We start from the raw sequence: 47,243 nt of genomic DNA on the forward strand, positions 1-47,243 counted from the left end.
CGCCTCGGGGGAGACCCGGGGCGGCGGCGCGGCCGGCTGCGGGCGGGACGGATCCGGCGCGGCGGGAATCGGCGTCGCGTCCGCGCGAAAGCCCATCTGACGCGCCACCGTGGCGTAGCGCGAACCGCGCATCGACATCGCGCCGGCGCCGTCGTCGGCCCCGGCGGTGCGCAGGTCGCCGAGCCGGTACAACTCGTGGCCGACCACCGCCTCGGGGCTGCCGAGCCGATCGAGGACGACCTGCACGGTGCCGGGGGTGTGCGCGTTCAGCCGCTCGCGCTCGCTGTTGATCTGGCTGCGCAACCGCTCCACCAGCCGGGCCCGGTCGGCGGGACGCAGTCTGCGCTGGGCGGCGTCGCCGACCTCGCCCAGGTACTGCAGAACCAGGTGATCGCTCTCGAAGTTCACGCCCCCACCCCACCCCCGCCGAAGGATCGTCGCATCGGCACGACGTCTGCATCGGTAAAGCGACAACTCAGCGTAGGGGCGCGGGCGAAGCGGAGCGAGGGGTTGACCGAAATGATGATCGCGGGGACGGCCCGAGCCGGTGTCGACGGCCGATATTCGGCCCTCGAAGGGCATCGGGATCGCGGGAGCGGTGATCGTCGGCGGCCGGACCGTCTAACGTTGATGGGATGACCACAGCTGCGTCGCCCACCCGTGCCGAGGCGGATCGGCCCGCCGGGTCCGGCCCCCGGACGCTCGCCGAGGATCTGCGCGGGCGCACCGACGCGGCCCTCGCCGCGTTGCTGCGGGCCCGGCCGGATCTGACCACGCCGGTCCCGGTGGACCTGACCCAGCTCGCCACCCGGGCCACCACGCGGGCCTCGATCGCGCGCGCCCTGGAACGGCTGGACCGCTTCACCCTCCAGGTGGTGGACGCCGCAGTGGTGCTGCCCGACGGATTCGCCGCGGCCCGCCTGCACGCACTGGTCGGTGCGGTCCCCGAGGCGTTCGCACGGGCGGTGGCCAACCTGCGCGAGCAGGCTCTGCTGTGGGGCCCCGACGACGCGCTGCGGGTGGTGCGCACGGTGCGCGACCTGATCGGCGCGAGTCCGGCCGGGCTGGGCCCGACGCCGACCGGCGCGCTGGCCGCCACCGCGCCGTCCCGGCTCCAGGAGGTGCTCGTCGATCTCGGCCTGGGCTCCACCCACGACGCGGTCTCCGCGATCGCGGCGATCACCGAACTGTTCACCGACCCGGCCCGGCTGGACGCACTGCTCGCACAGGCGCCCGAGGCGGCGCGCGAGGTGCTGGACAAGCTGGTCTGGGGCCCGCCCACGGGCAGCGTGCGCGGCGCGGACCGGCCGGTGCGCGCCGACGCGGCGCGGACCCCGGTGGAGTGGCTGCTGGCCCGGGCGCTGCTGGTGCCGGCCGGACCGGACGCGGTGGTGCTGCCGCGTGAGGTCGCGCTGCACCTGCGCGGCGGCCGAGTGCACCGGACGCTGGAGCCCGCACCTCCCGAGTTGCCCACGCGCGGATACGATCCACAGGCTGTGGACCGCCTGGCGGCCGGCTCCGCGTTCACCGCCGTCCGCCGGGTCGAGGACCTGCTGGAGGCGTGGAGCTCCGGCGGCCCGGCCGTGCTGCGGGCCGGCGGTCTGGGCATGCGCGAGTTCAAGCGCGCCGCGGTGCAGTTGGACGCGCCCGAGGCCGAGGTCGCGCTGTGGCTGGAACTGGCCTACGCGATGGGCCTGGTCGCGGGCGACGGCGAACCGGACGAGCAGTGGCTGCCCACTCCCGCCTACGACACCTGGCGGCGCACCCCGGTGGGCACCCGCTGGGCCGCGCTCGCCGGCACCTGGCTGGAGACCACCCGGGTGCCCGCACTGGTCGGCTCGCGCGACGACAAGGACCGGCCGATCGGCGCGCTGGGCATGCAGGTGGACCGCACCGCCGCGCCCGAGGTGCGCCGCCGGATCCTGGCCACGCTTGCCGCGCTGCCGCCGGGCTCGGCCACCGACGCCGACTCGCTGCTCGCGCACCTGACCTGGCATCAGCCGATCCGGGCCGCGCGGCTGCCCGAGGGGTTGTTCCGGGCGATGCTGGTCGAGGCCGAACTCCTCGGCATCACCGGGCGGGGCGCGCTCGCCGAGTACGCCCGCACGCTGGCCGAGGGCCGGGTCTACGAGGCGGGTGACGCGCTGACCCCGCTGCTCCCGGAGCCGGTGGACCACGTGTTCCTCCAGGCCGACCTCACCGCGGTGGCTCCGGGCCCGCTGGTCATGGACCTCGCGCACGAACTGCACCTGGCCGCCGACGTGGAGTCCACCGGCGGCGCCACGGTGTACCGCTTCACCGAGGCGTCGGTGCGTCGCGCGCTGGACGCCGGTCGCACCGCGGCCGACCTGCACCACCTGCTCGCCACCCACTCGCGCACGCCGGTGCCGCAACCGCTCGGCTACCTCGTGGACGACGTCGCCCGCCGACACGGCCGGATCCGGGTCGGGACCGCGGCGGCCTTCCTGCGCTGCGACGACGACGCGCTGCTGGGCGAACTACTCGCCGACCGCCGCGCCGCCGGACTGCGGCTGCGCCGACTGGCCCCGACGGTGCTGGCCGCCGAATCCGCGCCGGACTCGGTGCTGGAGAAGCTGCGCGCGATGGGCTTCGCGCCGGTCGCCGAGTCCGCCACCGGCGATCTGGTGCTGACCCGCCCGGACACCAGACGCACCCCGCCGCGCTCGGCGCCGCCTCGGGTCGCGGGCGAGCCGCCGGCACCGAGCGAGGCCCTGCTCGGCGCGGCCGTCACCGCGATCCGGGCGGGCGACGCGGCCGCCACCGGCCGGGTCGACGACGGTGCGGAGCGCGACGGCGAACCGGTCGAACTGCCGCGCACCTCGGCCGCCGAGACGCTGCTCGCGCTCCAAGCGGCGCACGCCGAGCGGCGGGCGGTGTGGATCGGGCACGTCACCCGCGAGGGTCGGGCCACCCAGCACATCGTGGTCCCGCTGCGCCTGGAGGGCGGCTACGTCACCGCCCACGAGCAGGGCACCGGCGAGATCCACACCTACCCGCTACACCGGATCACCGGCGTCGCCGACGCGGGCTGAGACCACCCCGAAGCCCGCGACTGCGCCCACCCGCTCGCCGCGCCCGCGACCCTTACCAACCAACCCCCCGCGCGCGTCAGCGCCCCCTCACATCTCGCGGCGGCCGATCCGCCACACCGCGAGCCACACGCACAGTGCGGACAGGACCAGGGACAGCGCGAGGTTGTCGCCGTATTCGCCGGGGGTGTGCCCGCGCAGCAGGTCGACCTGGGAGTTGAACAGCTGGGACGGCAACCAGCCCTGCATCGGGCGCCACAGCGCCGCGAGCGGCATCACCACGAAGCTGACCAGGGCCGAGCCGAAGATCGCCACGGGCCGGCGCAGGAACGCGGCCATCGCGGCCACCACGCTCAGTTCGAGCACCACACCCACGATCCCGTAGAACGACCCGTAGAAGACGGCTCTCGCCGGCAGCGGGCCGAACATCCAGTGCACCTGAGCCCACGCGATCAGGCTGCCCAGCAGATAGGCCAGCGAGACCGCCGCCGTGGTCACCGTGTACCGGGGCAGCACCAGATCGCGCGGGCGGCGCATCCGGGTGCGATGGAACGCGGCCAGGCCGGGGCGATGGTCGACCGCCAGTGCGCTCGCCATCAGCGCGAGCCCGACCAGGATGCCGACCTGGCCGACGGTGTACGTGTACACCGCCATCCCGCTGTCCGCCCGCATCCCGCCCGCCGGTGCCACCGCGTCGATGTGCAGCGCCTCGACGATCCGGTCCCGGTGCTTGGCGAACACCGGTCCGATCAGGCCCACGCCCGGATAGGCCATCAGGAGCAGCAGCCACCGCCGGGTACGCACCAGCCGCAGCCACTCCAGGCGCCACAGTCCCAGTCGGCGCGGCCCCCGCGGCCCCCGCGGCACCCGCTCGACGCCGGCCACCACCGCGGGCGCGGTCGGCTGGGTCGACGCGGGCGCCTGCACGGCGCCGGACCGGGTCATCGCGGACCACCGGTGATGGACAGGAACGCCGCCTCCAGGTCCGACTCCTCCGGCGCGACCGAGACCACCCGGGCCGAGCTACGGCTGAGCACCTCGGCGAGGTGCCGCTCACCGGCCTCCAGCGACCGGGCCTCGACCCGGAACAGCCCGGGCCGCAGCGACGACACGCGCGCGACCCAGTTCTCCGCCGCGAACGCGCGCAACAGATCGGTACCGCCACCGCGCACTCGGACCAGCCAGCTCGGCCGCATGTGCGTGTCCACCAGCTCGGCGGTCGACCCCTGGTAGAGCAGCCGGCCCGCGCGCATCACGCCCACCTGATCGCAGACCCGCTGTACGTCGGCCAGGATGTGGCTGGAGAAGACCACCGTGGTGTGTTCGCGCAGGCTCGCCACCAGGTCGAGCACGTCGGCCCGACCGCGCGGGTCGAGCGCGGAGGTGGGCTCGTCCAGGATGAGCAGTTCGGGGTCGGCCACCAAGGCGGCGGCCAGGCCCAGACGCAGCGTCATGCCGCGGGAGAGCGAGCCGGCCTTGCGATCGGCGCAGCCGGACAGGCCGGTACGATGCAGCGCGACCTTGATCTTCTCCCGGGGCAGCCGTCGATCGACGAGGTTTCCGGCCAGTTCGACCACCTCGGACGTGGTCAGCCACGGTTCGAATTCGGGCACGTCCGTGGATACCGCCACGCGCCGCCGGTCGACGCCGAAGAGCACCTCGCCGACATCCGCTCGCCGCGTGCCGCCCATGATCGACAACAGCGTGGTCTTGCCCGCGCCATTGGGCCCCACCAGGCCGTATACGCAGCCGCGCGGCACCGTCAGGTCGATGCCGAAGATTCCCGTGCCACCGCCGTAGTCCCGGGTCAGGGCACGCGTGGACACGGCGGGACCAGTCGGTTCGCCGGCATGCTCGGGGGTTTCGGCGGCGGTGCGATCGGGACGGGGGACCCGATCGTCGAAGGCCGACGACGTTTGTTGCGCCATCAAGTATCCAGGGTAGGTAGACGGGCCGGTTTGTGTGTTCCTCCGTAAGGATGGGTCTGGCGCTCCTCCCTGGGCAGTAGTGCCCCTGAGGCCTGCTCCTGCCGATGACAAATGGTTTTCGGAACACGGCCGCCGCACGGATGGTTGAGACTTGTTGGTCCCGTCCCCTCCACCATGCGGAAAGGTTGGCCCGTGCCCGATGGCCCGCTGATCGTCCAGTCCGACAAAACCCTGCTCCTCGAGGTGGGGCACGAGGCTTCCGCCGACTGCCGTCGGGCGATCGCTCCGTTCGCCGAACTCGAGCGCGCCCCGGAGCATGTGCACACCTACCGGCTGACCCCGCTGGGCCTGTGGAACGCGCGCGCCGCGGGCCACGACGCCGAGCAGGTCGTGGACGTGCTGCTGCGCTACTCGCGGTACCCGGTGCCCAACGCGTTGCTCGTGGACGTCGCCGAGACGATGGGCCGCTACGGCCGGCTCCAGCTCTCCAAGCACCCCACGCACGGCCTGGTGCTGGGCAGCACCGACCGTGCGGTGTTGGAGGAGGTGCTGCGCAGCAAGAAAATGATTCCGCTGGTGGGTGCCCGGGTGGACCCGGACACCGTGGTGGTGCACCCCTCCGAGCGCGGCCAGATCAAGCAGGTGCTGCTCAAGCTCGGCTGGCCCGCGGAGGACTTCGCGGGCTACGTGGACGGCGAGGCGCATGCGATCGAACTGGCCGAGGACGGCTGGCGGCTGCGCCCGTACCAGCAGGAGGCGGTCGAGGGCTTCTGGCACGGCGGCTCGGGCGTGGTCGTGCTGCCGTGTGGCGCGGGCAAGACGCTGGTCGGCGCGGCGGCGATGGCGACCGCGAAGGCGACCACGCTGATCCTGGTCACCAACACGGTCTCGGCCCGGCAGTGGAAGTCCGAGCTGGTCAAGCGCACCTCGCTGACCGAGGACGAGATCGGCGAGTACAGCGGTACCCGCAAGGAGATCCGGCCGGTCACCATCGCCACCTACCAGGTGGTGACCACGCGCCGAAAGGGCGTCTACCCGCACCTGGAGCTGTTCGACTCCCGGGACTGGGGCCTGATCGTGTACGACGAGGTCCATCTGCTGCCCGCCCCCATCTTCCGGTTCACCGCCGACCTGCAGGCCAGGCGCCGGCTCGGCCTGACCGCGACGCTTGTGCGCGAGGACGGCCGCGAAGGCGACGTGTTCTCGTTGATCGGTCCCAAGCGCTACGACGCGCCGTGGAAGGAGATCGAGAACCAGGGATACATCGCGCCGGCCGACTGCGTCGAGGTTCGGGTGACACTGACCGACACCGAGCGGCTGGCCTACGCGACCGCCGAACCCGAGGAGCGGTACCGCTTCTGCGCGACCACCGCGACCAAGACCCGAGTGGTCAAGGAACTGGTCGAGCAGCACCGCGGCGAACAGACCCTGGTCATCGGGCAGTACATCGACCAACTCGACGAGTTGGGCGAGGTGTTGAACGCGCCGGTGATCAAGGGCGAGACCACCAACAAGGAACGCGAGCGGCTGTTCGACGCGTTCCGCACCGGCGCGGTACAGGCGCTCGTGGTGAGCAAGGTGGCGAACTTCTCGATCGACCTGCCGGACGCGACGGTGGCCATCCAGGTGTCCGGCTCGTTCGGCTCGCGACAGGAGGAGGCCCAGCGGCTCGGTCGGGTGCTTCGGCCCAAGGCCGACGGCCGGGGCGCACGCTTCTACTCGGTCGTCGCGCGCGACACCATCGACCAGGACTTCGCCGCGCATCGGCAACGGTTCCTCGCCGAACAGGGCTACGCGTACCGGATCGTCGACTCCGACGACCTGGACAAGCAGAAGTAGCCGGGAGTCGGGGCGTCCGGTCACTCCGTCGGGCGCTCCTCGAGTGCCTTCGCGGTTTGCTCCCGCCGCCACCAGGGAGTGCGGCGGGGGTGGACCCGGGCGGCCAGGTGCCGGCCGAGGAAGACGTACGCGAGGAACGCGCCGGTCGCGTTCAGGATCACGTCGTCGATGTCGAACGCGCGGCCGACGATGAACCAGCCCTGTACCGCTTCGACCACGAGCATCAGCACACCGACGGCGAGCAGGATCCGGAGCGGGCCGCGCAGCCGGGCGGAGACCACCGGGAGCAACACGCCCAGCGGTGTGCACAGCACCAGGTTGCCGCCGATCTGCCGGATCGCGTCCCGGACTTCGGGGCGGTCCAGGTAGGACCGGATCGAACTGCCCGGGTCGGTGTTCCCGGTGACCAGGTCCTGTGACTCGGGCTGTGGGGTGAACGTCACCCGGGCCAGTACCAGTGCGAATGCGACCAGGGCCAGTACGCCGAGCCCGATCGCGACGGCGCGCAACGCGCGGGCGCCGCGCGAACGGGTGGGCCCGGGCTGCGCTGCGGGGTCGGCGGCGGTCGTGCGCCGCGCGTCCCCGGTGCCGAGCGGGTCCAAAGTGTCCACCCCCGACTGTCGGTTCGGCTGCCTGAGCGGGCGTCTGCCCGCGCGCAGTCGGACCATGCCGGGTCACGGCACGGCGTGCCGACCGAGCAGTGTGACCCGAACGGCCGTACTGGTGAACACCCATGTGCCGCGCGCGACCGTCGCGGTGATGTGGGCGGGCCGGCGCAGCCGGGCGCGGACCAGGTCGGCGAAGGGGATCTCGGTAGGGGAAGAGCCGCGCAGCGCCGGCATCCGCAACGATCGGGGGGCGGGGAGATGCGTCATCGTGCTCATGCCCTCGACGCTATGTGGACCGACATAACGGGCGCGTCAGCACCAGGGCGCCCGCCGCGGTACCTCTTGCGGATGACCAACCCCCAAGGGGCGACCGCGCGGACGACCCGGCGGGTCGGGGGAGCGGGCCGCTCCGGATCGAGACCGTGCGCGGGTTGCGCGCCCCTCGGTGACGAAATGTGCATCGAATGCGCCCTTGACGCAAATAGACCGAAACAATCAACGAATACGCAGTTCACGGCAATGCCCGCATTCGGGCATCGGGTCGCAACGCATCGCGTCGTAGGCTGAACGGGTGAATGCCCTCATGGTTGGTTTCGACCTGGACATGACGCTCGTCGATTCCCGTCCCGGCATCGGGGCGGCGTGGTCCGTGCTCGCCGAGGAGACCGGCGTCCCGATCGACATCGCACTGGTCGTCTCCCGTCTCGGGCCGCCGCTGGAGACCGAGGTGGCGAACTGGTTTCCGGCGGCCGAGATCACCGCCGTGACCGCGCGCTATCGCGAGCTGTATCCGGACCATGCCGTGCTCGGCACGGACGTGCTGCCCGGCGCCCGTGACGCGCTCGCCGCGGTGCATCGGCACGGGGGCCGCACGATGGTGGTGACCGGCAAGCACGAGCCCAACGCGCGCCTGCATCTGGCCCATCTGGACCTGGCCGTGGACCACCTGGTCGGCGACCTGTGGGGCGAACACAAGGGCGCGGCCCTGCGTGCGGCGGGGGCGAGCGTGTATGTCGGCGACCATCTCGGCGACCTGATCGGGGCCCGCGCCGCGGGCGCGATCGCCGTCGGGGTGGCGACCGGACCGATCTCCGCCGAGGACCTGCGCGCGGCCGGCGCCGACGTCGTACTCGCCGATCTGACCGAGTTTCCCGCGTGGTTGGACGCGCACGTCGCCGATCTGCGGCTCGCGGATCTGCGAGAGCGGCTGCGCGGTCTGGGCAGCGTCGCGGTGGCCTTCTCGGGCGGCGCGGACTCGGCCTTCCTGCTGGCCGCGGCGGTACGCACGCTGGGCGCGGCCAACGTGCTCGCGCTGACCACCGACTCGCCGAGCCTGCCGGCCGCCGAACGCGACGCCGCGCGAGCCTTCGCGGCGGACCTGAGGGTGCGTCATGAACTGGTGCCCAGCGACGAGATGGCCCGTGAGGGGTATCGCGCGAACAACGGCGACCGCTGCCGGTTCTGCAAAACGGAGTTGATGGCGGTGCTCGCGCCGGTGGCGCGTGCGGCGGGGACGGCTCACCTGGCCACCGGCACCAACGCGGACGACGCGCGTGCGGGCTTTCGGCCGGGGATCGCCGCAGCGGCCGAGGCGGGGGCGGTCACCCCGCTGTTGGACGCGGGCCTGACCAAGGCTCAGGTGCGCGCGATCAGTCGGACCTGGGGGCTGCCGACCTGGGACAAGCCGGCCGCGGCGTGCCTGTCCAGCCGGGTCGCCTTCGGGGTGGCGATCACGCCGTCCCGGCTGGCCCGGGTGGAGCGGGCCGAGACCGCGTTGCGCGCGGTGCTGGCCCGGGACGGGATCCCGACCCGCAACCTGCGCGTGCGCGACCTGGGGCAGGTCGCGCGGATCGAGGTGGACGCCGCGCTCGGTGCCGCCGTGGCCGGCCACGCACCGGCCCTGGCGGCGGTCCGCGAGGCCGGCTTCACCAGCGTCGAGGTGGACCCGCTCGGCTACCGCGAGGGCGCGATGAACGAACTCCTGGCCGACCCCGAGGCGTACCGCTAGATGCGTCGCGGGGGGCGGCGTCAGAGCGTCTTCGGCACCGGGCGACGCCTGCTGCGGGCCGATTTGAACAGGCCGGCGGCGGCCACCGCGAAGCCGACCGGCATCAGCGCACTGAGCAGGTAGACCGCGGTCGGCAGCGCGTCGGCGCCGATCAACAGCGGTGTGACGGTGGCCAGCGTGGCGATCGTTCCGATGGCGAAGAGCACCGCGCCGATGCGGACGAGCCGATCGCCGGGGCCTGCGGATGCGTTGTACACACGCCCAGGGTAGATGCCCCGATCCGACCCCGATGCGCCCGGGGCGGTATCCCCATGTCCGGCCGAGAACGCGACCATTAGCCTGGACGAGTGAACGGGGTCACTACGCGTTCCTGCTCGGATTCGATGTGTGCGCCCCGCCCAGCCTGGTAAATGCTCGTAAAAGTCCCGACGAAGCCGTCCCGACACGATCGAGGTCTCCCGTGCCCACCGGCAAGGTCAAGTGGTTCGACACCGAGAAGGGCTTCGGGTTTTTGTCCCGGGACGACGGAGGCGACGTGTTCGTGCACGCCTCGGCGCTGCCGCAGGGCCTGGACACGCTCAAGCCGGGCATCCGGGTCGAGTTCGGCATCGTCGAGGGACGACGGGGCGAACAGGCCCTCTCGCTCCGTGTCCTGGACCCGCGCCCCTCCGTCGTCGCCGCGAGCCGCAAGAAGCCCGACGAGATGAGTTCGATCATCCAGGACCTGCTCAAGGTCCTCGAAGGCGTCGACAAGACGCTCGAACGCGGCCGTTACCCCGACAAGCGCGCGACCACGAAGGTCGCCGAACTCCTGCGGGCGGTCGCCGACGAGTTGGACACGTGACGCGTTTGTTCGCGTTGCGTCGGTGCGCTTGGCCTGGCGGCCTGTGCGGTGTCCTCAAACGCCGGACGGGCTGATTTGTCCTCAAGCGCCGGACGGGCTGGAGTGTCCTCAAGCGCCGGACGGGCTGGAGTGTCCTCAGGCGCCAGGCGGGCTGGAGTGTCCTCAAGCGCCGGACGGGCTGATTTGTCCTCAAGTGCCGGGCGGGCTGATTTGTCCTCAAGTGCCGGGCGGGCTGGAGTGTCCTCAGGCGCCGGGCGGGCTGGAGTGTTCTCAAGCGCCGGACGGGCTGATTTGTCCTTCAAGTGCCGGGCGGGCTGGAGTGTCCTCAGGCGCTGGGCGGGGTGGATTGTGATCGGGTGTGTGTGGCCGTTGTGTCAGGGGAGCTTGAGGGCGTCTGTGGGGACGGGTGGGACCAGGCCCTCGGCGGCGGCGCGGGCGAGCAGGTGGGTGACCGCCGCGTGGCCGGCCTCGCCCAGGTCTCGGGTGAACTCGTTGACGTACAGGGCGATGTGCCGGTCGGCGACCGCCGGGTCCATCTCCTGGGCGTGTTCGAGGACGTAGGCGCGCGACGCCGCCGGATTCGCCCACGCGTGCTCGACGGACGCGCGGGCGGCCGCGGCCAGGGCGGGCAGGTCCAGCGAGCGCTTGGCGATGATCGCGCCGAGCGGGATCGGCAGCCCGGTGTCCGACTCCCACCAGTCGCCCATGTCGGCCAGGCAGGTCAGCCCGTAGCGCGTGTAGGTGAAGCGCGCCTCGTGGATCACCAGGCCCGCGTCCACGACGCCGTCGCGCACCGCGGGCATGATCTCGTCGAAGGGCAACACCCGGATCTCGCCGACGCCGCCGGGCACGTTGCGCGCCGCCCACAGCCGGAACAGCAGGTAGGCGGTTGAGCGTTCGCTCGGCACCGCGACCACCTTGCCCGCCAGCGCGGCGGGTGTGCTCGCGCCCAGGCTCAGCACGAGCGGGCCGCAGCCGCGGCCGAGCGCGCCGCCGCAGGGCAGCAGCGCGTACTCGTCCAGGACCCACGGCAGCGCCGCGTAGGAGACCTTCAGCAGGTCCAGTTCGCCGCGCTCGGCCAAGCCGTTGGTGATGTCGATGTCGGCGTAGCGCACCTGCACGGGCGGCGCGTCCGCGAGCAGGCCGTGCGTCCACGCATGGAAGACGAACGTGTCGTTCGGGCACGGCGAGTAGGCCAGCGACAGGGTCATGGGGTCGGGCTCCCTTCGAGCGCGGCGAAAGCCGAGGCGAGTGCGCGCAGCGCGTCCGGGATGCGCCACGCCGCACGGTCGCGCGGGCCCACGGCGTTGGAGATGGTGCGCAGTTCGAGCATCGGCACGCCGAACGCGGCGGCGGCGGTGGCCACTCCGAAGCCCTCCATGCCCTCGACCGCCGCGCCCGGGTGCCGCTCGGCCAACTCGGCGGCGCGCGCGGCGCTGCCGGTCACGGTGGAGACGGTGAGCGCGGGACCGGTGGCGAGCGGGACGCCGGCCGCGCGCAAGGCGTCACCCACTCGGGCGACCAGTCGCGCGTCGGCCTCGAACGCGCTCGTCCCGAAGCCCAGTTCCTCGATCGGCACGAACCCGTCGGCGGTCTGCGCGCCCAGGTCGGCGGCCACCACGCGGGTGGCCAGCACCGTCGAGCCGACCGGCGCGCGGCCCGAAAAGCCGCCGCCGATCCCGGCGTTGATCACCAGGTCATAGGCACCCCGGGCGAGCGCCGAGGCGGTTCCGGCGGCGGCGGCGGCCGGGCCCGCCCCGACGGCGAGCACGTCCGGACCGGGGGTCCGCCACGAACGCGAACCGCCGAGCACGGCATCGCGCTCGGCGGCCACGGCGGTGATCACCAGGGTGGGCAAGAGCTACTTCTTCTTGACCTTGAACGCCCAGACGCCCCGGTAGCCCTTTTCGCCGTCCGGCTGCACGACCTGGACCAGGATCGGCTCGTCACCCTTCTCCGGCGCCCCGTACTTCAGCCGAATGTCGGAGTAGTACGTGGTCTTGATCACCGACTGGGTCTGCGGCTTGCCGTCGAACAGGAGCAGCCAACCGGCGTCGGCGATCTTCTTGTCCACGCCCACCGAGAAGCTGCCGCCCTCGTTGACCGAGATCGTCTCGAGGTTCGTCTTGTTCAGGCAGTCCGACACCTTCGCGTCGTCGATCGTGCCGTCGTCCTTGTAGCACTCGGCCTCGGAGTGGACCGACGTACTCCCGGTGACCAGGGTCACCAACGGGGTGGGCTTGTCGATGTTGCAACCCGTCAGGGCGAGCGCGCCCAGGACGGCGGCGCCGGCGAGCGCGGCAGGGCGGCGAGTCTTCATGATCGGAAGATTACCGGGCGGCCCGCAGCCGGATGCCGGGGGATCGCTTGCGACGCGCCCGGCGAGTCGTCAGCTTGCGGCCCACGATCACCAGCGCCAGCGTGAGCACGCCGGCCGCCACGCTCATGCCCAGCGTGCCGTTCAACGGCAGTGCGATGCCGATGCCGCCACCGATCACCCACGCCACCTGAAGCGCGGTCTCGGTGCGGGCGAAGGCGGAGGTGCGCACCGCCTCGGGGATGTCGCGCTGGATCATCGCGTCCAGGGAGAGCTTGCCCAATGCCTGGGCGAGACCGGCGACCGCGGCCACCGCGAGCACGGTGACCAGGCTGTACATCACCGCCGCCCAGGCCGCGCAGGCCGCGGACACCAGCAGCACGCCGACGATGATCGCCTCCGGCGCGCGGGACTTGAGCCAGGCCCCGAGCGCGGTGCCGACCGCATTGCCGACCGCGGCCGCGATCACCACCGCGATGGTGGCCTGGGTCGCGGACAGGTCGGCCACCGGGTGCTTTCGCATCAGGAAGCCGAGGAACATGATCAGGAAGCCGGAGAAGCCGCGCATCGCCGCGTTCGCCCACAACGCCTGAACCACCGACGGGCCCACGCTGCGCAGCCGCCGCGAGGTCTTGACCCGAACCGGTTTGCGGCCGGGCTCGCGCTCGCCGCGTGCGCCGGCCACGCCCTCGACCGACTCCTCGGCCCCGGGCTCGGGCGGCGTCTCGGTGGTGCTCCCGTCCCGGCCGGCTCGCAGCTTGGTCAGCGACACCTTGCGCTGGTGCTCGACGCCGGGCGCCTCGGCGGTGAACGAGGCCCGATCCTCACCCTCGGCCGAGTCGACCTTGGCGGGCAGCGTGAGCGCCAGGACCGCGCCGAAGGTGAACACGACACACGCGCCGTACAGGATTCCGGGCGTACCGAACGCGTACTTGAGGCCACCCGCGACCGGTGCCGCGCCCATCGTGCCGATCAGGCCGAACAGGGTGATCCGCGAGTTCGCCTTGACCAGCGAGACCGAGCGCGGCTGGAGCCGGGGCACCACCGCGCTGCGGCTGACCCCGTACACCTTGGACGAGACCAGGACACCGAAGGCCGCCGGATACAGCTCGAGCCCGCCGTTCTTCACCGAGCCGGCCATCAGCCAGCACAGCCCCACCCGCACCAGCATTGCCACCGCCATCGCGACGCGGCGACCGCGGCGCATCCGGTCCAGGATCGGACCCAGCACCGGAGCGAGCAGCGCGAACGGCGCGAGCGTGATCAGCAGGTACATGGCGACCCGGTCGCGCGCCTCGCCGGTGGGCACCGAGAAGAACACGGTCGTGGCCAGGGCCATGGTCACCAGCGCGTCGCCCGCGTTGTTGATCAGATGCAGCTCGATCAGCTTGGCGAGACCGCTTTCGCCGGCCCCCTTGGCCCGGGCCGCGCCGCGTAGTTTGCCGAAGCCGCCGGTGAACAGTCCGCCGAGCCGGCCCAGCGTGCGACGTGCCGGACCTCGGTTCTTGGTGAACGACCCACGGGTCGAGCGCGGCGCACGAACAGTGCGCCTTGATGCGGTGGTGGTCTTGGAGGCTGCCACGCCGGGATCCTGCCCTCGCTCCCTCGGATGATGCGGTCGCGACACGCCAGGAAGGGCTCGCTCCGCGCGCCCGTTCGGGAATCGGACGTGTTTTGAGGGTATCGGCGGTGGAGACCTTCGACGCGTGAGAGAGAATCACTCTCGTGAGTGCCGCGACCCGTAGTCGAACCCCGGACCGCCTCTGCGCCGAGGCGGTTGATCTTGCCTTCGCTGCCGCCGAGGAAGCCGCAGGTCAGGACTCCGTCGGCGAGCATCTGGGTGTTCAGGTGGATGGTGATCGCCTGGTCACCCACCTGTTCGCGTGCCGCGAGTCCGCCTACCACGGCTGGCGGTGGGCGGTGACCGTTGCCCGTGCGCCCCGCGCCAAGCTGGTGACCGTGGACGAAACCGTCCTCGTCCCGGGACCCGAGGCGCTGCTCGCGCCTGCCTGGGTGCCGTGGAACGAGCGCCTTCGTCCCGGCGACCTCGGCGTGGGCGACCTGTTGCCCACCGACGCCGACGACCCCCGTCTCGAATTCGGTTACACCGGAGCGGACGAGACAGAGGAGGAATTGACCGAACCGATCGCCTTTGGTCCCAAGGCAGTCGCGTACGAACTGGGACAGGGGCGCGCACGCGTCCTGTCGCCGGTCGGCCGCGATCTGGCCGCAGACCGCTGGGACGAGCACTTCGGCGGGGCCACACCCATGGCCCAGGCCGCCCCGGCGCACTGCACGAGTTGTGCCTTCCTGGTCAAGGTCGGCGGCCCGCTCGGGCAGGCGTTCGGAGTGTGCGCCAACGAGTACTCGCCCGCCGACGGCCGGATGGTCTCGCTTGCCTATGGCTGCGGCGGCCACTCGGAAGCGGCGGTCATGCCCGCCGCGACGCCCGCCGCCGAGCTGTCCCTGGACGAGTACCGGATCGAGACCGTGCGGATCCGCCCGGTCGAGAGCCCGGTGGACGAGGACGGCATGGAGCCCGGCGAGGATCAACTGGGCCACTCCTGATCGATCCCGTGCACGTGTGCGCCACCTCGCGCGACACGCCCGACGTCCTCGACCCGCCTACCCGACCGACATGCCGAAGCCGCCACCGATCCGGTGGCGGCTTCGGTTCGTTTCGGGCCGTCCGCGAGCCGTGCCCACTTCCCGCGTTCTCGGGTCCCACCGGAGGATCGGGGGTACTTGTCCGTAAGGGTTTCGGGTGAGTCGTCCCACTGCCGTCCACACGGTGGGATCGCCGGGAAGCCGTGTGCCCGGAAACGCAATAGGGTTCCGGCCACATCCGCGAACGAGGGACGGCGCACGGCATGGGCATCGAGGACCGCTTTGGCACCGCTTCGCTTCGGCGAGCCGTACTGGACGCGTGGGCCGCGTCGCCCGCGCGTTTCCGGGAGGACGCGAACGCCGAGGAGGAACTCGCCCTCGGCGGCTATCGCGACCGCCTGGTGGTCGAGCTCGCGCAGAACGCCGCCGACGCGGCGGCCCGGGCAGGCGTTTCGGGTCGGCTCAAACTGACCCTGCGCGACGGCGTCCTGGTCGCGGCCAACACCGGCGACCCGCTGCACGCGCAGGGTGTCGAGGCGCTGTCCACGTTGCGTGCCTCCGCCAAGCGCGACGACGGGCCCGAGGCGGTCGGCCGGTTCGGCGTCGGCTTCGCCGCAGTGCTCGCGGTCACCGACGAGCCGTGCGTGCTCTCGCGTACCGGCGGCGTGCGCTGGTCGCTTCAGGAGGCCCGCGACCTGGCCGCCGAAGTGGCCCGGGGCAACGCCCAACTGACCGACGAACTGGCCCGCCGCGACGGCGGGGTGCCGGTGCTGCGGCTGCCGATGCCGGCCGAGGGCACCCCGCCCGAGGACTACGACACCTGCGTCGTGTTGCCGCTGCGCGACGGCGCCGCGGCGGACCTGGCCGCCCGGCTGCTCGCCGAGATCGACGACGCGCTGCTGCTCACCCTGCGCCGGATCGGCGAGATCGTGATCGAGACCGCGGACGGCGTGCGTACGCTGACCTGCCGGGCCGACGGCGGTGCCCTCGTGGTGACCGACAACGGCGTGCAGACCCGCTGGCGGGTCGGCGAGGACGGCGGCGCGCTGGAGCCCGAACTGCTCGCCGACCGGCCCACCGAGGAGCGCCGCCGGGCCGCGTGGTCGGTGCTGTGGGCCGTGCCGCTGGACGCCGCCGACCAGCCGCGCCGGCCGAGCGTACGGCCCGTGGTGCACGCCCCCACGCCCACGGACGAGCCGCTCGGGCTGCCCGCGCTGCTCGTCGCGTCCTTCCCGCTCGACCCGACCCGCCGGCACACCGCGCCCGGGCCGCTGCGCGACTTCCTGATCGAGCGCGCCGCCGAGACCTACGCCACGCTGCTGGGCACCTGGCCGACCAGCACGACCGGCATCCTGAGCCTGGTGCCCGGACCGACCGCCGAGGGCGAACTGGACGGGCTGCTGCGGCACCAGGTGCTGGCCCGACTCGCCGACACCGCGTTCCTGCCCGCCGCCGCGCCCGCGTCCGAGGCCGAGCCGGACGACCCGGACGCGCTGCTGCTCGATCGTGGCACCGCCGCGCGCGACCGCGACCTGCTGCGCCCGCGCGACGCGGTGCTGATCGAGACCGCGAGCCCGGGCCTGGTCGACGCGCTCGCGCCGGTGGTGGCCGGGCTGCTGCCCGCCGGGCTGGACCGCAGTGCGGCGCTGCGGGTGCTGGGCGTGCGCCGGCTGCCGCTGGCCGAGGTGGTCGACCAGTTGGCCGGCATGGACCGGGACCCGGCCTGGTGGCGGGCCCTGTACGACGCGTTCGACCCGGCGGCCCGGGACGCGCTGGGCGCGCTGCCGGTGCCGCTCGCGGACGGCCGCATCGTGCGCGGGCCGCGCGGGATCCTGCTGCCCTGCCCGGACAGCCCCGACCTGGCCGCGCTCGATACGCTCCGACTGCGGGTCGCCCACCCGGAGGCGACCCACCCGCTTCTGGAGCGGCTGGGCGCGGTCCGGGCCACCCCGCGGGCGGTGCTCGCGGACCCGGCGGTGCGCGCGGCGGTCGCCGAGAGCGAGGACGGCGACGACATCGCCGACGCGATCCTGGAACTGGTCCGGGCCGCCCGGATCGGTCCCGGCGACGAGCCCTGGCTGTCCGCGCTGCTGCTGCCGGACGTGGACGGCGACGCGGTCCCGGCCGGCGAACTGATGCTGCCGGGCAGCCGGATCGCCGCGGTGGTCGAGCCGGACGCGCTCGGCATCGTCTACCCGGACCTGGTCGAACGCTGGGGCGAGGACGTGCTGGAGGCGGTCGGCGTGCTCGGCACGTTCGGCCTGGTCCAGGAGGACGACGTGGTGCTGGACCACGACGGCTGCGACCACGATCTGGACGCCGAGGACGACTGGCTCGACGACGTCCTCGACCACATGCCGGACCAGGGCGTACCGCCGGTGGTGGCGACCTTCGTCGCGGTGCGCGACCTGGACCTGGTCGCGGACGACGCGTGGGACGAGGCGCTCGAGGTGATCGCCACGCCGCCGCTGCGCACCGCGGTGATCGAGCCGGCGCACGTCCTGCTGCCGGACGGTGGCACGGCCCGGGTGCCCTCGTACACGGCCTGGTGGCTGCGCGGGCACCCGGTGCTGGCCGGCCGGCGGCCGGCCGGTCTGCTCGCCGCCGACGGGGACCGGCTGCTGCACGGGCTCTACGACGAGGTCCGGGCGAGCCTGGACCCGGTCTTCCTGACCGCCCTGGGCGTGCGTACGACGCTCCCGGCGCTGCTGGCCGACCCGGACGGCCCGGACGAGCTGCTGGAGCGCCTGGCGGACCCGGAGCGGCCCGTGACGCGCGACCAGCTGCGGGCGCTGTACACCGCGCTCGCCGACATCGCACCGGAGCGGTTGTCCGCGCCGACCGAACTGCGCGGCGTCTCGGGCGGGCGGATGACCGTCGCCGACGTGGCGGACGCGCTGGTGGGCGACGCGCCGGACCTGGCGGCGCTGGTCGCGGACGACGCGGCGCACGTGGTGCTGCCGGTGCGCCCGGACCGCGCGGAGGCGCTGGCCGACCTGCTCGACGTACCGCTGCTGTCCGAGACGATCCCGGGCAAGGTGCTCTCCCAGGGCACGCTGCACGAGGTGCCGGACGACGTGCTGGCCGCGATGCCGGACGCGCCGAAGGAGTACTTCGAGCACGAGGAACTGATCGTCTCCGGCCCGAACGAGACCGAACTCGACGCGGACTGGCGCTACATCGACGGCCGGGTGCACGCCACCACATTCGAGGGCGTCGCCCGCGGCCTGGCCTGGGCGGCGGGTGAGTGGCACCGCCGCTTCGAGGTCGAACAACTCCTCACCCACCCCGAGAACGCGGACCACTTCGCGACGGAACGCGACTTCGACGGGGTGTGAGCCGGGTGGGCCGCCCGGTCCGAGGCGGACTCGGGCGGCCCGGTCCTCAACCCAGGTCGGCGCCGTACACGTGGTCGACCGCCATCGTCATCAGCACCCGGCGGTCGCTCACCATCACCGCGCGATACTCGGCCCAGTTCGGGTGCTCCCCGGCCGCGTGCCGGTAGTAGTCCACCAGCGCCTCGACCTCCGGGCCGTCGGGGTCGGTGCCCGGTCCGGTCAGGGTCACGGTGCCCTCGGCGGTGGCCCAGGCACGGCCGTCGGACCTGGTGACCTCCAACGCGGCTCGGGGGTCGCGGCGCAGGTTCGCGGTTTTGGCGCGGCCTTGGGTCATCGAGACGTAGAGAATCTCGGCCTCGGGGTCGTAGTACGGCATCACGGGGGACAGCTGAGGGCGGCCGTCCGATTTGATCGTGGCCAGGACGCCGAGCCGGCTTTCCGCGAGCAGCGTGCGCGGGTCGAACGGTGTGTCGGTCATATCCGGAGCCAATCCCCGACCACCCGCCGGCTATTCCCGCCACACGCGGACGAGTGACGGCCAAGGTCGCATCCCGACGGCCTGCGGAACTGCTCGATCAGCGCCGTCCGGCCGCCGCCCTGCCCGGCGACCGCGGCCACGACCGATTCGCCCCGGGGCCCCGCTGCCGTCGTGCTCCGGCGAAGCCGTGCGCCGGGGCACGACGGGCTCACCGTCCGGGGCCGGCCTCCGACCGCAACCCGGCGGCCAGAAGTTCGGCCAGGTGCATCGGGCGGCGGTCGCTCACGTGGGTGATCTGGGTGCGGCAGCTGAACCCGTCCGCGAGGGTCACCGCATCGGGTCCGGCAGCCTCCAGCGCCGGCAGCAGCCGGTCCGCGGCGACCGCACGCGACAACTCGCCGTGCGCCGCCTCGTAGCCGAAATTGCCCGCCAACCCGCAGCAGCCGCCCGCGAGTTCCCCGGTCAACCCGGCCCGGGCGCGCAGTCGGCGGTCGGCCGCGTCGCCCAGGACCGCATGCTGGTGGCAGTGCAGTTGGCCGGTCACCTCACGATCCAGCACCGGCGGCGCCCAGTTCGGCGCGTACTCCTCCAGGGCCTGGGCAAACGTCCGGACCGCGCCCGCGAGGCCGTCCGCCGCTCGGCCGAGCAATTCGGGTACGTCGGTGCGCAGGGCCGCCGCGCAGGACGGCTCCAGGCCAACGATCGGCAGCCCGGCCTCGATCGCCGGCCGCAGGGTGCGCACGGTACGGGTCATCACCCGTCGCGCGATGCCCAGTTGCCCGGTCGAGACCCAGGTCAGGCCGCAGCACACCGACCCCGGCGGCACCACCACCTCCAGTCCGGCGGCCTCCAGTACCTCGACCGCGGCGCGCCCGACCTCGGGCCGGAACCGGTTGGTGAAGGTGTCCGGCCACAGCACCACCCGACGGCGCGAACTCCCCACCACCCGCGGCCGATCGCGCCACCAGCGGGTGAACGGCTCGGGCGCGAACGGCGGGATCGGCCGGGTGCGATCGAGCCCGGCCAGGCCGAGCGCCGCCCGCCGCAGCGCCGGCATCCCCGCCGCCGCGTTGGCCACACCCGCCAGCCCCGGCACGGCGCCCACCGCGCGGGCCCACAGCGGTAGATTGCCCAGCGCGTAGTGCGCGGCCGGCCGCAGCCGACCCCGATAGTGGTGGTGCAGGAACTCGGCCTTGTAGGTGGCCATGTCCACGTCCACCGGACAGTCGCCGCGGCAGCCCTTGCAGGACAGGCACAGGTCGAGCGCGTCGCGGACCTCGGTGGAGCGCCAGCCGTCGGTGATCACCTCGCCGATCAGCATCTCGTGCAGCAGCCGGGCGCGCCCGCGCGTCGAGTGCGCCTCCTCGCCGGTGACCCGGTACGACGGGCACATCACGCCTCCGGAGGAGGCGTCCGCCGACTCGCGGCACTTGCCCACTCCCACGCAGCGCCGCACCGCGGCCGCGAAGTCGCCGCCGTCGGCCGGGTAGCCGAACTCCACCGACACGGGCGTGCGCATCCCGATGAAACGCAGATTGCCGTCCACAGGGTGTGGACGAACCAGGATGCCCGGGTTCAGCAACCCCGCCGGATCCCAGATCGCCTTGAAGGCGCCGAACAGTTCGACGATCTTCGGCCCGTACATCCGAGGCAGGAACTCGGCCCGGGCCTGCCCGTCGCCGTGCTCCCCGGACAGCGAGCCGCCGTGCGCGACCACCAGGTCCGCCAGGTCGGACGAGAACGCCCGAAACGCCGCGACGCCGCGGGTGGTCAGCAGGTCGAAGTCGATCCGGATGTGCACACAGCCCTCGCCGAAGTGGCCGTACGGCAGCCCGCGCAGGTCGTGTCGCTTCATCAACTCGGCCAACGCGCGTAGGTACGCGCCGAGCCGCTCGGGCGGCACGGCGGTGTCCTCCCAGCCCGGCCACGCCTCCGAGCCGTCCGCCATCCGGGTCGCGGTGCCGGACGCCTCCTCGCGGATCCGCCACAGCGCTCGCTGCCCCGCCGCGTCGGTGACCACCCGAGCCGGTCCGGAGCCGGCCAGCGCGTGTGCCCGCGCCGTCGCCTCGGTGATCGAGTCCCCGCCGACCTCGACGAACAACCAGGCGGCGCCGGGCGGCAGTTCGACATCGCGCGCGGACGCGGCCAACGCGACCAGGCCGGCGCTCAGGCTCTCCACCGTCAGCGGGCCGTGCGGCAGCAGGCCGGGCGCCGCGTCCGCCGCGGCGAAGTCGTCCCCGAAGCCCAGCACGACCAGGGCGCGGGCCTTGGGCGCCTCGACCAGGCGCAGGCCGGCGCCGAGCACCACCACGCAGGTGCCCTCGGTGCCGACCAGGGCCCGGGCCACATCGCGCCCGTGCTCGGGCAGCAGCCGGTCCAGGGCGTAGCCGGAGACCCGACGCGGCAGAGCGGGGAAGCCCCGCCGGATCAGCGCCAGGTTGGCGTCCGCGAGGTTGGCGAGCGCGGCGTGGATCTCGGCGGCGCGGCCCGTGGTGGGCACCGGCTGATCGCGGCCGACCCGCATCCGGGTGCCGTCCATGGTCGCGATGTCGAGCCATTCGACGTTGGCGCTCGTCCGGCCCCAGGCCACCGAGTGCGACCCGCACGCGTCGTTGCCGATCATGCCGCCGAGCGTGCAACGGCTGTGGGTGGACGGATCCGGGCCGAAGGTGAGGCCGTGTCGGCCGGCCGCGCGGCGCAGGTCGTCGAGCACCACGCCGGGCTCGACGTGCGCGATCCGGGTCACCGGGTCCACGTCGTGGATCCGGTTCAGGTGCCGGGCCAGGTCGAGCACCACACCGTTGCCGGTGGCCTGCCCGGCGATGCTGGTGCCGCCGCCGCGCACGGTCACCGGCGCACCCAGCTCGTGGCACACCGCGAGGGCCGCGAGCACGTCCTCGGCGTCCAGCGGCGCGACCACCCCCGGCGGCACCCGGCGATGGTTGGAGGCGTCCATCGAGTGCAGCGCGCGGGCCTGCGGGTCGAACCGGACCTCGCCGCGCATCCGCGCCCGCAACGCGCCTTCGAGGTTCCCGAGCTGTGCCGTCACCACGTCATCCTCACTTGTCGCGGCCGCCGGCCGAGCCGGGAACGCCCCTCCGCAAGGTGTCGAACCCGGCCCGGAACGCCCACCCGTCGAGACGCCCCGCGCCACATGCCGGTCACGATCGTCTCATTGTGCGGAATACACATCACCCACGAAACGGACACGACTACGCTCTCCGCGTGGCCGAGATCCAGATTCCCGCAGCGCTCATGCCCGCCGACGGCCGGTTCGGTTCGGGCCCGTCCAAGGTACGTCCCGAGGCGCTCGCCGCTCTCGCGGCGACCGGTACCTCTCTCCTGGGCACCTCCCACCGGCAGGCGCCGGTGAAGAACCTGGTGCGCCGGGTTCGCGAAGGTGTCGGCAGCCTGTTCTCCCTGCCCGAGGGCTACGAGGTGGTCCTGGGCAACGGCGGTGCCACCGCCTTCTGGGACATCGCCGCGTTCGGCCTGGTCGAGCGCAAGTCCCAGCACCTGTCGTTCGGCGAGTTCTCGTCCAAGTTCGCCACGTCGGTCAAGGCCGCACCGTGGCTGGACGAGCCGACGGTGATCAAGTCGGAGCCCGGCACGCACCCGCTGCCGCAGGCCGAGGCGGGCGTGGACGTGTACGCCCTGACCCACAACGAGACCTCGACCGGCGTCGCGATGCCGATCGCGCGCCCGGCAGGCGCCGACGCGGGCTCGCTGGTGCTGGTCGACGCGACCTCCGCGGCGGGCGGGCTGCCGGTGGACGCGGCCGAGACCGACGTGTACTACTTCGCGCCGCAGAAGAACTTCGCCGCCGACGGCGGTCTGTGGCTCGCCGCGTTCTCGCCGGCCGCGTTGGAGCGGGCGCAGCGGATCGCCGCGTCGGACCGCTACATCCCGCCGTTCTTCGACCTGGCCACCGCGATCGACAACTCGGTCAAGGACCAGACGTACAACACGCCGGCGCTGAGCACGCTGTTCCTGCTCGCCGACCAGCTCGACTGGATCAACGGGCAGGGTGGCCTGGACTGGGCCGTCGCGCGCACCGCCGACTCGTCGAGCCGGCTGTACGGGTGGGCCGAGAAGTCCGCGTACGCGAGCCCGTTCGTGGCCGACCCGGCGGCCCGCTCGCAGGTGGTCGGCACGATCGACTTCGCCGATTCGGTGGACGCGTCCGCGGTGGCCAAGGTGCTGCGCGCGAACGGCATCGTGGACACCGACCCCTACCGCAAGCTGGGCCGCAACCAGCTCCGAGTGGCGATGTTCCCGGCCGTCGAGCCGGCCGACGTCGAGGCGCTGACCGCGTGCGTCGACTACGTGATCGAGCAGCTCTGATCCGCGTTCGCGGCGCCTGACGAGCCGCCGCCCCGGGACCGAACCGGTCCCGGGGCGGCGGCCCGTCGTCACTCGTGCCGGGCCGTCGACGGCCCCGCCCGTGGTCGATCAGCTCCTGTTCCGGCCGCCCAGCCGGCGATACGCGAAGAACAGCACCACCAGGCCGGCCACGGCCAGCAGCCCCGGGCCGAAGGTCTTGGCCCGGTCCGTGGCGGACTTGCCGTCGCTCTTGTCGCCGGCCGACGTGGTCGTGTTCGCGGACCCGCCGCCGCCGGGCGCGTTGCGCAGCAGGTCCGGGTTGCGCAGCAGGTCCGGACGGTTGTCGCCGTCGAGCTCGACCCGGCGGACCTGACTGCCCTTGCCCTCGCTGCCGAACAGCAACTCCTTGCCGTCCCGACTCCACGCGACCGACTCGCCCTGGCGCTGGATCGGCACGCCGACCCCGGCCAACTCCTTGCCGGGCGCGGCGAACACGGTGGCGGAGAAGTAGCCGCGCAGCACGAACCGTGAGCCGTCCGGCGCGAACGCGCCGTCGGTCACCGTCGAGCCGCCGGCGGCGATCCGCTTGAACGTGTTGATCCCGGTCGGAGAGAGCTGCTCGGGCTGCTCGTACAAGCCGCCCTCGGCCTCCTTGCTCGCGATGTAAAGCTTGTTCGTGCGCGGATCCATCAGCAGCGCCTCGGCGTCACGCGGACCGTTGTCGTACTTCACCCGGAACTTGGTCGCCTTGACCGTCGCGTCGGCGAGCGTCGCGGGTTCGGCGAAGCGGTAGATCCACACCTCGGGCCACTTGCCGTGCAGGTTGTCGCCGATGTCGCCGACGAAGACCGCCGGTTTGCCCGCGTCGTCCTTGCCGATCGTGATTGCTTCCCAGTCCCGCGCGTCCACGCCGGCCAGCGTGATGGTGGCCTTGGTGGTGCCGTCCTTGCCGATCGCGTAGATCCTGGGCGCGTCCGAACTGTCGTTGTGCGTCCAGTAGACGTCCGGGTGCAGCGCGCTGGCCACCAGGCCGCTGGACTCGGTGATCCGCTCGTCCTTGATGGTGAACAACACGTTCGCGTCGGCCACCGCCGATGCCGGTACGGCCACCACCAGGGCCACGGCCGCCGTCAGGGCGCCGAAGCCGCGGATCCGACCCCGTCCCACCCGCTTCACCCGTCCCGTCCTGTCATGGGTCCAGCCTGCCGGCCCGACCCCGATCGCTGTCGAGGCGGGGACCACTTTGCGACAGGTCTCGCGAATGCATTGCGGTTTGCCATGCGTCGGGGATGGGATGGGAGTTCGTGGGCGTCGGCATCCGGAGTCTTCCATGACACTGATCAAGGCATGTCTGAACGGCACGCGGCGCCCCGAGGAGCACCCGGCGCTTCCGCTGACACCGGCGCAGATCGCCGCGGACAGCCGAGCCGCGGTGGCCGCAGGCGCGTCCATCGTGCACGTGCACCCGCGCGGTCGCGGCGGTCGGGAGAGTCTGGCGCCGGAGGTGATCACGCCGGTGGTCCGGGCGATTCGCGGTGCGGCGCCGGGCGTGCCGATCGGGGTGAGCACGGGCGCCTGGATCGAGGCCGACGCCGCCCGGCCGGCCGCGGTGCGCGCCTGGACGGTGTTGCCCGACCTGGCGTCGGTCAACCTGTCCGAGGAGGGCTCGGTCGATCTCGCGTACGCGCTCGCGCACCTGGGTGTGGGGGTCGAGGCGGGGGTGTGGACCGAGGCCGACGCGGAGTTGCTGGTCGAGCGGGACCTGGCCGCGGTGTGCACCCGGATCCTGATCGAGGTCGAACTCGCCGACCCGGGGGACGCGCTGGACGAGGCGGGACGCATCCTGGCCGTGCTCGACCGGCACGACATCGCGGTGCCGCGCCTGTTGCACGGCGCCGACGAGTCCGCGTGGCCGGTCCTGGACGCGGCCATCGCGGCCGGTCTGGACATCCGGATCGGCCTGGAGGACACCCTGCTGGACCCGGAGGGCCGCCGGGTCGCGGGCAACGCGGCTCTGGTGCGGATCGCCTCGGACCGGGTCGTCGCGGCCCGTTCGGCGGGCAATCCGCACTGACCCGCACCGCGGCGTCCGCACGCGGCCCGCGCCCGGTCCCCGTGCCGCCTCGCATGCCGGCCCCCACGCGCCGGTCCCGGTACTAACGCATCAAGGCGCCGATGATCACGGCGATGAGCAGGAGGGCCAGAGTGGCCGTGACGACGCGGGTTCTGGTGCGGGGATTCACGCCCCAGAGCCTACGCGGCGCGGGCGCGCGGTCGAATTCCGGCCGGGCGCCCGCGCTCGCGGGTCACACCATCGAGGCCGCCAGGCGGCGGCGGAAGGCGGCGAGCACCGTGCGGTCGCCGGTTTGCGAGACGACCGTGCCGGGGCGTCGGCCCCACAGGTAGAGCAACAGTTCGGCGGGCTCGCCGCTGACGGCCGCGTCCGCGAACCCCTGGTCGCGGGACATGGTCACGCCGGAGCGCTGCATGGTCAGCCGCCAGTGGTGCCGGTTGCTGTGCACGCCGATCGTGCGCCCGCTCGCGCCGTCGCGCGTGCCGCCGTCGTAGTGCGCCGGGAGCAGTACGCCCAGCACCTCGTCGATGCCGTCCAGGGCCTGCTGGGCGTCCAGCGGTCCCGGGGTGCCGACGGCCATCTCGATGTCGGCGCGGTGCACCGCGGCCTCGCGCGCCATCCGGCGGAAGAGGAAGCCGGCGGTGCCCCGATCGGGCCCGTCGCCGTCCACGCCCTCCGCGACGCCGGGGTCGAGCTCCTTGCCATCGATCGGGTCGAGCGGGTCCCGCCGGGCCATTTCGGTCACGAGCGCCGCGTGCGCCCGGGTGTAGGTGTCGAGCAGATCCCCCTTTGTCGCGCTGCCTGCGGCCGGGCGCGCGTCACCCGCGGCCGGGTGGCGATCCGGGCGCAATTGCGCGGCGGCGCCGGTGTACATGAGCACGGAATGTCGTACGACGTCGGCGACCGTCCAACCGGGACAGGACGGTACCGGCGCGTCCATGTCCGTGACGGCCGCCTGGCCCAAGCGGAGACCCTCCGCCTGGAACAGGTGCTGGAACCGCACGTAGTCCATTCGTCAAGGATTCCAGCGTTTCGGGTGACGTGTCGATGGCCTGCGTCACCCCATGGCGTGAATGTCACGTCAAGAAAAGGTGTACCGCACACCTGTGCTGACGCTATGTCAGATCTTGACCACAGGATTACCGAACTCCGACCGTGTCGCCGAGACGACGGGCGTCGCCGGTCGCATCGCGCGCACCACCGTGCCCGGCCGCAGCCGGATCCCGGCGTGCCGGGCGAGCAGCGCGCCGACCACGAGCGCCGCGGCCAACGAGATCAGGCCGCCCACGAGCAACCCGGTACGCGGCCCGAAGCTCTCCGCCAACCACCCCGTAAGCGGGCCGCCCAGCGGGGTGCCGCCCATGAACACGAGCATGTAGATGCCCATCACCCGACCGCGCATCGCCGGGTCGCTGCCGAGCTGCACGGTCGAGTTCGCCGCCGTGTTGAAGGTCAGCCCGGCGATCCCGATCGGCACGAGCAGCAGCGCGAAGCTCCAGTAGCCGGGCATCAGCGCGGCGATCGTCTCCAGCAGCCCGAACGCGATCGCGGCGCCGACCAGCACCCGCAGCCGAGTCCGGCCACGCTTGGCCGCGAACAGGGCGCCCGCCAGCGAGCCGACCGCGAACACCGTGTTGAGCAGCCCGAACGAGCCGGGTCCGGCGTGGAAGACGTCGTTGGAGAAGGTCGCGAGGGTGACCGCGAAGTTGTAGCCGAAGGTGCCGATGAAGCCGACGAGGGCGATCGCCACGAGCAGGTCGGGACGGCCGCGTACATAGCGCAGCCCCTCGCGCAGTTGGCCCTTCTCCCGTGGCACCACCGGCATCGTGCGCAGTTCGCTCTCGCGCATGGCCAGCAGGCCGAGCAGCACCGCGATGTAGGACACCGCGTTGACCGCGAACACCCAGCCGGTGCCGATCGCGGTGATCAGCAGGCCGCCGACCGCGGGGCCGACGATCCGGGCGAGCTGGAAGTTGGCCGAATTCAGGCTGACCGCGTTGGCCAGGTCCTTGCGGCCGACCATCTCGATCACGAACGCCTGTCGCGCGGGGTTGTCCACCGCGGTGGCCATGCCGAGGCCGAACGCGAGCAGCCACACGTGCCACACCTGGACGGCATCGCTCAACACCAGGACCGCCATCACGGCGGCGAGCAGACCCATCACGGTCTGCGTACCGATCAACAACAGGCGCTTGCGGTAGCGGTCGGCGATCACACCGCCCCACAGGCCGAACAGCAGCATGGGCAGAAACTGCAGACCGGTGGTCACCCCGAGCGCGGTAGCGCTGCCGGTGAGCTTGAGTACGAGCCAGTCCTGAGCGATGCGTTGCATCCAGGTGCCCGTGTTGGACACCGTCTGCCCGGCGGCAAAAAGCCGAAAGTTGCGGTTTCGTAGTGATGAGAAGGTGCCGGCTGTCGCCGCCACGGGCTCCCCTTTCGTCGTACGGTCGGCCGAGGCCGGATGAACATCCGTCCCCGAACCGAACCGCGACGCGGGTGCGCCGGACTCCTGCGTCGGACTCCTAGGCCTGCGCCAGCTTCTCCAGCACCGGCAGGGCCGCGCGCAACGCCTCGCTCTCCTCGGGCGTGAGCCGGGACAGGTGGTCCGCCAGCCAGGCGTTGCCCAGCCTGCGGTTCTCCTCCACCACGGCGGCGGCGGGCTCGGTCGCGGAAACCACGACCTGCCTGCGGTCGTCGGGGTGCGGCTCGCGCCGCACCAGGCCACGCTCCTCCAGGCCGGCGATCACGCGCGTCATCGACGGTGGCTGCACCTTTTCCTGCCGGGCGAGTTCGCCCGGAGTCATGGCGCCGCGCACGACGAGCACGGTCAGCACCGAGAGCTGGGTGGGGCTCAGCGTCTCGTCGGCCCGCTGGTTGCGCAGGCGACGGGAGAGCTTCAGCACCGAGGCACGGAGGGCAGCCACCGTGGCACGGTCGGGTTCGGACGGGGACACATTGGTTAGCTTAACTCTTTACTCTCGCTAACTTCCAATGGTTTGCGTCCCCGGGATATTCCGGACCACCGGCGCCGAGCGACGCCGCCTCGCGCCGTCGGCGCTACTTGACGCCGAGCACCTGCTCGATCGGGTCGATCGCGAAGTGCACCACGAACAGCGCGGACACGATCCACAGCAGCACCGGGATCTCCCGGGCCTTGCCGACCGCCGTGCGGCTTGTTCGTCGGGACGCGCGCGGGAGCGGCGTGGGCGGCCAAGTAGCCTAGGTTTCGTGAGCAGGCACGGGAGCGGGAAACGACGGCGCGCCTCGCCGGATCCGGACGACACGGGCGCACCGCGCCCGGACGCGGCCGCGGACCCGACGTCGGGGCCCGTCGAGGACGCGTACGACGCGGGCTCCCCGGGCAGCGGCGAGTACGACGTGAGCTCGTACGGCAGTGGTGAGTACGCGGCGTACGGGGCGGAGACGTATGCGCAGGCGGACTACGCGCAGGCGGACTACGAGTCGACGCAATACCCGCCGACCGAATACGAACCGGCCGAGTACGAGTCCGGTGGCTACCCGGCCCGGCCGGTGCCCGGTGAGCCCGAGGCGTACCCGTCCCAGGCGCATTCCGCGGCGGGCTACGGCGCGAGCGCCTACGACCCGGCCACCGATCCGGCGCTCATGGGTGGGACCGCCGAGTTCGTCGCCGTCGACGAGCCGGTCGAAGCCACCGAGCGCCGTCCCACCGAGCGCCGACCCGACGAGGCCCGCGAAGCGGACACCGGCATGCGCCCCGCGCCGCCTCCGCACGAGGGCAACATCATCAGGCTCGTCGCCGTCGGCAGCCTGATCTGGTTCGCGCTGTTCCTGGTCGCGTGGCTCATGCGCGACACGCTCTCCGACGACCGGGACTGGTGGCCGTGGTGCGCGCTGGCCGGCTCCGGCCTGGGCCTGTTCGGGCTCTGGTACTGCCGCCGCCTGCAAAGCGCCGACGAGGACTGAGCCCGGGGTCGGGGCACTCGGTACTCGGCGTCTCGCACTGGGCATCGGCCGCCCGAGCTTCGTCGACCGCTCGCCGCGAGCAATCCTCGCGACGGATGCCGAATGGCCACAAAATCCGACATTCACTGACGTAACTTCGGGGCATGATCGGAGCCCCCGCCGCAACCACCGGGCTGACCACCGCCGAGGTCGCCGAACGCGTTGCGGACGGCCGCGTCAACGACGTGCCGACCCGGTCCAGCCGCAGTACCTCGGCGATCGTCCGGGGCAACGTCTTCACCAGGTTCAACGCGATCATCGGCACCCTGTTCGTGGTGATGCTGATCGTCGGCCCGATCCAGGACGGCCTGTTCGGCCTGGTCATCGTGGCCAACACGGCGATCGGCATCATCCAGGAGCTGCGCGCCAAGCGCACCCTGGACGCTCTCGCGGTGGTCGGCGAGGCCAAGCCGCGGGTGCGCCGGGACGGGCACACCGCCGAGTTGTCCGCGCGCGATCTGGTCCTGGACGACGTATGCGAACTCGGCGCGGGCGAGCAGGTCCTGGTGGACGGCGTGGTGGTCGAGGCGGACGCACTCGAACTCGACGAGTCGCTGCTCACCGGCGAGACCGACCCGGTCCACAAGAAGGTCGACGACCAGGTGATGTCCGGCAGCTTCGTGGCCGCCGGCAACGGCGCCTTCCGGGCGGGCAGGGTCGGCCGCGACGCATACGCCGCCCGACTCGCCGAGGAGGCCGGTCGATTCACCCTGGTCGACTCGGAACTACGCCGGGGCCTGGACCGGATCCTCACCTACGTGACGTGGTTGATGATCCCGGTGGGCATCCTTTTGATCATCAGTCAGCTCCGCACCCACGACGGCCTGCCCAACGCGCTGCGCGGCATGGTCGCGGGCCTGGTCACCATGGTGCCCGAGGGCCTGATGCTGCTCACCTCGGTCGCGTTCGCGGTCGGCGTGGTCCGGCTGGGTCGCAGGCAGTGCCTGGTTCAGGAGCTACCGGCGATCGAGGGCCTGGCCCGGGTCGACGTGGTCTGCCTGGACAAGACCGGCACGCTCACCGAGGGCGGCATGGACGTGGCCGAGGTGCGCCCGCTCGACGACACGCTGCCGATCGACGCGGCCCTGGGCGCGCTGGGCACCTCCGACGCGCGGCCGAACGCGAGCCTCCAGGCGATCGTGGACGCCTACCCCGCGCCGCCGGACTGGCCGGTCACCGACGTCGCCGCGTTCTCCTCGGCCCGCAAGTGGAGCGGCGCGAGCTTCGCCGGGCACGGGACCTGGCTGCTCGGCGCGCCCGACGTACTGCTCCCCGAGGGCCATCCGGTGCTCGCCCGGGTGGACGAACCGGGCGCGCGGGGGCTGCGGGTGCTCCTGCTGGCGACCGCCGACGGGCTGACCGACGAGGCGGGCGGCCGGGCCCACCCCGCCGCGCTGGTGGTGCTGCGACAGCGGCTGCGCCCGGACGCCGGGGCGACGCTGCGCTACTTCGCGAGTCAGGACGTGGCGACCAAGGTGATCTCCGGCGACAACGCGCTCTCGGTCGGCGCGGTGGCCGCCAAGCTCGGCCTCGCGGGCGCCGAACACGCGGTGGACGCACGCCGGTTGCCCGAGGATCGGGCCGAACTCGGGCAGGCGCTCGATGGCAACACCGTCTTCGGTCGGGTCACTCCGCAACAGAAGCGGGCGATGGTCGCGGCCCTCCAGGCGCGCGGCCACACGGTCGCGATGACCGGCGACGGCGTCAACGACGTGCTCGCGCTCAAGGACGCCGACATCGGTGTCGCGATGGGCTCGGGCAGCGGCGCGAGCCGTGCGGTCGCGCAGATCGTGCTCCTGGACAACAGTTTCGCCACGCTGCCCTCGGTGGTGGCCGAGGGCCGCCGGGTGATCGGCAACATCGAGCGGGTCGCGAACCTGTTCCTGGTCAAGACCGTGTACGCGCTGCTGCTTTCGCTGCTCACCGGCGTCGCGGGCGTGGTCTTCCCGTTTTTGCCCCGCCACCTCACCCTGATCGGCTCGCTCACCATCGGCGTACCGGCCTTCTTTCTCGCCCTCGCCCCGAACGCCGAACGGGCCCGCTCCGGCTTCGTACCGCGGGTGCTGCGCTTCGCGATCCCCGGCGGCGTGGTCGCCGCGGCGGCCACGTTCCTGTCCTACTGGCTGGCCCACCTCAACCAGGGCTCGAACCTCGACCAGGACCGCACCACCGCCGTGATCACCCTCTTCCTGGTCGCGACCTGGATCCTGGCGATCGTCGCCCGTCCCTACACGTGGTGGAAGATCGCCCTGATCGCGGCCATGGCGGCGGCCTTCCTGATCGCGCTCTACGTCCCCCTCGTGGCCGACTTCTTCGCCCTCTATCCCCAACACCAGGGCAACAACGGCACCGCCGTCGGCACCGCCGTCGGCATCGCCCTGGCAGCCGCCGCCCTCCTCGAACTCGGCTGGCGCATCTCGGGCTGGATCGAACGCAAGAACACCGAGGAGACGTGAGCCCTGACAATCGGGGATTGCCGACCGTCGTGAACGGCCGCGCCCGTCCCCGTGGTTCGCGGTCGAACCGACAGACACCACACCCTCTTCCCACCGGTGGCGACCGGCCCCCACGAAAACGAAGTCGGACGGAGACAGTCCGGCGCAAGGGGCTCAGCGTCGCCGCCTCCTACTACCCGAACCATCCCGACGACCACGACGCCGTCACCCGGCGGCGGAGTCACCGCCGCACCCGCCATCCTCACGATGGCCGATCCCGACGTGGTCGGGTCAGACGAGGTCGCCCGGATCGGTGTTGGCGCCGCACAGTATTACTGCGACCTTTTCGCCCTGGGCCGGGGTGTACGCGCCGGTGGAGAGGGCAGCCAGGGCTGTGGCGGCGGCGTGTTCGACGACGATGCGGAAGTTGTCCCACAGGGCCTGACGGGACTCGACGATGGCCTTGTCGGAGACCAGGACCGAGAACGCGCCGGTGCGCTGCGCCGTGGCCAGAGCGGTGGCGGAGACCCGGCGCGCGCCCAGGGAGTCGGCGGCGATCGAGTCGGTCGCCACGTCCACTACCTCGCCTGCCTCCAGTGCCGCGTTGAGCGCGCGGCAGTGTTCCGGCTCGACCGCGACCGTGCGGATTGCGTGTTCCTCGGCGGCGGTCGCCACGCCCGCGAACAGGCCGCCGCCACCGACCGAGACGATGACCGTGTCCAGCTTCCCGGGCACGCCCGCGAGCATCTCCGGTACCAGCGTGCCCGCGCCCGCCGCGATCAGCGGGTTGTCGTACGCGTGCGACAACAGCGCGCCGGTCTCCTCGGCGAACCGCCGGGACGCGTCCAGCGCGTCCGCGTACTCGCGGCCCACGAGCAGCACGTCCGCGCCGTACGTACGCAGCCGCTCCACCTTGACGCGCGGCGCGGTCTCCGGCAGGAACACCGTGGAGCGCACGCCCGCGCTGCGCGCCGCCCACGCGCACGCGAGGCCCGCGTTGCCGCCGGAGGCGATCACCACGCCGGCCTCGGGCATGGTGCCCGCCTCGATGTGCGCGGTGGTGAAGTTCGCGGCGCCGCGTGCCTTGAACGATCCGGTGTGCTGGATGTACTCCAACGCGAGCCACACGTGCGGTGACGGATGGATCGGCATCATGGTGACCGGCTGGGTCTGGCCCACGATGCGGTCGGCGGCGTTCCTGATGTCGCCGTAGGTCAGTTCGGGCGTGGCGGTATCCATGACGACCGACCCTATGGCTTTGTTCGCCGGCCGCGGTCCGCGAACCGGGCGCCGTACCGCGGGCGTGGGCCGGACCATCCTCGACAACCCGCGCGTCGGCTCGTCCGCGGAGCGCGCGCCCGTTGCCGCGTCGCCCACAGGGGTGGGGCTGCGGCGTGTGATCTCACTCTCCGGTGTGCCTTGTGGACACCGAGTTAGGCAAGCCTTACCTTCGGATCATGACGTTGCTTGATCTTCGGCAGCCCGTACCATGCCCCGCGTTCGCGGAGACCTTCCGTGCGCTCGGTGCCGCGTGCCCGCTGATCGCGGTCGAGCCCGGGCGCCCGAGAGCGGACCTGCTGCCCGCCTCGCGGCTGGCGAGCGACCCCGACGTGATCGCCGGCGTACTGGCCGCCGAGCGGCAGCGGATCACCGCGACGCTCGACGTCGAACCGCGCGCCGACGCGATCGCGATGTGGGCGCTGCACGGCTACGCGTGGTACGCGTGCCTGATGCACGCCGGGCCCTGGTTCCTGAACCGCCGCGTCCCCCTCGTGGGCTTGGACGACGTGTGGATCGACCTCGGATCCGAACGGTCGAGCCGGTCCTTCACGGTCGCCTCGGGCACCTTCGCGTGCCTGCCCGAAGACCCGGACGCGGGCGCGGTCGGCGCGCGGGTGGTGGCCGACGAGCCCGCCCTGCGGGCCGAGCTGCTGCGCGCGGTGTCCGAGCACCTGGAGCCGCTGCTCGGCGCGTTCCGGTCGCACCTGCGCCGGGGCGAGCGGGTGTTGTGGAACATGGTGGCGGACGAGCTGGTGAGCGCCGTCTGGTATCTGGGCCGCATGCTCGGCGAGGCCGAGGGCGACCGCGCCGTCCGCGAACTCGGCGAACTGCTCCCCGGCGACACCGGTCGCTTCAAGCGCGCCGCGGGCTTTCGCACCCTGGCCGGCACCGAGGGCCGCACCCACTGCAATCGCACCCAGAGCGTGTGCTGCCTGTGGTACACCCTCGACCCGAACGCCCTGTGCGGCACCTGCCCCCGCGCCGACGACGCGCGCCAAGCGGCCATCCTGGAGGGCCGCGCCTGAGCCTGCGGCGCGGGGTTCGTGCCCACCAGCGCACCCGTTTCGTCGCGGAGGACGGTTGCGGATTTACGGCAGTCGGATCGCCCGGTCGGGCCTCGCGGCCAGGTCGGGAACGACGGAGCCCCGCCCCCTGTGGGGAGCGGGGTTCCGGGTGAGGCGTCCGGTGTTCAGTGCTTCAGGTTGCGGACCGTGTCGTCGTAGCCCGGGACCTCGGTGATCGGGCGGGTGCCCGGGCCGATGTACAGGGCGGCCGGACGGACCAGGCGCGAGGTGCGCTTGTGCTCCAGGATGTGCGCACTCCACCCGGCGGTCCGGGCGCAGGTGAACATCGAGGTGAACATGTGGGCCGGAACCTCGGCGAAGTCCAGCATCACCGCGGCCCAGAACTCCACGTTGGTGGCCAGGATCCGGTCCGGGCGCCGAGCCTGGAGCTCCTCCAACGCCGCCTTCTCCAGTGCCGCGGCCACCTCGTAGCGAGGCGCCCCCAGCTCCTTGGCCGTGCGCCGCAGCACGCGTGCGCGGGGGTCCTCGGCACGATAGACCCGGTGGCCGAAGCCCATCAGGCGCTCGCCGCGGTCGAGGACGCCCTTGACGTACGCCGTGGCGTCGCCGGTGCGCTCGATCTCCTCGATCATGTGCAGCACGCGCGAGGGGGCACCACCGTGCAGCGGGCCGGACATCGCGCCGACCGCGCCGGACAGACACGCCGCGACGTCGGCACCGGTGCCCGCGATCACGCGCGCGGTGAACGTCGAGGCGTTCATGCCGTGCTCGGCCGCCGACGTCCAGTAGGCGTCGACCGCCTTGACGTGCTGCGGGTCCGGCTCGCCGCGCCAGCGGATCATGAAGCGCTCGACGATGGTCTGCGCCTTGTCGATCTCGCTCTGCGGCACCATCGGCTTCTCCAGGCCGCGGGCCGACTGGGCGACGTACGACAGCGCCATCACGGCGGCCCGGGCGAGGTCGTCCCGTGCCTGGGCATCGTCGATGTCGTGCAGCGGTTTCAGACCCCACACCGGGGCGAGCATGGCCAGCGCGCTCTGCACGTCCACGCGGACATCGCCGGAATGGATCGGGATCGGAAACGGTTCGGCCGGCGGCAGGCCGGGGTTGAACGCCCCATCCACCAGTAGGCCCCAGACGTTGCCGAACGAGACGTGGCCGACGAGGTCCTCGATGTCCACACCTCGGTACCGGAGCGCGCCACCCTCCTTGTCGGGTTCGGCGATCTCCGTCTCGAACGCTATGACTCCTTCGAGCCCGGGTACGAACTCGGACATCAGGCGGCTCCTCATGCGATCTCGACTGACTTGTGGCCGGGTCCTTCATACCCCGCACTACCACACCGTGTCTTCCCCCGAACAAGGCCGGGGCGCATGGTGCCGATCATGCTCCGCACCTGGGCTCCGCCGGTGATTCGGGGAGGTGTTCCGCTCGGTCCGGGCGAGGCCGGGATGGTGCCTCGCCTGAAGGTATGGGCCGATCGAAGTCCGTCGGTCAGGATATCTCTCGATATCGAGACGACCTACGCCGGAACCCGTCCGAGTGAGTGAGGTCCGGCACAAAACGGCCGGTTCGGTCGTCCCGGGAGCACCAGGTCGGGGGGGATCGTGCCGGCGGCAGGCGCCGAGTGGTACTCGTTGTCCGTGGAGTTCACCGAGCTTGCCGCCATGCGCCGGCAGTACCGAGGCGAAGGCATCGACGTCGGCGCGTTGCCGCCGACCCCCTTCCCGTTGTTCGGCGCGTGGCTGGCGGAGGTGGCCGCGGCCGAGTTGCCCGAGCCCAACGCGATGGTCGTCGCGACCGCTACTCCGGCCGGCCGGCCGAGCACGCGCACGGTGCTGCTCAAGGAGTTCGACGGGCACGGCTTCGTCTTCTATACGAACTACGACTCGCGCAAGGGCGGCGAACTGGCCGCGAACCCGGCGGTGAGCCTGCTCTTCCCCTGGCACGCGCTGGCGCGTCAGGTGATCGTGAGCGGATCCGCCGAACGGGTGTCGCGCGAGGTCACCGCCGAGTACTTCCGCTCCCGGCCGCGCGGCTCACGGATCGGGGCCTGGGCCAGCGAGCAGTCCAGCGTGGTGTCCGGGCGGGAGCAGTTGGAGAAGCGCTACGCGGAGGCCGCAGCCGGGTTCGCGGACATCGACGACATCCCGGTGCCGGAGTTCTGGGGCGGCTTTCGGGTCCGGCCGGATGCGGTGGAGTTCTGGCAGGGGCGGGAGAACCGGATGCACGACCGGCTGCGCTACCTGCGCGAGGGCGACGAGGGTGCGCCGTGGCGGGTCGAGCGATTGAGTCCGTGAGGGCGTCCGGCCGAGCCGGTGCGCCCGTGGGCGCGGCCCCACCGACGCCGGCCGGACCCCTCGCCTCTCCCCGGCGCGTCAGCGCCCCCGAGATGGGCTGCCCCAAGTGATCGACGCGCGAAGCGCGGAGAGCGGCGGAGCCGCAAGTGTGGACTTCGTGGCCCGGAGCGAAGCGGAGGGACACGAAGTCCCGAGCGAGGGGCCGCCTTTTTCTCGGAGGAGCGAAGCGGGGGAGAGAAAAAGGTGGTGCCTCGCGAGCCGGCGACAAAGTCGCCCGAATAAAGCGACCCGCAGGTCGCTTCTCCGTCCGCCTCGGTGAGGTGGAACGAAGGCCGGGGGACGATCCCGGCGACCTGCGGGTCGGGTGTCTGCCTGGTGTTGCCGGCCGCCTGCCTGCGTCCGTCGCGGTGCACTCACGACGGGGCCTGCCGAGCCGGTAAACCGGAGTGGCGGCTAGCGGGCAGCCACCTCACGCGTCCGAATGCCATGCAACTTCAGACCACCTCCTCTCCCGTGTGCCAGTGAGGTTAGATCGGCCCGTAGGCGGGTGCAACGCATTTACGAGGTGCCCGATCCCACATCGAAATCAGGAATAGATGCAGGGCACATTGGGATTGGATAGCGCGGGTGCCCCCTGCCTCGAAGCGCCTGGCCAAGGCCGTCCTCGCGGACGTGACCCCGCTGCGCGAGTTCCCCGCCTTCCGTCGTCTGTGGTTCGGCCACTCGGTCTCCTCGCTGGGTCAGCAGATGACCGCTGTCGCGGTGGCGATCCAGGTGTACGACCTGACCGAGTCCAACTTCGCGGTCGGTCTGGTGGGGTTGTGTTCGGTGGTGCCGCTGATCGTGTTCGGGCTGCTCGGCGGCGCGATCGCGGACAGCCTGGACCGCCGACTGGTCGGCCTGGTGACCGCGAGCGGGCTCTCCGCGGTGTCGATCGTGCTGGCCGTGCAGGCGTTCCTCGATCTCGGCCAGGTGTGGCTGCTGTACGCCGCGGTGGCGGTGCAGTCCGCGTTCTTCGCGGTGAACAACCCCGCGCGGACCTCGATGATCCCCAAGCTGTTGCCCGGGGAGCGACTGCCCGCCGCCAACGCGCTGAACTCGATAGCCATGGCACTCGCGATGACGGTCGGGCCGATGCTCGGCGGCCTGGTGATCGGCCTGTGGAGCTTCCAGGCCGCCTATCTGATCGACGCGATCGCCTTCTCCGCGGCGCTGTACGCGATGTGGCGGCTGCCGTCGATGCCGCCGACCCGGGCCGAGGGCGGGCCCAGGCGAGCCTCGGTGCTGGAGGGGCTGCGCTTCTTGCGGAGCAGGCCCAACATTCGGATGACGTTCCTGACCGATGTCGTCGCGATGGTGTTCGGCATGCCGCGCGCGCTGTTCCCGGCGATGGCCGCGACGCTGTACGGCGGCGGGGCCACGACGGTCGGCCTGTTGGTCGCGGCGCCGGCGGTGGGCTCGCTCGCGGGCGGGCTGTTCTCCGGCTGGCTGGGCCGAGTGCAGCGGCAGGGGCGCGCGGTCGTGCTCGCGGTGATCGCGTGGGGGACGTGCGTCGCGGTGTTCGGGCTGGGTGGCCCGCTGTGGCTCGGCCTGATCCTGCTGGCGCTCGCGGGCTGCGCGGACACCATCAGCATGGTCTTTCGCAACACGATCATGCAGGTGGCGACCCCGGACGAGATGCGGGGACGGCTGGCCGGTGTGTTCATCGTGGTGGTCGCCGGCGGGCCCCGGCTCGGCGACTTCGAGGCCGGGTCGGTGGCCGCGCTGAGCACCGAGCGGATCTCCGTGGTCAGCGGCGGACTGGCCTGCGTGATCCTGGCGATCGCGCTGTCGCTGCGTTGGCGCGGCTTCTGGCGCTACGACGCTCGCGACCCGCAGCCCTGACCGGCCCGGGAGCCCGTCCGAGCCGACCGGAACCGACCCGACCCGACCCGACCCGAGCCGCCTACGCCGAGCCGACGCGGCCGGGCCGACCGGACGGGACCGGCTCGACCCGTCCGACCGGCGCGGCGCCGGTCAAACGCGCGGCGCGATCCACACCTGTTCCGCGTGCGCGGCCACCCGGCCCTCGGCGTCGTAGAGCGTCGTCGCGGTGCGCACCTTGCGGCCCTCCCGGCCGAGTCGGCGCCCGAGTACGACGCACGGCTCGTCCGGATAGGGCAGCGCGTACACGTGAGCGGTCATCCGGCCGAGCAACAGCGCGGTGTCCCGGTCCATCCCCGTCCAGCCGCCGGGGCAGTCGAGCGCCGCCCAGACGAACTCGGAGCCGATCTGCTCGGCGTCGGGCGCGACCAGCGAGGTGTGCGGGGTCCACACGCATGCGTTGGTGTCCGGACGGTCCGCGAGCATGCCCGGGAACAACCGCAGGCCGTCGCCCTCGGCCCGCCCGGGGCCGCACACGAAACACTCGGTGTAGGGGTTCCACGCCGCGAATCCGGCGAAGGACCGACTCGCCTCGTCCGCCTCGGCGGGGGTCACCGGGTCGATCGGTGTGGGCAGCGGCAACGCGGCGTCCACCGGCACCGCCTCGGCGATCGTCCCGTCGCCCTGATGCAGCGTCAGCACACCCGTTCCGGCGTCACGGGTGAGCGCCAGCGGCCGGTCCAGCGGCACCGCGCGGCGCAGCGTCACGGTCACCCCGGAGGCCGTCCCGCCGCTTGCGCGACCGGCCAGCAATCCGGCCAGATAACCGCCGTTGCCCATGCCCGGCGGCCCGTTGAACCGGCCCGGGACCACAATCGCGGCCGTGCGCGGGTCGGGCACGCCGACCGACTCGGCCGACACCGATTCGGCCGGCCCTGGGTCGGATGCCTGTTCAAACGCCTTCTCGGCCCCGGTCGGCGTGGACGACCGATCGGCCGGCGACTGCCGGTCCGGGGCTTGCCGCTCCGCGGACTGCCGGTCCGAGGACTGGGACCGCGCGTTGGGATGCACTGCCGGGTTCACCTCAGGTAGAAGATCCGGTCCGCGTGTTCGGCCAGCAACCGCTCGTTCCACGCGGCTCCGCCCTCGACGTTCGCGGACATGAACACCGGGGGCTCGATCCCCCGGGAGACCAGGTGGCCGATCACGTTGACCATGAGTGTCTGCAGCACCGCCGAGCACACCACACCCGAGGTCGGGCCGATTCGCTGCGGCACGCCATCGGCCTCCAGCGCGGCGTCGCCCGGCGGGATGGCGGTGTCCAGCACGACATCGCAGTTGTCGAGGACTCGCGTACCCGATGGATGCCTGGGCGATTCGGCCTCGCTGGCCACGATCGATGTGACGCCGACCACGAGCGCGCCGCGCTCGCGCGCCAGACGGGCGATCTCCACGGGCAGCCCGTTGCGTCCGGACAGCGAGATCACCACGAGCACGTCACCCTTGCGCAGGCCCGCGCCGTCCAGTACCGGACCGGCCAGCTCGGCGAGTTTCTCCACCGCGGTGCTGACCGTGATCGGGCGCACGGAGAGTTCGTTGCCGGGGGCGATCAGCGGGTTGGCCAGGATCAAGCCGCCCGCACGGTAGATCACGTCCTGCGCGGCGAGCGCGGAGTGGCCGCCGCCGAACACGAACAGCCGGCCACCGGCCGCCAGCGCCTGGGCGACCCGGTCCGCGGCTCGGTCGATGGTGGGCAGTTCTTCGTCCCGCAGCCGCTCCAGCAGGCCGATCGCCGCGTCGAGGTAACGCGCACCCAGCTCGACCATGCCCGGTCCTCCCGTTCCTTCGGTGCGTTCGGCGCTTCGTAGCCGGATCCGCCGTGCGTACGCGGATTCGGCACCCTACCGCCGGATCGCCTCATAGCGGTCGAGTGCGATGCGTCTTTCCTCGGCGTGCTCGACGATCGGGTCGGGGTAGCCCGCGACGCCGATCTTCCACGGCTCGTGCACCGCCTTGCCGGCGATGCCGCGCAGTTCGGGTACATAGCGCCGAACGTAGTCCCCGTCGGGATCGAACTTGCGGCCCTGGTTGATCGGATTGAAGATTCGGAACCACGGCGAGGCGTCGGTGCCGCAGCCCGCGGTCCACTGCCAGCCGTGGCTGTTGGAGGCCGGGTCGCCGTCCACCAGGTGCCGCATGAAGTGCGCCGCGCCGCGCGTCCACTCCTGGTGCAGGTCCTTGACCAGGAAGGACGCGACCACCATTCGCACCCGGTTGTGCATCCAGCCCTCGGCGAGCAGCTGCCGCATCCCGGCGTCCACGAACGGGAAGCCGGTCCGACCCGCGCACCACGCGTCGAACAGCGCGTCGGCGGCCGGGCCGCTGTCGTAGCGCATGCCGGCCATGTCCCGGTTCAGGTACTCCCGCGCGGTCTCCGGCTGATGCCACAACACGTCGGCGTAGAACTCACGCCAGGCCAGTTCGGCGCGGAAGGTCTCGTCGACGCGGCCGGCGAGCAGCGTACGCGGGTGGATCTCGCCGAACTTCAGGTGCACCGACAACCGCGAGGTGCCGGCCAGGTCGGCCCGGTCGCGCAGCTCGCGATATCGGTCCAGGCCGTGCGTGCGGAACGTCTCCCACGTCGCGCGGGCGACCCGTTCGCCCGCCTCGGGCAGCCGTACCCCGGCGGGCGCCGGCGCGGCGGGCGGCTCGACCGAGTCGGCGTTCACCCACGCGAGGTCGTTCGGGCCCGGCAGCGGGTCACGCCGGCCGTGTTCGAGCCACGCGCGCAGAAACGGGGTGAACACCCGGTACGGCGTCCCGTCGGCCTTGAGCACACGTCCCGGTGCCACCGCGTACGGCGAGCCGGTGGCTCGGAACGGCAGGTCGAGTGCCGCCGCCACGGCCTCGTCGCGGGTGCGCCCGTAGGGTCCGAAGTCGGCGGAGACGTGCACTTCGGCGGCGTCGACCTCGCGGACCAGCGCGGGTACCTCGCGGACCGGGTCGCCCGCGCGGAGCACCAGACGCCCGCCGAGCTCGCGCAGGTCCGCGTCCAGGGCGCGCAGCGAGTCGACCAGGTGCGCCCGGCGCGCCGGACCCGATGCGTCCCACAACACCGGGTCGAACACGAACAGCGGCAGCACCCGGGCGGGCTCGCCGTTCCCGGTGCCCGGAAAGCCGGTGCCGGCCGCGGCGTGCAGCGCAGGGTGGTCGGCCAGCCGCAGATCCCGGCGGAACCAGAGCACGTGTACACGATCGAGGGATCCGGACGAGCCGGAGGACTTCCGGGATGGCAATGGCATACCGGAACGTTATGACCGTACGCACCCGACAACGCGGGCCCACACGGGCGGGACACACGTACGGATGAAGCGGCGGCGCGCGTCGGACGGCGCGAGCGGGGCACGCCGCGGGGACCCGATCGGCCGGCCGTCCGCATCGGCGGTCCAGGTGCGTCAGAATTGGGCGGCAGGACCACCCAAGAACGGAGCCGCTGGTCGTGAGTGGACTCATCGACACCACGGAGATGTACCTCCGGACGATTTTCGAGCTGGAGGAGGAGGGCGTGGTCCCGCTGCGGGCGCGGATCGCGGAACGGCTCGAGCAGAGCGGGCCGACCGTGAGCCAGACCGTGGCACGAATGGAGCGGGACGGGTTGTTGACGGTCGAGGGCGACCGTCATCTGGAACTGACGCCCGAAGGGCGGGGAATCGCGACGCGGGTCATGCGCAAGCACCGGCTCGCCGAGTGCCTGCTCGTGGACGTCATCGGCTTGCCCTGGGAACAGGTGCACGCCGAGGCGTGCCGTTGGGAGCACGTGATCAGTGAGCAGGTGGAACGCCGTCTGCTCGAATTGCTGCGCTACCCGAAGGAATCGCCGTACGGCAACCCGATCCCGGGCCTGGAGGAGCTGGACCAGGAACTGCACGCCGACTCCTTCAAGGAAGGCGGGCTGGTCACGCTGCTCGAGTCGGCGGGGCCGGAAGGCAAGAACGTCGTGGTGCGGCGGCTCGGTGAGCCGCTGCAGACCGACGCCCAACTGATGTACACGTTGCGCCGGGCCGGGATTCGTCCCGGGGCGGTCGTGAGTGTGCACGAGTCCGCGGGTGGCGTGATGGCCGGCAGCGGCGGCGAGGCCGCGGAGTTGTCGCCGGAGGTCGCGTCGCACGTGTTCGTGGCCGCGCGGTAGTCGCGGGTTGACGCGCGGGAATCCGGGCCCTCGTTGCCGGTTGCTTCGGCTTCGAGGGCCCGTTGCGTCTCGGGTGGATCGGGTTGGCTTTTCCACCCGGCCGACCCGTGCCGTGGGGTGGTCCGGCTGCGGTTTTACCGGCAACGGGTGGCCTGGTGGCGCCCGGCGGCCGAGTTCGGGACGGCTTCGGGTTTACGGCAACGGGCGGCCCGTCGGCTACTTGGCCTCGGCCACGGTTCGGCCGCAGGCGTAGGCGATCGGGCTGACCAGTTCGCGGGCCTCGGGGAGCCAGCGGTTGAGTTCGGTGGGTTCGCGGGCCCACGAGGCACTGCCGGAGCTGCCCATCCGGGACGGCGGGGCGACGACCCAGTCGCCCTCGCCCTTGGGAATCAGGTCGATCGTGCTGGTGCCCCAGCCGGTGCGGCGCAACATCTCGCCCATCTTGTCCCGGGCGCCGGGCAGTACGAAGAACTGCAGGCGTCGGGTCGGCGTCGCGATCACCGGGCCGAGCGGCAGGCCCATGCGCTCGAGTCGGGCCAGCGCGAGGCAGCCGGCCTGCTCCGGGACGTCGATCACGTCGAAGCCGCGACCGGTGGGCAGCAGGATCGCCGCGTCCGGATGCTCGCTCCACCAGCGCCGTACCAACGCCGGCGAACTGGCCGCCTGAACCGCCCAGTCGCGCAGGATCGGGTGCGCGCCCGGGGCGGTGCACCCGGAATGGCCGCAACTGCAACGACGCCCCACGCTGTTCTCGACCACCGAGGCGCCGGGAACCACGTCCCAGTGCCGGTTCTCGGCGTAGCGGACTGCGGTTTCTACGAGCGTGTCGCGGGCGAGTTGCCGGGCCCCCAGGGTGTCTTCCACGTGCTGCACAACTGCGCGGCCCCGCGATGGTTACGGCCGGGCGGCGCCCCGCTCGCGGCCATCCGTACGGCGCCCCCCGTACGGCGCCGGGTCGCGCGTTGCGCGGACGCACTCCGGGCGGGCGAAACCGGATGATCAGGGGAGATGGGATCATCGGCCGCCATCCGGCGCAAGGGGGGCGCATGGGTGCAGAGCCGGGGGCGCAATGAAGGGTGCCCTATCCGCTGCTCTATACGGGTCACTACGCTCCGTACGCGGATGACATTTCATACGACTGCCGGGCAACATCGGCAATTCAGGCCGTCCCGGACCTCGGCATGTGGATGACGCCCGCTGGACACGCATTACGGACTCATCAGGCATCAGGGCGCGGACACGACGGGAGCGCACGATCCCCCGGCGCGCCGATCCCGCATGTCGCAAGCCCGCACCAACGGTCGGGGAGGGAACGCGGATGGCCGCGCGAACACAGGCGACGAGGCAGCCCAACGAGAGGCTGACGGCACTGATCCAGGAGGCCGGCTGCTCCAATGCCGGGCTCGCCCGGCGGGTCAACATGTGCGGTGCCGAACACGGCATGGATCTGCGCTACGACAAGACCTCGGTGGCCCGTTGGCTGCGTGGCCAGCAGCCGCGCGGCGCGGTGCCGAACCTGATCGCCGAGGCGATCGGCCGCAAGCTCGGCCGGCCGGTCACCGTCGAGGAGATCGGCATGGCCGACGGTCGCTCGTTGGCGACCAACGTCGGCCTCCAGTTCGCCGCCACGCCGGCGGCCACCGTCGAGGTGGTCACCGAGTTGTGGCGCAGCGACGTCAACCGGCGCGACTTCCTGCTCAACTCCTCGGTCGCGGTGGCCGCGCTGGTCGCGCCCAGCCGGGACTGGCTGATCACCGAGCCGGATGCCCAGGTGGCCAGGATCGGCGGGCCGCGGGTGGGGGCCTCCGACATCGAGGCGGTGTGTGCGACCACGGAGATGTTGTCCGCGCTGGACCACCGCTTCGGCGCCGGGCACATCCGCCCGGTCGTGGTGCACTACCTGGGCAGTGTGGTCACCCAACTGCTCAACGGGACCTATTCCGACGAGACGGGCCGCGCGCTGTTCGCCGCCGTGGCCCGACTCACCGAACTGGCCGGTTACATGGCTGTGGACACCGGCCAGCCGGGTCTCGCCCAGCGCTACTACATCCAGGCCCTGCGGCTGGCCCAGGCCGCGGGCGACCGCGCCTACGGCGGCTACGTGCTGGCGGCCGGGATGAGCCACCTCGCGGGCAGCCTGGGCAACCCGCGCGAGATCACCCAGCTTGCCCGCGCCGCACAGGAGGGCGCCAAACAGGAGGCCACGCCGACCACCCAGGCGATGTTCCACGCCGCCGAGGCGCGCGGGCACGCGCTGCTCGGCGACGCGCGCGCATGCGAGGCATCGCTGGCGCGGGCCCAGTCCGCCATGGACATCGCGGCCCCGGACGAGGATCCGTCCTGGATAGGGCACTTCTCCCAGGCGTACCTCTCCGACGAGTTCGCGCACTGCTACCGCGACCTGGACCGGCCCCGGCAGGCCGAGGCGGCGGCCCGCGCGGCCCTGGACGGGCATGCCGACACGCGGGTGCGCCGGCGCGCGGTCGACACCCTCCTGCTCGCCACCGCACACCTGCAACAGAACCGGCTCGACGAGGCGTGCGCGGTCGGCGCCGAGGCGCTGGAGCTGGTGGGCAGGCTGCACTCGGCGCGCGGTCTCGAATACCTCAAGGATTTCCAGCGCCGGCTGGAGCCGTACCGGGACGAGCACGTGGTCCGGGAATTCGCCGAAGCCGTGCACGCCGTCCCGGTCTGAGCCCCGCCGAGGCCGCCGACCTGCGGCGCGGGGGGGCCGCGGGCCGCCGCCGGCGGGCCGCCCGGCGCCGATGCGAGGTGCGCCGCTGTTCGTCACTCGAACGTCTGAGTTACCGTCGGGCGGACGGGTACGGCCGCCGGGCGATCCCGGCGGTCGGGCGACCGCCGGGTACGACGGCCTCGGGCGACGAACGGGTGGATGGCATGGGATCGGCTGGATCGGGCGGACGGGGCCCCAATGGCGAGCAGCCGGGGCCCTCGCCCTTCGGCCCGCTCGAACTCCCGCGCGACGAGACCGAGGTGCTGCCGAGGTTCGAGGACTACGCGGACCAGGGGCCCCCACAGGGCTACGGCGCGCCGCAGCAGTACCCCGGGCAGCAGCAGTATCCCGCGCAGCAGCAGCCGTACGGCGCACCACAGCCGCCCTACGACCCCAACGCGTCGTACCGGCCTAACCCGGCCGATCCCTACCCGCCCGCCGACCCGGCCGATCGGCCCGGCGCGGCCCGGCTCGGCCCGCCACCCGCGTTCGCGCCGCCGGCCGGACCGGGACAGGTGCCGCCGCGCCCGCCGCACGCGCCGCCGGGTGCGTCCGCGGCAGCGGGTGCACCGATGGGAGCCGGAGCCCCGCCGGCCGGGCCGGACCTGTTCCGACCGAGCCCGGCGCCCGCCGCCGGACCGGCCGACGCCACCCAGGCGTTCCCGGCCGGCCTGTTCCGGGACGGGGCCGGCGGGCCGCCGGCCGGACCGGGACCGATGGGCGCAGGCGGACAGCCGATGCCCGCGGCCTACTCGGCTCAGCCCGCGCCGCCCGGCCAGTCGGCGACGCCGCCCGCCGGGTATGCCGCGCCGCAGCCCTACACCCCGCACTACGCGCCGCCGACCGGCCCGCCGCGCGAACCGGGCCCCGGCGACCATGCCGACCCGGGCCCGGCCGGCCGCTCGCGTACCCCGCTGATCGCCGCCGGGGTCGGCGTGCTCGTGGTGATCGCCGCGATCGGCGCGTTCGCCGGCGGCGCGTTCGGCGACGACGACAAGAGCGACAACGCGGGCAAGAGCGCCGCGCCCACCGCGCCCACCAAACCGGACGCCTCGGGGGCCGCCACGCCCGGGACCACCACACCGCCCGCCAAGGCCGACGACGGCGCCGCCGCGCAGGCGTCCGCCGTCGACCGACTGCTCCAGGACGGCGCCGGATCCCGGCAGGCGGTGTCCCGGGCCGTGCAGCAGATCCAAAAGTGCGAGGACCCCGCGGCCGGCGCGCAATCGCTGACCGAGGCCGCCCGGCAGCGCGACCAGCAGATCGCCGGCTTGGACAAGCTGACCACCGACAAGCTCAGCGGCGGCGCCCAACTGGTCGCGGGACTGCGCGACGCGTGGGCCGCCTCCGCCGAGTCGGACCGCGAACTCGCGGCCTGGGGAACCGAGATGGCCCACGGCGGCTGCAAGGACCACCGCGCCGAGTACACCGACCACAAGCGCGCCGCCGACCGCGCGGGCGGTCGGGCCACCACCGCGAAGAACAAGGTGGTCGGCCTCTGGAACCCGATCGCGTCCGACAACAACCTCAAGAAGCGCGCCGCCGGCGACTTCTGAGCCGGGCCGGACCGTCGACCGGTCGCCGCCGCCGAGCCGGCGGCGCTCGCGGGTCGGTCGGGGAAGACCTGTGTGCTAACTCCCGCGTGACCGTCCGGCAACAGCGCCGTAACACACGTCGGCGAGTCTCACCCCATGGAGACAGGCACGGGGGCCGAACCGCTGATCGGGTTCACCATCGGCGTCACCGCGGCTCGGCGCCGCGAGGAACTCGTCGCGCTGCTCCGGGATTTGGGCGCCAAGGCGGTCGACGCGCCCACCGTGCGGATCGTGCCGCCGGCCGACGACCCGATCCTGCGCCGGGCCACCGACCGTGCCCTGGAACGCCGACTCGACTACGTCGTGGCCACCACCGGGGTGGGTTGGCGCGGCTGGTTCGCCGCCGCCGAGGGCTGGGGGCGCGGCGCCCGGCTGACCGCGGCGTGCCGGGCCGCCGTACTGGTCTGCCGCGGCCCCAAGGCC

At 72.5% G+C, this 47,243-nt stretch carries 36 protein-coding genes and 4 pseudogenes; 18 read left to right on the top strand and 22 right to left on the bottom strand.

Annotated elements, in window-relative coordinates; genetic code table 11:
* Positions 1-408: pseudogene (locus ABZS54_RS21275) on the bottom strand (hypothetical protein); the annotation flags it as partial.
* A 227-nt stretch (positions 409-635) separates the two neighbouring features.
* Between ABZS54_RS21275 and ABZS54_RS21280 the strand changes: the two are divergent.
* Complete coding sequence (locus tag ABZS54_RS21280) at positions 636-3,053, top strand: helicase-associated domain-containing protein (protein WP_355538093.1); 2,418 nt, start codon at positions 636-638, stop codon at positions 3,051-3,053.
* A gap of 87 nt (positions 3,054-3,140) precedes the next feature.
* On the opposite strand, the gene ABZS54_RS21285 is transcribed toward ABZS54_RS21280, so the two are convergent.
* Both ABZS54_RS21285 and ABZS54_RS21290 read right to left on the bottom strand, forming a co-directional pair.
* Positions 3,141-3,995, bottom strand: coding sequence for a hypothetical protein (locus ABZS54_RS21285; protein WP_355538096.1), 855 nt, complete (start codon positions 3,993-3,995; stop codon positions 3,141-3,143).
* A complete protein-coding gene (locus tag ABZS54_RS21290) occupies positions 3,992-4,876 on the bottom strand; it encodes an ABC transporter ATP-binding protein (RefSeq protein WP_355538099.1) in 885 nt (294 codons plus the stop codon). The genes ABZS54_RS21285 and ABZS54_RS21290 overlap by 4 nt, the downstream gene beginning before the upstream one ends.
* A 276-nt stretch (positions 4,877-5,152) precedes the next feature.
* Between ABZS54_RS21290 and ABZS54_RS21295 the strand changes: the two genes are divergently transcribed.
* On the top strand, positions 5,153-6,817 hold the full coding sequence (locus ABZS54_RS21295) for a DNA repair helicase XPB (RefSeq protein ID WP_355538102.1): 1,665 nt from the start codon (positions 5,153-5,155) through the stop codon (positions 6,815-6,817).
* A gap of 20 nt (positions 6,818-6,837) precedes the next feature.
* On the opposite strand, the gene ABZS54_RS21300 is transcribed toward ABZS54_RS21295, so the two are convergent.
* Entirely contained in the window at positions 6,838-7,428 is a 591-nt protein-coding gene (locus tag ABZS54_RS21300; protein WP_355538105.1) for a VanZ family protein, read from the bottom strand.
* A gap of 63 nt (positions 7,429-7,491) precedes the next feature.
* Positions 7,492-7,701: a hypothetical protein gene (locus ABZS54_RS21305; RefSeq protein ID WP_355538108.1), complete on the bottom strand. Its 210-nt coding sequence runs from the start codon at positions 7,699-7,701 to the stop codon at positions 7,492-7,494.
* Between the two features lie 307 nt (positions 7,702-8,008).
* Between ABZS54_RS21305 and ABZS54_RS21310 the strand changes: the two are divergent.
* Together ABZS54_RS21310 and larE are read left to right on the top strand one after the other, a co-directional pair.
* Positions 8,009-8,596: pseudogene (locus tag ABZS54_RS21310) on the top strand (haloacid dehalogenase-like hydrolase); the annotation flags it as partial.
* Between the two features lie 27 nt (positions 8,597-8,623).
* A pseudogene (larE, locus tag ABZS54_RS21315) lies at positions 8,624-9,433 on the top strand (ATP-dependent sacrificial sulfur transferase LarE); the annotation flags it as partial.
* A 20-nt stretch (positions 9,434-9,453) separates the two neighbouring features.
* Here the strand turns inward: larE and ABZS54_RS21320 are convergent.
* A complete protein-coding gene (locus ABZS54_RS21320) occupies positions 9,454-9,690 on the bottom strand; it encodes a hypothetical protein (protein WP_355538111.1) in 237 nt (78 codons plus the stop codon).
* Between the two features lie 203 nt (positions 9,691-9,893).
* Here ABZS54_RS21320 and ABZS54_RS21325 point away from each other — a divergent pair.
* Positions 9,894-10,079, top strand: a pseudogene (locus tag ABZS54_RS21325) (cold-shock protein); the annotation flags it as partial.
* Positions 10,080-10,651: 572 nt separating this feature from the next.
* Here the strand turns inward: ABZS54_RS21325 and ABZS54_RS21330 are convergent.
* From ABZS54_RS21330 to ABZS54_RS21345, 4 genes are read right to left on the bottom strand one after another with little or no spacing between them, the layout of a single operon-like run.
* Positions 10,652-11,488: a 1,4-dihydroxy-6-naphthoate synthase gene (locus ABZS54_RS21330; protein ID WP_355538114.1), complete on the bottom strand. Its 837-nt coding sequence runs from the start codon at positions 11,486-11,488 to the stop codon at positions 10,652-10,654.
* The gene (locus ABZS54_RS21335) at positions 11,485-12,126 is read right to left on the bottom strand and encodes a futalosine hydrolase (RefSeq protein WP_355538186.1); all 642 of its coding nucleotides are present in this window, start codon (positions 12,124-12,126) and stop codon (positions 11,485-11,487) included. The genes ABZS54_RS21330 and ABZS54_RS21335 overlap by 4 nt, the downstream gene beginning before the upstream one ends.
* A 12-nt stretch (positions 12,127-12,138) precedes the next feature.
* Entirely contained in the window at positions 12,139-12,597 is a 459-nt protein-coding gene (locus ABZS54_RS21340) for a DUF2771 domain-containing protein (protein WP_355538117.1), read from the bottom strand.
* Positions 12,598-12,607: 10 nt separating this feature from the next.
* Positions 12,608-14,074 carry an MFS transporter gene (locus tag ABZS54_RS21345; protein ID WP_355538189.1) on the bottom strand — a complete coding sequence of 489 codons (1,467 nt, stop codon included), beginning with the start codon at positions 14,072-14,074 and terminating at the stop codon, positions 12,608-12,610.
* A 236-nt stretch (positions 14,075-14,310) separates the two neighbouring features.
* On the opposite strand from ABZS54_RS21345, the gene ABZS54_RS21350 reads away from it, so the two are divergent.
* Both ABZS54_RS21350 and ABZS54_RS21355 read left to right on the top strand, forming a co-directional pair.
* The gene (locus ABZS54_RS21350) at positions 14,311-15,162 is read left to right on the top strand and encodes a DUF3027 domain-containing protein (protein WP_355538192.1); all 852 of its coding nucleotides are present in this window, start codon (positions 14,311-14,313) and stop codon (positions 15,160-15,162) included.
* A 302-nt stretch (positions 15,163-15,464) separates the two neighbouring features.
* Positions 15,465-18,539, top strand: a complete 3,075-nt coding sequence (locus ABZS54_RS21355; RefSeq protein ID WP_355538120.1) for a molecular chaperone Hsp90 — start codon at positions 15,465-15,467, stop codon at positions 18,537-18,539.
* Between the two features lie 46 nt (positions 18,540-18,585).
* On the opposite strand, the gene ABZS54_RS21360 is transcribed toward ABZS54_RS21355, so the two are convergent.
* Together ABZS54_RS21360 and ABZS54_RS21365 are read right to left on the bottom strand one after the other, a co-directional pair.
* A complete protein-coding gene (locus tag ABZS54_RS21360) occupies positions 18,586-19,017 on the bottom strand; it encodes a PPOX class F420-dependent oxidoreductase (RefSeq protein ID WP_355538123.1) in 432 nt (143 codons plus the stop codon).
* Between the two features lie 208 nt (positions 19,018-19,225).
* Positions 19,226-22,021, bottom strand: coding sequence for an FAD-binding and (Fe-S)-binding domain-containing protein (locus ABZS54_RS21365; RefSeq protein ID WP_355538195.1), 2,796 nt, complete (start codon positions 22,019-22,021; stop codon positions 19,226-19,228).
* A gap of 221 nt (positions 22,022-22,242) precedes the next feature.
* Between ABZS54_RS21365 and serC the strand changes: the two genes are divergently transcribed.
* Entirely contained in the window at positions 22,243-23,361 is a 1,119-nt protein-coding gene (gene serC / locus ABZS54_RS21370; protein WP_355538126.1) for a phosphoserine transaminase, read from the top strand.
* Positions 23,362-23,469: 108 nt separating this feature from the next.
* Here serC and ABZS54_RS21375 read toward each other — a convergent pair whose 3' ends face one another.
* Positions 23,470-24,516 (bottom strand): hypothetical protein, encoded by a 1,047-nt coding sequence (locus ABZS54_RS21375; RefSeq protein WP_355538129.1) that lies wholly within the window; start codon positions 24,514-24,516, stop codon positions 23,470-23,472.
* Positions 24,517-24,670: 154 nt separating this feature from the next.
* Between ABZS54_RS21375 and ABZS54_RS21380 the strand changes: the two genes are divergently transcribed.
* Positions 24,671-25,414: a 3-keto-5-aminohexanoate cleavage protein gene (locus ABZS54_RS21380; protein ID WP_355538132.1), complete on the top strand. Its 744-nt coding sequence runs from the start codon at positions 24,671-24,673 to the stop codon at positions 25,412-25,414.
* A 232-nt stretch (positions 25,415-25,646) separates the two neighbouring features.
* On the opposite strand, the gene ABZS54_RS21385 is transcribed toward ABZS54_RS21380, so the two are convergent.
* The 3 genes from ABZS54_RS21385 to ABZS54_RS21395 all read right to left on the bottom strand — a co-directional run bounded on the left by ABZS54_RS21385 (position 25,647) and on the right by ABZS54_RS21395 (position 28,338).
* Positions 25,647-26,426, bottom strand: coding sequence for a maleylpyruvate isomerase family mycothiol-dependent enzyme (locus ABZS54_RS21385; RefSeq protein WP_355538135.1), 780 nt, complete (start codon positions 26,424-26,426; stop codon positions 25,647-25,649).
* Between the two features lie 108 nt (positions 26,427-26,534).
* Positions 26,535-27,839, bottom strand: a complete 1,305-nt coding sequence (locus ABZS54_RS21390; RefSeq protein WP_355538138.1) for an MFS transporter — start codon at positions 27,837-27,839, stop codon at positions 26,535-26,537.
* A 97-nt stretch (positions 27,840-27,936) separates the two neighbouring features.
* Complete coding sequence (locus ABZS54_RS21395; protein ID WP_355538141.1) at positions 27,937-28,338, bottom strand: MarR family transcriptional regulator; 402 nt, start codon at positions 28,336-28,338, stop codon at positions 27,937-27,939.
* A 304-nt stretch (positions 28,339-28,642) separates the two neighbouring features.
* On the opposite strand from ABZS54_RS21395, the gene ABZS54_RS21400 reads away from it, so the two are divergent.
* A complete protein-coding gene (locus ABZS54_RS21400) occupies positions 28,643-29,359 on the top strand; it encodes a hypothetical protein (protein WP_355538144.1) in 717 nt (238 codons plus the stop codon).
* Positions 29,360-29,502: 143 nt separating this feature from the next.
* Entirely contained in the window at positions 29,503-31,854 is a 2,352-nt protein-coding gene (locus ABZS54_RS21405) for an HAD-IC family P-type ATPase (protein WP_355538147.1), read from the top strand.
* A gap of 270 nt (positions 31,855-32,124) precedes the next feature.
* Here the strand turns inward: ABZS54_RS21405 and ABZS54_RS21410 are convergent, their stop codons facing one another.
* A complete protein-coding gene (locus tag ABZS54_RS21410; protein ID WP_355538150.1) occupies positions 32,125-33,072 on the bottom strand; it encodes a threonine/serine dehydratase in 948 nt (315 codons plus the stop codon).
* Positions 33,073-33,290: 218 nt separating this feature from the next.
* On the opposite strand from ABZS54_RS21410, the gene ABZS54_RS21415 reads away from it, so the two are divergent.
* Positions 33,291-34,139 carry a ferric iron reductase gene (locus ABZS54_RS21415; protein ID WP_355538153.1) on the top strand — a complete coding sequence of 283 codons (849 nt, stop codon included), beginning with the start codon at positions 33,291-33,293 and terminating at the stop codon, positions 34,137-34,139.
* 164 nt (positions 34,140-34,303) lie between these two features.
* Here ABZS54_RS21415 and ABZS54_RS21420 read toward each other — a convergent pair whose 3' ends face one another.
* The gene (locus ABZS54_RS21420) at positions 34,304-35,416 is read right to left on the bottom strand and encodes a citrate synthase 2 (protein WP_355538156.1); all 1,113 of its coding nucleotides are present in this window, start codon (positions 35,414-35,416) and stop codon (positions 34,304-34,306) included.
* 390 nt (positions 35,417-35,806) lie between these two features.
* On the opposite strand from ABZS54_RS21420, the gene pdxH reads away from it, so the two are divergent.
* The gene (gene pdxH, locus ABZS54_RS21425) at positions 35,807-36,439 is read left to right on the top strand and encodes a pyridoxamine 5'-phosphate oxidase (protein ID WP_355538198.1); all 633 of its coding nucleotides are present in this window, start codon (positions 35,807-35,809) and stop codon (positions 36,437-36,439) included.
* 627 nt (positions 36,440-37,066) lie between these two features.
* Positions 37,067-38,323, top strand: coding sequence for an MFS transporter (locus tag ABZS54_RS21430; protein ID WP_355538159.1), 1,257 nt, complete (start codon positions 37,067-37,069; stop codon positions 38,321-38,323).
* 132 nt (positions 38,324-38,455) lie between these two features.
* Here the strand turns inward: ABZS54_RS21430 and ABZS54_RS21435 are convergent, their stop codons facing one another.
* From ABZS54_RS21435 to ABZS54_RS21445, 3 genes are all read right to left on the bottom strand, one after another.
* A complete protein-coding gene (locus tag ABZS54_RS21435; protein WP_355538162.1) occupies positions 38,456-39,373 on the bottom strand; it encodes a hypothetical protein in 918 nt (305 codons plus the stop codon).
* Between the two features lie 8 nt (positions 39,374-39,381).
* Positions 39,382-40,128: an SIS domain-containing protein gene (locus ABZS54_RS21440; RefSeq protein WP_355538165.1), complete on the bottom strand. Its 747-nt coding sequence runs from the start codon at positions 40,126-40,128 to the stop codon at positions 39,382-39,384.
* A 75-nt stretch (positions 40,129-40,203) separates the two neighbouring features.
* Entirely contained in the window at positions 40,204-41,547 is a 1,344-nt protein-coding gene (locus tag ABZS54_RS21445) for a deoxyribodipyrimidine photo-lyase (protein ID WP_355538168.1), read from the bottom strand.
* Positions 41,548-41,801: 254 nt separating this feature from the next.
* Here ABZS54_RS21445 and ABZS54_RS21450 point away from each other — a divergent pair, with 254 nt between their 5' ends.
* Positions 41,802-42,491, top strand: coding sequence for an iron dependent repressor, metal binding and dimerization domain protein (locus ABZS54_RS21450; protein WP_355538171.1), 690 nt, complete (start codon positions 41,802-41,804; stop codon positions 42,489-42,491).
* Positions 42,492-42,707: 216 nt separating this feature from the next.
* Here ABZS54_RS21450 and ABZS54_RS21455 read toward each other — a convergent pair whose 3' ends face one another.
* Positions 42,708-43,364, bottom strand: coding sequence for a bifunctional DNA primase/polymerase (locus ABZS54_RS21455; protein WP_355538174.1), 657 nt, complete (start codon positions 43,362-43,364; stop codon positions 42,708-42,710).
* 445 nt (positions 43,365-43,809) lie between these two features.
* Between ABZS54_RS21455 and ABZS54_RS21460 the strand changes: the two genes are divergently transcribed.
* The 3 genes from ABZS54_RS21460 to ABZS54_RS21470 all read left to right on the top strand — a co-directional run.
* On the top strand, positions 43,810-45,186 hold the full coding sequence (locus ABZS54_RS21460) for a transcriptional regulator (RefSeq protein WP_355538177.1): 1,377 nt from the start codon (positions 43,810-43,812) through the stop codon (positions 45,184-45,186).
* A 203-nt stretch (positions 45,187-45,389) separates the two neighbouring features.
* A complete protein-coding gene (locus tag ABZS54_RS21465; protein WP_355538180.1) occupies positions 45,390-46,781 on the top strand; it encodes a hypothetical protein in 1,392 nt (463 codons plus the stop codon).
* 135 nt (positions 46,782-46,916) lie between these two features.
* On the top strand, positions 46,917-47,243 hold a 327-nt coding region (locus ABZS54_RS21470; protein WP_355538183.1), incomplete at its 3' end, for a uroporphyrinogen-III synthase.

The organism is Embleya sp. NPDC005575 (genome assembly GCF_040605455.1).
Taxonomy (GTDB): Bacteria; Actinomycetota; Actinomycetes; order Streptomycetales; family Streptomycetaceae; genus Embleya.

Coding starts and splice junctions, on each gene's coding strand:
- ABZS54_RS21330 (WP_355538114.1), bottom strand. CDS start 11,488: ATGACCCTGTCGCTGGCCTACTCGCCGTGCCCGAACGACACGTTCGTC.
- ABZS54_RS21380 (WP_355538132.1), top strand. CDS start 24,671: ATGACACTGATCAAGGCATGTCTGAACGGCACGCGGCGCCCCGAGGAG.
- ABZS54_RS21360 (WP_355538123.1), bottom strand. CDS start 19,017: ATGACCGACACACCGTTCGACCCGCGCACGCTGCTCGCGGAAAGCCGG.
- ABZS54_RS21295 (WP_355538102.1), top strand. CDS start 5,153: ATGCGGAAAGGTTGGCCCGTGCCCGATGGCCCGCTGATCGTCCAGTCC.
- ABZS54_RS21465 (WP_355538180.1), top strand. CDS start 45,390: ATGGGATCGGCTGGATCGGGCGGACGGGGCCCCAATGGCGAGCAGCCG.
- ABZS54_RS21305 (WP_355538108.1), bottom strand. CDS start 7,701: ATGAGCACGATGACGCATCTCCCCGCCCCCCGATCGTTGCGGATGCCG.
- ABZS54_RS21415 (WP_355538153.1), top strand. CDS start 33,291: ATGACGTTGCTTGATCTTCGGCAGCCCGTACCATGCCCCGCGTTCGCG.
- ABZS54_RS21460 (WP_355538177.1), top strand. CDS start 43,810: ATGGCCGCGCGAACACAGGCGACGAGGCAGCCCAACGAGAGGCTGACG.
- ABZS54_RS21280 (WP_355538093.1), top strand. CDS start 636: ATGACCACAGCTGCGTCGCCCACCCGTGCCGAGGCGGATCGGCCCGCC.
- ABZS54_RS21355 (WP_355538120.1), top strand. CDS start 15,465: ATGGGCATCGAGGACCGCTTTGGCACCGCTTCGCTTCGGCGAGCCGTA.
- ABZS54_RS21440 (WP_355538165.1), bottom strand. CDS start 40,128: ATGGTCGAGCTGGGTGCGCGTTACCTCGACGCGGCGATCGGCCTGCTG.
- pdxH (WP_355538198.1), top strand. CDS start 35,807: ATGCGCCGGCAGTACCGAGGCGAAGGCATCGACGTCGGCGCGTTGCCG.
- ABZS54_RS21405 (WP_355538147.1), top strand. CDS start 29,503: ATGATCGGAGCCCCCGCCGCAACCACCGGGCTGACCACCGCCGAGGTC.
- ABZS54_RS21410 (WP_355538150.1), bottom strand. CDS start 33,072: ATGGATACCGCCACGCCCGAACTGACCTACGGCGACATCAGGAACGCC.
- ABZS54_RS21285 (WP_355538096.1), bottom strand. CDS start 3,995: ATGACCCGGTCCGGCGCCGTGCAGGCGCCCGCGTCGACCCAGCCGACC.
- ABZS54_RS21420 (WP_355538156.1), bottom strand. CDS start 35,416: ATGTCCGAGTTCGTACCCGGGCTCGAAGGAGTCATAGCGTTCGAGACG.
- ABZS54_RS21385 (WP_355538135.1), bottom strand. CDS start 26,426: ATGGACTACGTGCGGTTCCAGCACCTGTTCCAGGCGGAGGGTCTCCGC.
- ABZS54_RS21340 (WP_355538117.1), bottom strand. CDS start 12,597: ATGAAGACTCGCCGCCCTGCCGCGCTCGCCGGCGCCGCCGTCCTGGGC.
- ABZS54_RS21365 (WP_355538195.1), bottom strand. CDS start 22,021: ATGCGCGGCGAGGTCCGGTTCGACCCGCAGGCCCGCGCGCTGCACTCG.